Below are 55,701 nucleotides of genomic sequence, written 5' to 3'. Positions count from 1 at the left end.
CCCGACTTCAGTTCCAGTTCCTGATCGACATCCTGCGCGTCGAAGCCGACGACATCTCCTGCGTGCTCCGGCACTCGCAATTGCTACAGTCGCTGATCAACCGCTATTTTGCGGCGACGGGCGCGGAGAAATTCGCCGACCTCCAGCTCGAGCGGCTGCCGGCCCAGCCGAGCAAGGGCAGGGCGGATGAAGGCCTGCTCAACGAGGCGATCCTCGACAGCTTTCCGGATCGGATCGCGGTGATCACGCCCGACTACCGCTACCTCTACACGAACCCCCGCAATGCCGACCATCTGGAGAGCCGCCCGATGGATCTGATCGGCCGGCACATCGTCGAGTTCATCGGCATCCAGCGCTTCGAGCAGCGGGTGAAATCCTATCTCGATCGTTGTTTTGCGGGCGAGGTGGTCGACTATACCTTCGCCAAGACCGTCGATGCGCGCACGGTCGTCGTGCGTTGCCGGCTGACGCCATGCATGTCCAGCTCCGGCAAGCTCATCGGCGCGATCCTCGTGATCCAGGAACATGCCGACCGCCGCCGCGCGATCGCGGCCTGACACGTCATTGCCGGCGCTACCAATCAAGAGAGAGTGAGGACCCCAAAGACCCGGCCGGGGATCGCGACGTCGAACCCGCGGGCGAACTGAACAAACTATGGTGTCTTGGTCATGGGCGGATGCTTCCACATGCCATTGAGCGCCTCGTCTTTCGGCCAATAGAGCCGCATCGCGACGAAGAAGGGACCCTTGGGCGCCGGCAGCCAATTCGGCTCCTTGTCCTTGCCCGGCGACTCGTTCTGAACGTAGAAGGTGTAGCCGCCGTCGGCATCCTTCACGAATTGCGGGAGCATCGGCTTGTTAAGCAAATAGCGGTTGATCGGATTGGCAACGAGCAGGCTCGCCGGCAGATCATACATCGTCAGCGACCAGAAGGCGTTGACCGGCGGCATCTTATCGGCGGCGAAATGGACGGTGTAGCGGTTGGCGCCGTCGAGCTTCTGCCCTTCGACGTCAGTGGCGTAGACCGGATACATCGCCTCCTGCTTCGAATTGCCGTAAATGCCGAGAACGGCCGCCGCCATGCGGTAGAGATAATTGTTCTTCAGGTATTCGCGCGTGCCGAAGAGGTCGCCCGAGGTCACCGTTCCGGCGTCGATCTGCTTCTTCAAGCCCTCAAGATCGGCCCAGGCGTCGGCCATACCTTGCTCGATGGCGGTCTTGATGTCCGGCGAGAGCGCCGCAACGTCTATGGTCTTGCCTGCACCAACCCCGATCTTGGCAGAACGCGCCATCAACTCGGTCTCGGATGGATTAGTCGGGCAGAACTGCAGGACGAAATTCAGGATGTTGAAGAACTCCAGCGACTTCTTCTCTTCGTCCGGCGAAAGCGGCTTGGTGAAGTCGATTGCGGGAGCGGCCGCAGGCGCCGCCCCGCCGAGAAACGTCGAAAGCGGCTCTGCCTTGTAGCGATCCTGGATCTTCTTCACATTGTCTAAGTCGTCGGGGTTGAATAGCTGCGTGCGATAGGCCCCGAGAACGAGATCGGTCTCGGCGTGAAACACCTTCTTGATGCCCGCAGGCGTCTCGCCTTTCCAGCCCGGGCCGGCGACCAGGAAGCTGCCGCCGTCGTTGCCGGTCGTGCGGCTGCCGGCATAGTCGAAGTTGAACGTATAAGCGTCGATGAGCTGGATGCTGAAGTACCGGTCCTTCTCGATCACTGGTACGGTGAGGACCATCGGCTCCGCACGCAGGTCCATGCCGATCATCGAATAGGGCGTGTCGGAGTTGGGCGTCTGGATCGCCGTATCGGCGGGGGTGTAGACGCGAGGGATGTTCTTGAGGTGGTTCCACGGCGCCTTGTATTCCGGGTTCTTGTCGTCGACGAAATAGGCGTATTGGATGCGGTAGCTGTCCACCATCGGGAAGCCGTAGATATAGGCTTCCTTGGCGATCTTTCGTGCCTCGTCAGGCGTGATTTCGCTCTGGGCGGCCGCAGTGCCTGGGAAGCGCAATGACGGCATCAGGGCGATCCCGCCGACAAAAGCTCTTCGTGTGATCGTTGTCATGGGCATCGCCTTCCTCGGTTGGCGCATGACGTTCTGCATCGTTCATCAGCGCCGTGTGGACCTGTGAATTCGCAGGAGAGATGAGTAGGTGAGTGAAATTTTATACAGGTATGTAACGTGCGCCACCGCACATCACCAGAATGATTGGGGCCGCGTTGCTCCCAAACTCGATCCAGTTTCGCGTACAGCACGAATGGCGCTGCGCTTACAGCCGCGAACAATCCTACCTTGCCGCGTGCCGACCGCCCCGTCTGCCGGTTCACCCAACCGGCGAGGTGATGCTGCGCAAACATTCCTGTTCGAAGCCGACGTGTCGCCTGAGGCTGGTGAAAAAGCCGCGCAGCATATAACCGGCGGTTTCGGCATTGACCGTTTGGTCGGCGGCGCCGAGGCGTTCCAGCATTTCCGTCAGTTCTTCGGCGAAGCACTCGTCTTCGCAGTGCTCGTATTTCAGCCGCTCCAGCGTCGCGCCGAGCGTCGGGTCGCCGCGGAAGGTGCGCTCGATCCACGGGAAGACCAGGCTTTCCTCGCCGGAATGCATTTCGCGGATCATCGGTCCGAGCACCTTGGCGGCGTAGACGCATTTCTGCCGATCGATTTCTGCTGGCAGGCTGTCGGCGATCTCCTCGAGACAGTTGCAGAGCGCAAGCTGCTCCTCATGCGCGCGGGCGAGCCATGCGAAAGGCTCGGCCACCGGGACAGCGCGGGGAGGCGGCTCCAGCCGGCTCCGGATTCGTCCCTCTTCAAAAGTCTTTTTCATCGGCTTCAAACGCCAGCTCCCACGGCGCTCCCTGTTATTTGCCGAGGATGATCCAATCGAGGTGGTGCAGCCTTGATCTGAATCAAGGCCAGGATGCCCCGATTCTGACACTTTCCGGCCAGCTGCGGTGGCGCGCCTCGTTCTGGGGCGTGTCGTCGCGTGCGATCGGACCAAGTTGGGGACCCAACCATGAAATACACATTCGAGATGATCCTGCTCGGGGTCGGTGCTTTCCTGGCGCTCGTCGGCGCCGGATTTGCGCAGGACCGGCACTTTGAAGCCCATATGTGGGTGCTGTTCTTCGTGCTCCTCGCCGGCACTGGCATGCTGATGCGACGCATCGAGTTCAGCCCGGTTTCCGCCGGCAGGGCGCCACCACCACCGCCGCAGTCGGAATATTTCGACGAGGTGGTCAAGTATGGCGTGATCGCCACCGTCTTCTGGGGCGTCGTCGGCTTTCTCGTGGGCGTCGTGGTTGCGCTCCAGCTTGCCTTTCCCGACCTCAACATCGAGCCCTGGTTCAACTTCGGCCGCATGCGGCCGCTGCACACTTCGGCTGTCATTTTCGCCTTCGGCGGCAACGCGCTGATCGCGACGTCCTTCTACATCGTCCAGCGTACCAGCCGCGCGCGCCTTTTCGGCGGCAATCTCGGCTGGTTCGTGTTCTGGGGCTACCAGCTCTTCATCATCATGGCGGCCACCGGCTACCTGCTCGGCATCACCCAGTCGAAGGAATATGCGGAGCCGGAATGGTATGTCGACCTGTGGCTGACGATCGTCTGGGTCGCCTATCTCATCGCCTTCCTCGGCACGCTTCTGACGCGCAAGGAGCCGCATATCTATGTGGCCAACTGGTTCTACCTCGCCTTCATCGTCACGATCGCGATGCTGCACATCGTCAACAACCTGGCGGTGCCGGTCTCCTTCCTCGGCTCGAAGAGCTACTCGGCCTTTGCCGGCGTGCAGGATGCGCTGACGCAGTGGTGGTACGGGCATAACGCCGTCGGCTTCTTCCTGACGGCCGGCTTCCTCGGCATGATGTATTACTTCATCCCCAAGCAGGCCAATCGCCCGGTCTATTCCTACCGCCTGTCGATCATCCATTTCTGGTCGCTGATCTTCATGTACATCTGGGCGGGTCCGCACCACCTGCACTATACGGCGCTGCCCGACTGGGCGCAGACGCTCGGCATGGTCTTCTCGGTCATGCTGTGGATGCCCTCCTGGGGCGGCATGATCAACGGCCTGATGACGCTTTCGGGCGCCTGGGACAAGATCCGTACCGACCCGATCATCCGCATGATGGTGATGGCGGTTGCCTTCTACGGCATGGCGACCTTCGAAGGTCCGATGATGTCGATCAAGACGGTCAACTCGCTCAGCCACTACACCGACTGGACGATCGGCCACGTGCATTCGGGTGCGCTCGGCTGGAACGGCCTCATCACCTTCGGCGCGATCTACTATCTGACGCCCAAGCTATGGAACCGCGAGCGGCTCTATAGCGTGCGCATGGTCAACTGGCACTTCTGGCTCGCCACGCTCGGCATCGTCGTCTACGCGGCGGTCATGTGGGTCGCCGGCATCCAGCAGGGCCTGATGTGGCGCGAGTACGACGACCAGGGCTTCCTCGTCTATTCCTTCGCGGAATCGGTCGCGGCCATGGTTCCCTACTACGTGCTGCGTGCTCTTGGCGGCGCACTGTTCCTCGCCGGGGCTCTGCTCATGGCCTTCAACGTAACAATGACCATCCTCGGCCGCGTGCGTGACGAAGCTCCGATCTTCGGTGCTGCTCAGCCCGCGCTGAAAGCTGCGGAATAGGAGGGCATAGACCATGTCCATTCTCGACAAACACGCGACCCTTGAACGCAACGCCACCCTGCTGCTCGTCGGCTCGCTGCTCGTCGTCTCCATCGGCGGCATCGTGGAAATCGCGCCGCTCTTCTATCTCGAAAACACCATCGAGAAGGTGGAGGGGATGAGGCCCTATTCGCCGCTGGAGCTCGCCGGTCGCGACATCTATGTGCGTGAAGGCTGCTACGTCTGTCACAGCCAGATGATCCGGCCGTTCCGCGACGAAGTGGAGCGCTACGGTCATTACTCTCTGGCGGCGGAATCCATGTACGACCATCCGTTCCAGTGGGGCTCCAAGCGCACCGGACCGGACCTCGCCCGCGTCGGCGACCGCTATTCCAACGAATGGCACGTGCAGCACATGACCGAGCCGCGCTCGGTCGTGCCGGAATCGGTCATGCCGAGCTACGCCTTCCTCAAGGAGACGACGCTCGACGTGAACAACACCGCCGCGAACCTGAAGGCGAACAAGGCGGTCGGTGTTCCCTATACGGACGAGATGATCGACAACGCGCTCGCCGACATCAAGGCGCAGGCTGATCCGAATGCCGACACCTCCGGCGTCGAGGCGCGCTATCCGAAGGCCAAGCTCGGCGACTTCGACGGCAACCAGCAGAGGCTGACGGAGATGGACGCGCTCGTCGCCTATCTGCAGATGCTTGGCACGCTGGTCGACTTCTCCACCTACGACGACACCACCGGTTATCGCTAAGGGAGACACGCACATGGAAACCTACACGGCCATGCGCCAGTTCGCCGATAGCTGGGCGCTCCTTGCCATGACGCTCTTCTTCCTGGGCGTCGCCGGCTTCATCTTCCGGCCCGGCGCCAAGAAGGCCGCCGATGATGCCGCAGCCATCCCCCTGAAGGAGGATTAATAGTATGGCGGACAAACACGTCGACGAAATCAGCGGCGTCGAGACCACCGGCCACGAGTGGGACGGTATCCGCGAACTGAACAACCCGATGCCGCGCTGGTGGGTCTATACCTTCTACGCGACCATCGTCTGGGCGGTCGGCTACATGATCGTCTATCCGGCGGTGCCGCTTCTGACGGACGCGACCAAGGGTGTGCTCGGCTATTCGAGCCGCGCCGAGGTGAGCGCGGAACTCGCAAGCGCCAAGGCGGCCCAGGCCGGCAATCTCGAAAAGATCGCCTCGAGCTCGATCGAGCAGATCATTGCCGATCCGCAGCTGCAGCAGTTCGCCGTTTCCGGCGGCGCATCGGCCTTCAAGGTCAACTGCGCCCAGTGCCATGGCTCGGGTGCTGCGGGTTCCGCCGGCTTCCCGAACCTGAACGACGACGACTGGCTCTGGGGCGGCAAGCCCGGGGAGATCTACCAGACGATCGCTCACGGCATTCGCTACACTGGCGACGGCGAGACCCGCGTTTCCGAAATGCCGTCCTTTGCCGAAATCCTGCAGCCGGAAGAGATCAAGCAGACGGCGGCCTACGTCGTCAGCCTCACCGGCACGCCGTCGGACGTCTCGATGGTCGAGCCGGGCAAGGCACTGTTCGAAGCCAATTGCGCCTCCTGTCATGGTGCCGATGCCAAGGGCAACCGCGAGTTCGGCGCGCCTGATCTCGCCGACGCACTGTGGCTGAACGGCGAGGGCGAGCAGGCGATCATCGCCCAGATGAAGGCACCCAAGCACGGCGTCATGCCCGCCTGGCTGCCGCGCCTCGGCGACACCACGGTCAAGCAGCTTGCGGTGTTCGTGCATTCGCTGGGCGGGGGCGAGTAGTCCGCTGGCGCTTTAACGGGCGGCGGCCCCTCATCCCGTTGCCGCGACCTTCTCCCCGCAGGCGGGGAGAAGGGAAACGCGGCGCCAGCATCGCCAATCTCGAGCGTTGAGGCTTGGCGACAGAGAGCGAGCCAAGCGTTTCTCTCCCCGCGTGTGGGGAGAGATGTCCGGCAGGACAGTGAGGGGCGATTCTAAAGTCGTAAAGTGGGGATGGGTGTCCACAGGATATGGATGGCGCCTTAATCACCTCCTTCATTCCTGTGCTCGTCACAGGAATCCAGCAGCGCCGCGTCGGCGGCGCGGGAGACCCCTTGCAGTCTGCAAATCAGGCGTCCCGGCTCGCTCCTCCCGCCGTGCCGACGCACGGCTGCTGGATCTCTGTGACAAGCACAGAGATGAGGGTGGAGATGGCTGCGGTCGCTCAGCCTGCCGAAGGGGCAGCCCTCGTTCCCGTGCTGGTCTGGGGCGTCGACTGCCCTTACTGCGCCGACCAAACCGCCAGCTCGTATCCGTCAGGGTCGGCGAAATGGAAGCGGCGGCCGCCGGGGAAGGTGAAGATCGGCTTGACGATCTTGCCGCCGGCCTTTTCGACGCGGGCCAGCATGACCTCGAGGTTGTCGGCATAGAGGATGATCAGCGGCCCACCGCTGCCGACGGGACCCGTGGTGGTGAAACCGCCGGTCAGACGGCCGTCCTGGAATTCGCAATATTCCGGGCCGTAGTCGGTGAAGGTCCAGCCGAAGGCGCTGCCGTAGAAGGCCTTGGCGGCAGCGATGTCGGAGACGTTGAACTCGACATAGTCGATGCGGCTGTCGTTGCCCTTGTTGCCCATTTTCCTACCTGTCTTTTCCGGATTCCATGATTGATTTCAAAGTGGCGAGATCCTTTGCCACCCAACCGGCGTCGCCGGCAAATTGTTCAGCGCTCATGCCCGGCTGACGCAGCAGCGTGAACATCACCTCCGCCCCGTCGCCGTTCGGCACGACGCGCAGCGCGTTATGAACCTCGGTACCGTCCGCGAGCGTGACGAGATGATCGACGACGCCAAAGTCGTTGGCGGGGGCGAAGCGCACACGGGCCTCGCCGAGCGGTCCCGGCGCCAGCCAGTCCTCGCCGTCGCGCGTCAGGCCCGACGATAGGCCGGACGCCCAGCGCGGCATGTTCTCGGGCTTGGCCATGAAGGCATAGACCTCGCGCCAGTTGCGGGCGATGGTGGTGTGGATGATTTTTGCTTCAAGTGTCGCCATGCTCGGTTCTCCTGAGCGAGGACTAGCACGGGCGGCCTCACCGGTCTTGAACGAAACGGCCAGTCAGGCAGCCTGCCGATGGCCACCAAGCTGGCGGCGGATTTCCGACGGTGAAAGCGACGTTAGTTCCTTGGCCTCACGCGAAAGATGCGCCTGGTCGGCATAGCCGGCATCAAGGGCGAGGATGCCGAGGCCTACGGATGGCTCGCCGCGGCATGCCCCAAGGAATCGTTGCAGACGCAGGATGCGATCGAGGGTCTTGGCGCCATAGCCGAAATGTTCGTGGCAGCGGCGGCGCAGCGTCCGCTCGCTGGTGCCGGTGGCGGCGGCCAATGCGCTGATGGGGTTGTCGGACGAATCGCGCCGTTGCGTGAGATGGGCGAGCGCGGCTGCGACATCGCCGGGCGGCGGGGAGACGGCCGGTGAGCGCTCTAGCACTGCTGCCGCCATGATATCGGCGCGGATGGCATCCGGCGCGTCCTGAAGCTTGGCATCAAGTTCGCGCGCGGCTTTGCCCCAGAAGGCATCGAGCGGGACGATTTGACCGGTGATTTCCGAAAGCGATGCGCGCAGAAACGACGCGGCGACGCCCGGGCGGAAGCGCAGGCCGATGACCTTGGCGCCCGGCGCGATCACGGGAAAGGCAGCGGTCCGATCAGGGCCGGCAACGACGAGACCGCGATTGGACCAGAGGATGTCGACGCAGCCGTCGGGGACGACCGCGATCGGCGCGGGCGGTCCCTCCGGCATCTGGTGGCTCCACAGGCATTCGACATGCCCGGCGAGAGCGTGAGGCGCGGCACGCTCGCGATAGGTGCCGCGCTGTTTGGCCAGCGTCAGGGGCTCGAGGGAGCCGTGCATGCTTTCTCCTTCGCGACTGTCCTGCCTTGCCTTCAGCATAGCCGATATAGGGAAACATGCAGCAATTCAAAGTACTACGGCGACCTTTGCGCGTCTCATAAGGCGCGTGGCGTTGTGGTGCAGATGGGCTCGAGCGCAAGGCCCTTGGCGTCCTTCCGCACCAAAGGTCGTTGCCGACCGCTGTGGTTCCGATGGCTCGGACGTTTCGCCGCATGGCGCGGCCTTAGGCCGCAAACTTGACACAGATCAACGTTTTCGGCGGTCAAATCGGGCAAGACATGGCTCAATACGCGATATCCGGGATGTCCCACTTATGAATTCTCAATCCGCCGCCAACGCCGCATCCGTCGAACGCCACGAGGCCGAACCGGTCAATGCGGCGCATGTGCGCAAGCCGCTCTACGAAAAGCGCAAGAAGATCTTCCCGAAACGCGCCGAGGGCAGCTTCCGCCGCTTCAAGTGGCTGGTGATGCTGGTGACGCTCGGCATCTACTATCTGACGCCGTGGATCCGCTGGGATCGCGGCGAACATGCGCCAGATCAGGCGGTGCTGGTCGATCTCGCCGCCCGTCGCTTCTATTTCTTCTTCATCGAAATCTGGCCGCAGGAATTCTTCTTCGTGGCCGGCCTGCTGGTCATGGCAGGCTTCGGCCTGTTCCTGGTGACGTCTGCCGTCGGGCGCGCCTGGTGCGGCTATACCTGTCCGCAGACGGTGTGGGTCGATCTCTTCCTGGTGGTGGAGCGCTACATCGAAGGCGACCGCAACGCCCGCATGAAACTCGACACCGGCCCCTGGACGGGCGCCAAGATCGTCAAGCGCGTGTCGAAGCACTCGATCTGGATCCTGATCGGTATTGCCACCGGCGGCGCCTGGATCTTCTATTTCGCCGATGCGCCGACGCTTCTGAAAAGCTTCGTTTCGCTGGAAGCGCCAACCGTCGCCTACATGACCGTCGGCATCCTGACCGCCACCACCTATGTCTTCGGCGGGCTGATGCGCGAGCAGGTCTGCACCTATATGTGCCCTTGGCCGCGCATTCAGGCGGCGATGCTCGATGAGAATTCGCTGGTCGTCACCTATAACGACTGGCGCGGCGAGCCGCGCTCGCGCCACCAGAAGAAGGCGGTGGCAGCCGGGGAGGCCATCGGCGATTGCGTCGATTGCAACGCCTGCGTCGTCGTCTGTCCGATGGGCATCGACATCCGTGACGGCCAGCAGCTCGAATGCATCACCTGCGCGCTCTGCATCGACGCCTGCAACGGCGTCATGGACAAAGTCGGCCGCGAGCGCGGACTGATCTCCTATGCGACGCTGAACGACTATGCCTCCAACATGGCGCTTGCCACCAATGGCGGCACGACGGCGATCGACCCGAGCCGGGTTCGCAACGCGGATGGCGCCTTCTCCGACAAGGTCCGCCATTTCAACTGGAAGATCGTCTTCCGTCCGCGCGTGCTCGTCTATCTCGGTGTCTGGACGCTCGTCGGCATCGGGCTGCTCTATGCGCTTTTGTCGCGCGACCGGCTGGAGCTCAACGTGCTGCACGACCGCAACCCGCAATTCGTCGTCGAATCCGACGGTTCGGTGCGCAACGGCTACATGGTCAAGCTCTTGAACATGATCCCCGAACAACGCACCATCACGCTCGCGATCGACGGTATGTCTTCGGCGACGATGCGCATCGCCGGCCAGGCGGCGGGCGACGGCCGCACCTTTGCGATCGGCGTCGATCCGGACAAGGTGACGGCGGTCAAGGTGTTCGTGACGCTGCCGAAGGACAAGCTTGGCGAAGCGGCTGACGGTTTCAGCCTGATCGTTGAGGATCCGTCGAGCCACGAGCGCGACGTCTACAAGGCCAACTTCAACAGCCCGGGAGCCGCGAAATGATCACCAAACAGGCAAAGGCACCGCGGCCCTTCACCGGCTGGCATATGCTGGGCGTCATGGTGCTGTTCTTCGGCACGATCATCACCGTCAACCTGATCATGGCCTGGAATGCCAGCCATAGCTGGAGCGGGCTGGTCGTGCAGAACACCTATGTCGCGAGCCAGCAGTTCAACGGCAAGGTGAAGGAGGCGAAGGCCTTCGCCGCCAGCGGGCTCGAAGGCAAGCTCAGTGTCGAACAGGAAGCGCTGCGCTACACGCTGACGCGACAGGGCAAGCCGGAACTGACCGCGGACAAGGTGGTCGCGGTCCTGAAGCGCCCGGTCGAGGAGCATGAGGATGTGACGGTCGAGATGGCGCATCAGGGCGAGGGCGTGTTCGTTGCCGCCGCGACGCTGAAGCGCGGCCAGTGGATCGCCGATATCACCGCGACCAAGGGCGACACGGTCGTCTATCGCCAGGCCATCCGCTTCATGGCGCCGGGAGCAGCGCAATGAGCTGCTGCGCTCCTGGAACCGAAATGGCTCTGGAGATCGACAGGGCCGGGCAGGGACTGCCCACATCGGAAGAGCTCTGGCTGACGAGCCGGTCGCTCGGCGGCGGGTTGCGCCAGACGGACCTCAGCGTACCCGGCGTGCATTGCGGCGCCTGCATCGCGACACTTGAGGGCGCCTTGAAAGCGCGGCCCGAGGTTGAGCGGGCGCGCGTCAACCTTTCGTCGCGGCGGGTGGCGATCGTCTGGAAGGAAGAGGTCGATGACGCCCGCACCGATCCGCGGGAACTGGCGCGCACCATCCGCGCGCGGGGCTACGAGACCCATCTCTTCGCGCCGGGCGAGGAAGACGGCGACCAGACGCTGAAGCAGCTGGTGCGCGCCGTCGCCGTTGCGGGCTTTGCCTCGGCCAATATCATGCTGCTCTCCGTCTCCGTCTGGTCGGGCGCGGAGGCGGCCACGCGCGATCTCTTCCACTGGATCTCGGCGCTGATTGCCGCGCCGACGCTGATCTATTCCGGGCGCTTCTTCTACGCGTCCGCCTGGAATGCGCTGAAGCACGGCCGCACCAACATGGACGTGCCGATCGCGCTTGCGATCACGCTCTCCTTCTCGATCTCGCTCTACGAGACGATTACCCACGGCACCCATGCCTGGTTCGACGGCACGGTGATGCTTCTCTTCTTCCTGCTGATCGGCCGCACGCTCGATCATATGATGCGCGGGCGTGCGCGTTCTGCGATCAGCAGCTTGGCCAGGCTGTCGCCGCGCGGCGCGATGGTGCTCGATGCAGACGGCGGGCGCGAATATCGTCCGGTCGACGAGATCAAGCCGGGCGAAAAGCTGGCGATCGCCGCCGGCGAACGCATCCCGGTCGATGGTCGCATTCTCATCGGCGCCAGTGACCTCGATCGCTCGATCGTCAATGGCGAGAGCGCGCCGGTGCCGGTCAAGGCAGGCGACAGCGTCGAGGCGGGCACGCTGAACCTCACCGGACCGGTGACGATCGAGGCGACCGCTGCGGCGCGCGACTCGCTGCTTGCCGAGATCATGGGCCTGATGGAGGCCGCCGAAGGGGGCAGGGCACGCTATCGCCGTATCGCCGACCGGGCGGCGCAATATTACTCGCCCGCGGTGCACCTCCTGGCGCTTTTGAGCTTCATCGGCTGGATGTTCGTCAATGGCGACTTCCACCATGCGATGCTGGTTGCGGTCGCGGTATTGATCATCACCTGCCCCTGCGCGCTCGGGCTTGCGGTGCCGGTCGTGCAGGTGATTGCCGCCGGACGGCTGTTCCAGAATGGCGTCATGGTCAAGGACGGCTCGGCCATGGAGCGGCTGGCCGAGATCGACACGGTGCTGCTCGACAAAACCGGCACGCTGACGGTGGGCGAGCCACGGCTCGTCAATGGCGGGGACATTCAGCCCTCCGTGCTGGCGACGGCGGCGGGGCTGGCTGTTCATTCGCGCCATCCGTTGGCGATGGCCATTCATGATGCGGCGAAGGTTGCGCCCGTCATTGCCGGCGAGATCCGCGAGATTCCCGGTGCCGGCATCGAGGCCCGCACGGAAGCGGGCATCTACCGGCTCGGCAGCCGCGCTTTTGCCTGTGGCGACGCCGGCGAGGCGAGCGGCCAATCCGAGGCGATCCTGTCGCTCGACGGCCGCGAACTTGGCTGCCTCCGCTTCGAGGATCGGCTCAGGCCGTTCGCCCGCGAAAGCATTGAGGAGCTCGGTCGCCTGGGCCTGTCGACTGGCATTCTCTCCGGTGACCGCGAGCCTGTCGTGGCGGCCCTTGCCCGCCGGGTCGGCATCGACAGCTTCAAGGCCGAGCTGACGCCGCGTGGCAAGGTGGACGAATGTGCGCTTGCGGCCGAAGGTGGGCACCGCGTGCTGATGGTCGGCGACGGCATCAACGACGCGCCGGCGCTGCGCGCAGCCCATGTCTCGATGGCCCCGGCAACGGCGGCCGATGTCGGGCGCCAGGCCGCGGATTTCGTCTTCCTGCACCAGGGGCTGAATGCCGTGCCGATGGCGATCGACACCTCGCGCCGGGCTGGGCGGCTGATCCGCCAGAACTTCGCGCTGGCGATCGGTTACAACGTGATTGCCGTTCCGATCGCGATCCTCGGCTACGCCACCCCGCTGATCGCAGCCGTTGCCATGTCGACTTCGTCGGTGATCGTCGTTGCCAATGCCTTGCGTCTGCGTGCTGCCACCGGCAATGTTGCCGAGGAGGCGCGCGACGGCCAAGCGCCTGCCGCCCTTCGTCCAGTCGGGAATGCCTCATGAACACGCTGATCTATCTCATTCCCATCGCGTTGTTTCTCGGCGGCATCGGTCTCGCCGCCTTCCTCTGGGCGCTGAAGAGCGGCCAGTACGAAGACCTCGAAGGCGCGTCCTGGCGGGTGCTCGACGATGGCGACGGCAAGCCCGAAAAGAAGTGATTTTGTCAGTAATCGCTTGTCGTTAATCGATTTGAATGCCAAAACATCCTCCGCCGTCGCTTCTCGCGCCAGGGCCTTCGACAGAGCCCGCCGCGAGAGGGCGAAGTTCAATTCGAAGGGCCGGCACCGACGCGCTTATCCCGATCGCGCCCGGCACTTCTGTCCAATGGAGGCAATCACGTGTCACAGGCGGAAATCGGCCTAATCGGTCTCGGCGTCATGGGCTCGAACCTGGCGCTCAACATCGCTGAAAAGGGCAACAAGATCGCGGTGTTCAACCGCACCGTCGAGGCGACGCACAAATTCTACGCGGAAGCCGGTGAACTCAAGGGCCAGATCGTGCCCTGCGACACCATTGAAGAGTTTGTTGCCGCCATCCGTCCGCCGCGCCCGATCATCATCATGATCAAGGCCGGCGAGCCGGTCGACCAGCAGATGAAGATCCTCGAGCCCTACCTTTCCAAGGGCGACATCATGATCGACGCCGGCAACGCCAACTTCCGCGACACCATGCGCCGCTTCGAGGCGCTGAAGGACAGTGGCCTGACCTTCATTGGCATGGGTGTTTCCGGCGGTGAGGAAGGCGCGCGCCACGGCCCGTCGATCATGGTCGGCGGCAAGGAGGCGTCCTGGAAGCGCGTCGAGAGCGTTTTGACCTCGATCGCCGCGAAATACGACAACGACCCTTGCGTTGCCTGGCTCGGCGAAAACGGTGCCGGCCATTTCGTCAAGACCATCCACAACGGCATCGAATATGCCGACATGCAGATGATTGCCGAAATCTACGGCATCCTGCGCGACGGCCTGAAGATGTCGGCGACCGAGATCGGCGACGTCTTCGGCACCTGGAACAAGGGTCGCCTCAACTCCTACCTGATCGAGATCACCGAGAAGGTGCTGAAGGCGGCCGATCCTTTGACCGGCAAGCCGATCGTCGATTTGATCCTCGACAAGGCCGGCCAGAAGGGCACCGGCAAGTGGTCGGTGATCGAGGCGCAGAACATGGGCGTGCCGGCAACCGGCATCGAGGCGGCGGTGGCCGCGCGCAGCATCTCCTCGATGAAGGACGAGCGCGAGGCGGCCGAGAAGATCCTCGGGCTGCCTGAGGTCGGCGACTTCAAGGTGGCCGACAAGGCAGCCTTCATCAGGGATCTCGAAAGCGCGCTGCTGGCCGCCAAGATCGGCGCCTATGCGCAAGGCTTCGCGGTGATGTCGGCGGCATCGAAGGAGTTCAACTGGAACCTGCCGATGCCGACGATCGCCAAGATCTGGCGCGCCGGCTGCATCATCCGCTCGCAGTTCCTCGACGAGATCACCACCGCGTTCACCAAGGCGCCGGATGCTGCCAACCTGATCGTCACCCCGGCCTTCGCCGCCATGGTCAAGGAAACCGACGCAGCCCTGCGCCGCGTCGTTTCGGCTGCCGTTCTCGGCGGCCTGCCGGTGCCGGCGCTTGCCTCGGCGCTCGGCTACTTCGACAGCTACCGCCGCGGCCGCGGCACGGCCAACGTCATCCAGGCGCAGCGCGACTTCTTCGGCGCCCACGGATTCGACCGCGTCGACGGTGCCGACAGCCATCACGGCCCGTGGGGCAGCGGCCTCAACGGCTAGAGCAATTCCAGGAAAGTGCAAAGCGGTTTTCCGTCCGGAACTGCGTGATTTCAAAGACTTAGATCGCTTCAGTTTCGATGAAACAATGAAGTGATCTAAGTCTCGACGATAGAGCAGCTTGAGACGGGGCGGCCTTGGCTGCCCCGTTTGCGTTTTGGGCCGATGCCGCCGCTTCGTTCGGACAAGATGCTAAAGCGCGTCGCGATCTTTCAGATTCGCTCCCGCCCTTTAAGTTTTTGATATTTCGTATGTCGTTACCGCAAAACCGCTGCGCACTTTTGCGCGACACGCTTTAGCCCGTCATCGATGAGGTCGCTGATATCCCTGTGCCGCCCGATGCCCCCGGATTGGAGCAGGATTTGATTGGCAGGACGGCGAACACCGAGGCAATCATCAGCACAATAATGATCAGCACCAGCCTGTCGGTGAAGGTGGCTCGAAAGATCTGCAGCACATAGTGCTTGGTCTTCATCGTGCCCACGCGCTTTCATCGCCATCTGCGCATGATGGCTTCCGTGCACCGTGGACGTCATACGTCCGTTCATGTGAATTTGCTTGCTTCGTCGGGAAACTGCTGACGTCGCGTATTGTTCCGGGAAGGGCGCCTGGCGCTGCGATTGTCGCCAGGCGCTTTCGCCGATGGGCGTGACTAACGCCGATAGGCGTTGCGGTCGCCACCCGAGCGGCGGCGCTGTGCCCGCAGCTTGCCCAGCCTTTTCGGCGGATCGACAAAGATCACCAGCAGAAACCCGACGGCCATAAGCACGTATGCCGGGATCCCGGTCGCCGCGCTGCCGAAGAAAGCGCAAAGGGTGGCCAGCGCAAGGTAGATGCCGATGGTGAAGGGGTTGGATACAAAGCCCCATACGCGGTTCGTCATTCGGTCTTTCCATGCAATTTTCGGTGTCATGCCGAACATCACCTGTCTGAAGTGATTGGCAGCAGATGCTGCGATGGCGCCCCAGCCAGCCCAGCAATATGTGAATGGGGAGCGTCGCGACAATGACACTCGGACCTTTGACTGCGCGAATCGGACCAAAGTCCCATCGATTTCAAGCGGCCATCCGGTAGGATCTGTAGCAGCTGCTACGGTAGCACTTCACAAGAACCTAGTTTTTTCAGTACCGATTTAGAGCGGAGTCGCGTTGTGCGTTCGGGCTTTGCTTGTGGACCCTCGGTCCCCGCCGAGGAAGGCGGGCACTGCGAATGCTGGGCGCCGGCGCGCGACGCCCAGCTCGCCTATTTTCGTGTCAGCTCCGCAGACCGGGAGCTTCCTGGCCGGTGCGGGCGACATATTCGGTGTAGCCGCCGCCATACTGGTGGATGCCGTCCGGCGTCAGTTCGAGCACACGGTTGGACAGTGCGGCGAGGAAGTGGCGGTCGTGCGAGACGAAGAGCATGGTGCCTTCGTAGTCCGCCAGCGCCTTGATCAGCATTTCCTTGGTGTCGAGGTCGAGGTGGTTGGTCGGCTCGTCGAGAACCAGCAGGTTCGGCGGATCGAACAGCATGATTGCCATCACCAGGCGGGCCTTCTCGCCACCGGAAAGCACCCGGCACTTCTTCTCGACATCGTCGCCGGAAAAGCCGAAGCAGCCGGCAAGCGCGCGAAGCGGTGCCTGGCCTGCCTGCGGGAACGTGTCCTCAAGCTGCTGCAGCACCGTGCGGTCGCCATCGAGCACGTCCATGGCATGCTGGGCGAAGTAACCCAGCTTGACGCTGGCGCCAAGCGCGACGTTGCCTGCGTCCGGTTCGGTCGAGCCGGCAACGAGCTTCAGGAGCGTCGACTTGCCGGCGCCGTTGATGCCCATAATGCACCAGCGCTCGCGCCGGCGCACCATGAAGTCGAACCCTTCATAGATGCTGCGGCTGCCGTATTTCTTGTGCACGCCCTTGATGTTGATGACGTCTTCGCCGGAGCGTGGCGCCGGGCGGAATTCGAAAGCGACGCTCTGGCGGCGCTTCGGCGGCTCGACCCGGTCGATCTTGTCGAGCTTCTTCACCCGGCTCTGAACCTGAGAGGCGTGCGAGGCGCGGGCCTTGAAGCGCTCGATGAACTTGATCTCCTTGGCGAGCATAGCCTGCTGGCGCTCGAACTGCGCCTGCTGCTGCTTCTCGTTCTGGGCGCGCTGCTGCTCGTAGAAGCCGTAGTCGCCCGAATAGGCGTTGAGCGAGCCGCCGTCGATCTCGATGATCTTGGTGATGATGCGGTTCATGAACTCGCGGTCGTGCGAGGTCATCATCAGCGCGCCGTCGTAGTTCTTGAGGAAGTCCTCGAGCCAGATCAGGCTTTCGAGATCCAGATGGTTGCTCGGCTCGTCGAGCAGCATCACGTCGGGCCGCATCAGAAGAATACGGGCAAGCCCCACGCGCATCTTCCAGCCGCCCGAGAGCGCGCCGACATCGCCGTCCATCATCTCCTGGCTGAAGCTCAAGCCCGCCAGCACCTCGCGGGCGCGGCCTTCCAGCGCGTAGCCGTCGAGCTCCTCGTAGCGTGCCTGCACCTCGCCGTAGCGCTCGATGATCGCATCCATCTCGTCGAGCCGATCCGGATCGACCATCGCGGCTTCAAGCTCGCGCAGTTCGGCGGCGACTTCGCTGACCGGCCCGGCGCCGTTCATGACCTCGGCAACCGCGCTGCCGCCCGCCATCTCGCCGACGTCCTGGTTGAAGTAGCCGATGGTGATGCCCTTATCGACGGCGACCTGGCCTTCGTCAGGCACTTCCTCGCCGGTAATCATGCGGAAGAGCGAGGTTTTGCCGGCGCCGTTCGGGCCGACGAGGCCGACCTTTTCGCCGCGGTTGAGGGCGGCGGAGGCTTCGATGAAAAGGATGCGGTGGCTGAGCTGCTTGCTGATGTTTTCGATGCGGATCATGTCTGCTGTAGCCTGAAGGGAGGTGTGGGGCGCCGTCGCGCCCGATTGTTGCCCCGGCCTGTCGCAGGTTTCTGCGTCACAAGCAAGACTTCAGGGTGCTTCCGCGTCGTTTCACGACGCCCATGGCAAACTGTCGCTGGTCGACGACAGAGGGGCACGCCGTCTCCCAGATCCTCATTCCTGTGCCTGTCACAGGAATCCAGTCAGGCCCAAGTCTTTGGGCCGAAAAGACTCTTCCGCGCCGCGGACGCGGCGCTGCTGGATCCCTGTGACAGGGCACAGGGATGAGGGCGGAGATGTTTTCGGCTCAGGCCCGCAGACCGCGCGTGATCGGCGGCTGGAACTCCGGCTGGCTGAGGCTCTGCAGCGTTTCCGGCGGTTGGCCGTCGATATGGCCGATGACCGCCTTTGCCAGTTCGCGACCGGCAACGCGGATGTCCTCGTACATGGTCATCACCTCCGGGCGAAGCCAGCGCAGGAAGTCGCTCGGGGACTTCGAAACCATGTCGCAGTCTTCGCCGAGCTTCTTCTTGGCCATCTCCAGACCGGCGATCAGCGCGATCGCGCCTGAACCGCTGCCCGAGATGATGCCGTCGGGCGCGTCCTCCGAGCGCATCAGCACCTCGAAGGCGTCGCGGATTTCGACCAGAGAATGGTCGATATTGGTCTGGTGGAAGCCGATTGCATCGGCCTGAAAGTCGCGAAGGCCCCGTTCGAAGCCGGCGCGCATATGCGAATAAAAGGTGAGATGCGGCGGCGGCTCGAGCAGCACCAGGCGCCGCCGGCCGCGCGCGACGAGCTTGCGCACCGCCTCATAGGCGAAGCGCTCGTTGTCGAAGTCGTGATAGGGGTGGACGATGCCCATTTCGGTGCGGCCGTGGGTGACGAAAGGCAGGCCGCGCTCGGTCAGAAGTGCCACGCGCGGATCGTGCGGCTCGGTGCGCGAGATGATCACGCCGTCGGCAGCGCCCGTGTCGAGGATGTAGCGGATCGGCGCCAGGGCATCCTTGACGGCGCTATAGGGGGTGACCACGAGGTGATAGGGCGTGCCCGCGAGGATCTCGGTGATGCCGACGACCATCGGGCTGGTGATGCCCATGATCTCTTCTTCCAGCGTCAATACGAGACTGATGACGTTGGTCTTGCCGGTTCTGAGCCGCACGCCGGCGCGGTTCGGCTGGTAGCCGATCTGCTTGGCGACGAGACGCACGCGTTCCTTGGTTTCCGCGCCGATATCGGGCGCATCCTTCAGCGCCCGGGAAACCGTGGTGATGCCGAGCCCGGTCATGAAGGCGATCGTCTTCAGCGTTGGCCGGCCGCCATCCGGCAGTGTTTGCGGCCTGTTTTTCGTCTTGCTGTCCATTGCCGTCACCCGCCCACTCTCTGCCCGCGCGCCGCCAGTTTTGCCCGCCCGGCGGCGAAACGCGTCGGTTCAGCCCTGTCCACTGCTGCCTGCCGCGTCACTTTATCGCCTTATATACGAAAAGCAGCGAGCGGCTATCCTGCTTTGGACCGATAAAATTGCTTCAAATCTGTAACGATACAGTTGCGATGTCGAGCGTTTTCGTTGCTGCACTGCGGAATCTGAAGCGGTCTGGTTGAATCGCACCTTGGGGCGGGTGTCTTTTGCGCTTGCGAGACGATGATCTCCACAACGGCGCAAGGCACTCGCTGAAGTTCTATAAATATCAGCTATATAAGCGAGTCTTCTGCAAGACGCGAAGGGGCAGGCGCCGGGCGCAAAGCGCTTTGGACGTCCGCTGTCATCTGCACGCAATAGGTGTTTTCTAAGATTCTGTTTAAATCGATTGTGGTGGGTGTTGCGTCCTGTAATCGATTGCATTAAGTTTTTTACGGTAACGTTACAGTGAGGGAGGAGACTCATGAAAATACGTTCTTTTGCAGCCATGCTCGCGACCGCGGTGGCCCTGCCACTCGGTGCGGCCAGTGCCGCCGATCTTGAAGTAACCCATTGGTGGACGTCCGGCGGCGAAGCAGCCGCGGTCGCGGAACTCGCGAAGGCCTTCGACGCAACGGGCAATCACTGGGTTGACGGCGCAATCGCCGGCTCCGGCGGCACTGCCCGCCCGATCATGATCAGCCGCATCACCGGCGGTGATCCGATGGGCGCCACGCAGTTCAACCACGGCCGCCAGGCAGAAGAGCTGGTTCAGGCCGGCCTGATGCGCGACCTGACCGACGTCGCGACCCGCGAGAAGTGGAAGGACATCATCAAGCCGGCAAGCCTGCTCGATTCCTGCACCATCGACGGCAAGATCTATTGCGCCCCGGTCAACATCCACTCCTGGCAGTGGCTGTGGCTGTCGAACGCCGCCTTCAAGACGGCCGGCGTCGAAGTTCCGAAGAACTGGGACGAGTTTGTTGCCGCCGCACCGGCGCTGGAAAAGGCCGGCATCGTGCCGCTCGCAGTCGGTGGCCAGCCCTGGCAGGCAGCCGGCGCCTTCGACGTGCTGATGGTGGCGATCGCCGGCAAGGACACGTTCCAGAAGGTCTTCGGCGACAAGGATGAGGAAGTCGCGGCCGGTCCTGAGATCGCCAAGGTCTTCAAGGCCGCTGACGACGCCCGCCGCATGTCCAAGGGCACCAATGTCCAGGACTGGAACCAGGCGACGAACATGGTCATCACCGGCAAGGCCGGCGGCCAGATCATGGGTGACTGGGCTCAAGGTGAATTCGCGCTTGCCGGCCAGAAGGCCGGAACGGATTACACCTGCCTTCCGGGTCTCGGCGTCAACGAGATCATTTCGACCGGTGGCGACGCATTCTACTTCCCGCTGCTGAAGGACGAAGAAAAGTCCAAGGCGCAGGAGGCGTTGGCTTCGACGCTGCTCGATCCGAAGACCCAGGTCGCCTTCAATCTCAAGAAGGGCTCGCTGCCGGTGCGTGGCGACGTCGACCTCGCAGCCGCCAACGACTGCATGAAGAAGGGCCTGGGCATCCTTGCCAAGGGCAACGTGATCCAGGGCACCGACCAGCTGCTTTCGGCCGACAGCCAGAAGCAGAAGGAGGACCTGTTCTCCGAATTCTTCGCCAACTCGTCGATCACGCCGGAAGACGCGCAGAAGCGTTTCGCCGACATCATCGCCGCGGCGGAGTGACCGCAACTGCCTGATTGACCGGCTCCGCCTTGATGTGGAGCCGGCCAAGGCCTCCCTTTCGGTGCGGGGTGACCGCGCCGGCGGCCGCGTGTGAGCTCGCTTTACGCGGTACCTCAAGGGAGCGGTTGTCGCCCTGATGCGGCAGGACGTTGCGCGTTGAGCGCGCGGCGCTGCCCATCGTCCGAAACCCAATGCAGTTCCGGAGGAACGAAACATGGCAGGTCACACACAAGGTTCGGGCCGACCGAACCAGTGGCTGCGGAACCTGAACGCGAAGATTGCCTCCGTCCCGATGATCCTGACGGCCGTGGTGATTTTTCTCGGCGGCACGATCTGGACGGTCGTCTATTCCTTCACCAATTCCAAGCTCTTGCCGCGGCTATCCTTCGTCGGCCTCGATCAGTACGAGCGCCTCTGGGACGCGCCGCGCTGGCTGGTCTCGGTGCAAAACCTGGCGATCTACGGCATCTTCTCGCTGATCTTCAGCCTGGTCATCGGCTTCGTGCTGGCGGCTCTGATGGACCAGAAGATCCGCTTCGAAAACACCTTCCGCACCATTATGCTCTATCCCTTCGCCCTGTCCTTCATCGTGACGGGCCTGGTGTGGCAATGGCTGCTCAATCCGGAATTCGGCATCCAGTCTGTGGTGCGTTCGGCCGGCTGGGAGAGCTTCACCTTCGACCCGCTCTATAACGCAGACATCGTCATCTACGGCATTCTGATCGCCGCGCTCTGGCAGGGCACCGGGCTTGTCATGTGCCTGATGCTTGCGGGGCTTCGCGGCATCGACGAGGACATCTGGAAGGCCGCGCGCGTCGACGGCATTCCGATGTGGAAGACCTACATCTTCGTCGTCATCCCGATGATGCGCGGCGTCTTCATCACCACGCTGGTGATTATCGCGAGCGGCATCGTCAAGGTCTACGACCTGGTGGTGGCGCAGACGAGCGGCGGCCCCGGCATCGCCTCTGAAGTGCCCGCTAAATACGTCTACGACTACATGTTCCAGGCGCAGAACCTCGGTCAGGGCTTCGCCGCCTCGACCATGATGCTGATCACCGTCGCCATCATCATCGTGCCTTGGGCCTATCTGGAATTCGGGGGAGGGCGCAAGCGTGTCTGATATCGTTGCTTTCAATTCGGTGGCTGACGAAGCCGCACCTCAGGCGCAGACGGACCGCGTCATTGCCGGCCCACGCGGTCGCAAACCCCGCCGGGCGCTGTCGGGCCGTAATATCATGATCTACGGCACGCTGATCGTGGTCGCACTCTACTACCTGCTGCCGCTCTATGTGATGGTCATGACCTCGCTCAAGGGCATGCCGGAAATCCGGCTCGGCAACATCTTCGCCCCGCCGGTGGAAATCACCTTCGAGCCCTGGGCGAAGGCCTGGGCGAGTGCCTGCACCGGTCTCAACTGTGACGGCCTTTCGCGCGGCTTCTGGAACTCGGTGCGCATCACCGTTCCCTCGACGATCGTCTCGATCGCGATCGCCTCGGTCAACGGCTACGCGCTTGCCAACTGGCGCTTCAAGGGGGCGGAGCTGTTCTTCACCATCCTGATCGTCGGCGCCTTCATTCCCTATCAGGTGATGATCTACCCGATCGTCATCGTGCTCCGAGAAATGGGCATCTACGGCACGTTGACCGGCCTCATCATCGTGCACACGATCTTCGGCATGCCGATCCTGACGCTGCTCTTCCGCAACTATTTCGCCGGCCTGCCGGAGGAACTGTTCAAGGCGGCGCGCGTCGATGGCGCCGGGTTCTGGACCATCTACTTCAGGATCATGCTGCCGATGTCGCTGCCGATCTTCGTCGTGGCGATGATCCTGCAGGTTACCGGCATCTGGAACGACTTCCTGTTCGGCGTCGTGTTCACCCGGCCGGAATATTACCCGATGACGGTTCAGCTGAACAACATCGTCAACTCGGTCCAGGGCGTGAAGGAATACAACGTCAACATGGCGGCGACGATCCTGACCGGGGCGGTTCCGCTCTTCGTCTACTTCGTTTCCGGACGGCTTTTTGTCCGCGGCATCGCCGCCGGCGCAGTGAAAGGGTAACAACATGCAAAACGTCAGCGTATCGGTCAAAGACCTGTCGTTGAGCTTCGGTGCCGTCACTGTGCTCGACACGCTCAACCTCGACATCAAGGACGGCGAGTTCCTGGTGCTACTCGGCTCGTCCGGCTGCGGCAAGTCGACCCTGCTCAACTGCATCGCCGGTCTACTCGATGTCAGCGACGGGCAGATCTTCATCAAAAACAAGAACGTCACCTGGGAGGAGCCCAAGGACCGCGGCATCGGCATGGTGTTCCAGTCCTACGCGCTCTATCCGCAGATGTCGGTGGAGAAGAATCTCTCCTTCGGCCTGCAGGTCGCAAAGGTCCCGAAGGAGGAGATCGACAAGCGCGTGCGCCGCGCCTCCGAGATCTTGCAGATCCAGCCGCTCCTGAAGCGCAAACCGTCTGAGCTTTCCGGTGGCCAGCGCCAGCGGGTGGCGATCGGCCGGGCGCTGGTGCGCGATGTCGACGTGTTCCTCTTCGACGAGCCGCTTTCCAACCTCGACGCCAAGCTGCGCTCGGAGCTGCGCGTCGAGATCAAGAGGCTGCACCAGTCGCTGAAGAACACGATGATCTACGTCACCCACGACCAGATCGAGGCGCTGACGCTCGCCGATCGTATTGCTGTCATGAAGAGCGGCGTGATCCAGCAGCTGGCCGACCCGATGACGATCTACAACGCCCCGGAAAACCTGTTCGTCGCCGGCTTCATCGGTTCGCCGTCGATGAACTTCTTCCGCGGCGAGCTGCAGCTTCGCGACCAGCGCGCCTACGTCCACGCCAACGGCGTCGACTTCGACGTGTCCGCCTATCCGTCGCGGGCACCCCTGGTGCACGGGCAGAAGGTTGTCCTCGGCCTCAGGCCCGAACATGTGCGCGTCGACGAGGCGGCAAGCGGGGCCGCGGCCTCGCACCGGGCGGTGGTCGATATCGAGGAGCCGATGGGCGCCGACAACCTCTTATGGCTGAAACTCGCCGGGCAGTCGATGTCGGTGCGCATCGCCGGCCAGCGGCGCTATGCGCCCGGCACGGCGGTGACGCTCTCCTTCGACATGGCCGTCGCCTCGATCTTCGATGCGACGAGCGAGAACCGACTCTGAGATAAGGAGATGCTGGGCAGGGACCTCTGCCCGGCATCTCCCAGCAATGACAGCGCCGGCGTCGCCGGTCGATCCATGGAAATACGACAATGCTCTCTGAGGATTTCACCCGAACCGCCATCCGTCTCGACCTTTCGGGGGATTGGCAGCTCAGCTCGGTCGACAACAGCCACAGCTTGGCGATGGCGCTGCCGGGCGACGTGCACTCGGCCTTGCAGAAAGCGGGCGTGATCGAAGACCCCTATGTCAGTCGCAACGAGAACGACGTTCAGTGGGTGGCGCATAAGGACTGGGTGATCGAGCGAACGGTCACGGTCGCCGCCGACGAACTCGCGGGCTACTGGTATCTCGACCTCGAATGCCTTGATACCGTTGCCTCGGTCTTCGTCAACGACACGCTGGTGCTCGAAGCGGAGAACTGCTTCCGCCGCTACAGGCCGGAGGTCTCGCGCGCGATCGTCGCCGGCGAAAACCGCATCCGCATCGTGCTGCATTCCTCGATTTCCGAAGGCGCGCGCCGGCAGGCCGAGCAACCCTTCTACGTGCCTTACCATCCCGGCAATTCGCCGATCGCCAATGGCAACATGCTGAGGAAGCCCCAGTGCCACTTCGGTTGGGACTGGAACCTCGCGATCGCGCCGCTCGGCGTCTACGGCGAGATTGCTCTCTGCCGGCTGGAGATCGCCCGCATCGAGCATGTGACGACCAAGCAGGTCTGGCTTGAGGACGGTTCGGTCGATCTCGTGGTGACGGTGACCTTGTTTGCCGACGCGCCCGGCATCGTGCCCATACATTTTTCGCTCGACGAGGACCGCGAACGGCTGGACTGCGCCGTCGGCAAAGGCGAGACGCGCATCACCCATGTCTTCACCGTGACCAGGCCGAAGCGCTGGTGGCCGGCGGGTAGCGGCGAGCAGCACCTGTCGCGCCTGACAGTGGACCTGCCGCAGGAGCAGGTGAGCCGCCAGATCGGATTCCGCGCGATCGAGCTGCTGACCGACAAGGACGAGGCTGGCAGCCGCTTTGCCTTCCGCGTCAACGGCCGCGAGATCTTCTGCAAGGGTGCCAACTGGATCCCGGCCGATGCGCTGATGTCACGGGTGACGCCAGAGGGCGTCGAGGATCTGCTGACCTCGGCAGTGGACGCCAACATGAACATGATCCGGGTCTGGGGCGGCGGCTTCTACGAGCCGGACTGGTTCTACGATCTCTGCGACCGGCTCGGGCTCATGGTCTGGCAGGACTTCATGTTTGCCTGCAACCTCTATCCCTCGACCCCGGATTTCCTGGAGAATGTCGCGGCAGAGGTGGATTATCAGGCAAAGCGCCTGTCGTCGCATCCATCGATCACGGTCTGGTGCGGCGACAACGAGTTGGTCGGCGCGCTCACCTGGTTCGACGAACCGCGCAAGGATCGCGACCGCTATCTCGTTTCCTATGACCGGCTGAACCGCACGATCGAGGTGGCGCTGAAAGCGGCACTTCCCGAAGCGATCTGGTGGCCGTCGAGCCCGGCGTCCGGCTATCTCGATTTCGGCGATGCCTGGCATGCCGATGGTTCCGGCGACATGCACTACTGGTCGGTCTGGCACGAGAACAAGTCCTTCGACAATTACCGCACCGTGCGCCCGCGTTTCTGCTCGGAGTTCGGCTTCCAGTCCTATACGTCGATGCCGGTCATCCGGCAGTTTGCGGCGGAGAAGGACCTCAACATCGCGTCGCCTGTGATCGAGAGCCACCAGAAGAATGTCGGCGGCAATGAGCGCATCGCCGGCACGATGTTCCGATATTTCCGCTTCCCCAAGGATTTCCCGGCTTTCGTTTATCTCAGCCAGGTCCAGCAGGGGCTGGCGATCCGCACGGCCGTCGACTATTGGCGCTCGCTAAAACCCCATTGCATGGGCACGCTCTACTGGCAGCTCAACGACACCTGGCCGGTCGCCTCCTGGTCGAGCCTCGACTATGGTGGCAGCTGGAAGGCGATGCACTATATGGTCCGCCGGTTCTTCCAGCCGGTTTCGGTCGCGGCCATCCCATCGGCGGATGGCAGAGAGATCGCCTTCTCGATGGTCAACGATACGGCGGAGCCGGTGACGGTCGAGCTTCAGACCTTCCTGGTTTCGCTCGATGGCAAGCGCACGCCGCTGACGGCGGCCGCCGGCACCTGCAGCCCGGATCGCGCGGCGACCCTGGTGACGCTTGCGGCTTCCGATATTCCGGCGGATCACCTGTTGTTCTGGTCGTTCGATGCATCGAACGGCATGCGCGGCGAGGGGCACCACGCCAACGGCACCTACAAGGCACTCGACCTGCAACCGTCCGGTTTGACACTCGATGTGGCGCCGGCGGGCGAAGGCGCTTTCGACGTCAGCGTCAAGGCAAGCGGCCTGGCGCTGCATGTGATGATCGAGGCCGATGTCGCCGGCCGATACTCCGACAATGCCTTTGATCTGCTGGCCGGGGAAACCAAGCTTGTCCGCTTCACGCCGAAGGTGCCGCTCGCCGCAGGCGAGCTTCCGCGCTTTGCCGCCTTCGATCTTGAATCCTGCCAGGGAAAAGGTTGACCGCCATGAAACGCAGCCACGTCAACGATATCATCGCCGAGAGCGGTGCCTTCATGAAGAGCTACGGCTTCACGCTGCCGCCCTTTGCCTACTGGTCGCCAGAACAACTGAAGGCGCGGGTCGCCTCTGACAGCCCGACGATCTTCGAGGCCCGGCTCGGCTGGGACATCACCGACTACGGCAAGGGACGCTTCGATGAATTCGGGCTGGTGCTCTTCACGCTGCGCAATGGCAATGCCGCGAACCTCACGACCGGCCACGGCATGATCTATGCCGAGAAGCTGATGATCACCGCCAAGGACCAGGTCAATCCGCTGCACCGCCATGCGGTGAAGACCGAGGACATCATCAACCGCGGCGGCGGCTCGCTGGTGCTGCAGATGTACAATTCGAGGCCTGATGGCACCGTCGACGAGGAGAGCGATGTCGTCGTCGCCACCGATGCGCGACTTCGCACACTCAAGGCTGGCGAACTCTTGAAGCTCAAGGCCGGCGAAAGCGTCACGCTTTTGCCCGGCAACTGGCACGCCTTCTGGGCCGAAGGCACGGACGTGCTGATGGGCGAGGTTTCGACCGTCAACGACGATCTCACCGACAACTATTTCCGCGAGCCCGTCGGTCGCTTCTCGGCGATCGAGGAGGACGCGGCACCCACCCACCTGCTGGTGTCGGACTACGACACCTGGCTCAAGTGATCCCAGGACCCCAACCCCCAAGGGCAATTGACCCAAGACCAAACGATCTTTCGAGGAGGATTTCATGAAGGACGTCAGTTTCCAGCTTTATAGCGCCCGCAATTTCCCGCCGTTCGCCAATGTGCTCGAGGCACTCGGACAGGCCGGCTACAGCCAGGTCGAAGGCTATGGCGCACTCTATGCGGCGCTCAGCGACGCGGAGATCGCGAGCTTCAAGGAAGGGCTCGACAGCAATGGCCTCGCCATGCCGACGGCGCACTTTGGCTTGGACATGCTCGAAAGCGATCCGGGCCGCGTGCTGGAGATCGCCAAGGCGCTCGGCATCCAGGCGATCTATTGCCCGTACCTGATGCCCGACCAGCGCCCGACGGATGCGGCCGGCTGGCGTGCCTTCGGAGAGCGGCTGCAGAAGGCCGGCAAGCCCTATCGCGATGCCGGGCTGATCTTCGGCTGGCACAACCACGACTTCGAATTCTTTGCCCTTCCTGACGGCAGCATTCCGCAGGACCTGATCTTCGAAGGCGGACCGGATCTTTCCTGGGAAGCCGACATCGCCTGGATCATCCGCGGCGGTGCCGACCCGATCGCCTGGATCAGGAAATACGGCGACCGCATCACCGCCGTCCACGTGAAGGACATCGCGCCCACCGGCGAGAAGAAGGACGAGGACGGCTGGGCCGATGTCGGCGAGGGCACAGTCGACTGGAAAGGCCTGTTCCAGGCGCTCTCAGGAACCAAGGCCCGCTACTTCATTGCGGAACATGACAATCCGAGCGATTTCAAGCGCTTCGCCAAGCGTTCGCTCGCCTCCATCCAATCCTATTGAGAAGCAGGTTCATCCATGACCAAGGAACTTGGCGTCGGCATCATCGGATGCGGCAACATCTCCACCACCTACTTCAAGCTCGCTCCCCTCTTTAAGGGCATCAAGGTCGTCGCCTGCGCCGACATCAACCCGGCGGCAGCCGAGGCGCGGGCAGCCGAATACGGCGTCGAGGCGCAGAGCATCGAAGCGCTGCTCGCCAATCCTGACGTCGACATCGTCGTCAACCTGACGATCCCGGACGCGCACTACCCGGTGTCGAAGGCGATCCTCGAGGCCGGCAAGCACGTCTACTCTGAAAAGCCACTGGTGCTTTCGCTCGAACAGGGCGAAGACCTCAGGGCGATCGCTAGGGACAAAGGCCTTTCCGTCGGTTGCGCACCGGACACCTTCCTCGGCGGCGCGCACCAGCTGGCCCGCAGCACCATCGATGCCGGCAAGATCGGCCGGGTGACGTCTGGCACCTGCCACGTGATGAGCCCGGGCATGGAGATGTGGCATCCGAACCCGGACTTCTTCTTCCTGCCCGGCGGCGGCCCGATCCTCGATCTCGGCCCCTATTACATCGCCAACCTGATCAACCTGATCGGGCCGGTGAAGCGCGTCGCAGCACTGTCCTCCATGGCCAACCCGACCCGCACCATCACCAGCGAGCCACGCAAGGGCGAGGAGATCCCGGTCAAGACCCCGACCAACATCCACGCGCTGCTCGAGTTCCAAAATGGCGCGACGATCACCCTGTCGGCGAGCTGGGATGTCTGGTCGCATCGCCATGCCAATATGGAGCTCTATGGCACCGAAGGCTCGCTCTACGTGCCCGATCCGAACTTCTTCGGCGGCAAGGTGGAGATAAGCGGTCGCGACAGGAACATTGAGCCACTGGAACCCTGGGATCATCCCTTCGGCGTCGAAAACCAGGAGCACCCGCAGGGGCCGATGGCGAACTACCGCACCGCTGGCCTTGCCGACATGGCGCAGGCGATCCTCGAGGGCCGCGATGCCCGCTGCTCGCTCGACCGCTCGCTGCATGGCGTCGATGTCATGGTCTCGATCCTGAAATCCGGCGAGGAGGGCCGCTTCATCGAGCTCTCCACCACCTGCACGCAGCCGGCCGCCCTCGGCATCGAGGAGGCGCGGGCGCTGCTGCGCGAGACGGAGGAAGAAATATCGGGAAATCGGGTCGCTGCGGCTTCATAGCGGCAGCCGTCCGGCACGCGCGCCGCGGACCAGGGGTCCCTCTGCAAACTCGGAAGAGAGGCTTCCGGGGGGAGAGCTGCACCCCAACCTCCCTCATCCTCGCCCTTGTGGCGGGGATCCAGCGACCCGACGTCTGTCGGGTCAAAAGACTTTTCAGCCCAACGACTTGGGCTGGTCCGCAGTTCCATCGGAACTGCTAGGGATTCCTGTGACAAGCACAGGAATGACGGAGGTTTTGGTTGGCGCCAAGCTTCCCTCGTGAGCGTTCGGTGATTAGAGATATCTTTGACAGCAAGCTTGGGTTTCCGTGATCACGGAAACCCTTCTCGTTTGGAGCGATGGTGGTTTCCAGCCGCCATCCGGATACGGATCGCGGAGGATTTTTGCGATGACCTGGCTACCGGCGGAAAACCGCTACGACACCATGAAATATAACCGCGTCGGCCGCTCCGGCCTGAAGTTGCCGGCGATCTCGCTGGGGCTCTGGCACAATTTCGGCGGCGACACGCCGCATGACCGCAAGGTCGACATGTGCCGCACCGCGTTTGACCTCGGCATCACCCATTTCGACCTCGCCAACAATTACGGCCCGCCTCCGGGCTCGGCCGAGACTGCCTTCGGCGAAATCATGCGCACGGATTTCGCAGGTCTGCGCGACGAGCTGATCATCTCGTCCAAGGCCGGCTATGACATGTGGGCAGGTCCTTACGGCGAATGGGGCAGCCGCAAGTATATGATCGCATCCTGCGACCAGAGCCTGAAGCGCATGGGGCTCGACTATGTCGACATCTTCTATTCGCACCGTTTCGATCCGGACACGCCGCTTGAAGAAACCTGTGGCGCGCTCGACCATATCGTGCGTTCGGGCAGGGCGCTTTATGTCGGCATTTCCTCCTACAATTCGCAGCGCACCCGCGAAGCGGCTGCAATTCTCAAGGATCTCGGCACACCGTGCCTCATCCATCAGCCGAGCTATTCGATGCTCAACCGCTGGATCGAGGACGATGGCCTGATCCACACGCTCGAAGATCTCGGCATCGGCTCGATCGTCTTTTCGCCGCTTGCCCAGGGCATGCTGACGACCAAGTATCTGCAGGGCATTCCGAGCGACAGCCGGGCGGCGCAGAACCACTTCCTCAAGAAGGACTTCATCCGCCCGGAGATCATCGACAACATCCGCAAGCTGAACGGCATCGCCGAAAAGCGCGGCCAGACTCTGGCGCAGATGGCGCTTGCATGGGTGCTGCGCAACGGCCGGATCACCTCGGCGCTGATCGGCGCCAGCCGCTCCGAGCAGATCGTCGATTGCGTCAAGGCGCTCGAAAACGACACGTTTACGGCGGAGGAGCTGGCCGAGATCGATCTCTATGCGCGTGAGGCCGACATCAACCTCTGGGCATCGTCGGCCGAACGCTAATTTCGGCTGAAAACATTGATTTGCCTGCATTTTGGGCAAAATTGCCTGCTTTCCGGCGCATTAGACAAAAGTCGAATAGGTGCCGGAAAGCGCCTTCTGGACATGGTCCGGTGTTTCTGTAAGGTGCTGGAATGCCGGTCGATTGCGACGCCGATTTGCGTCGTTTCGGCAGGTTAACGAGGAGGAGCCACCGTCGCCCGGGAAGGGGCAGGGTGGATTGATGGGTGGTAGCGCTGATCGCGGCCGCCCTTTTGGCGAGAACTAGGGGAGGAACCATGGATCGCCGTTCATTTATCAAAAACGCAAGCCTCGGTGGCTTGGCCGCAGCGGGTGCTGCCGCGCTTGCAACGCCGGCCATTGCGCAGGCAAACCCCAAGATCAACTGGCGCCTGGCATCGTCGTTCCCGAAGTCGCTCGACACGATCTATGGCGGCGGTGAAGTGCTGGCGAAGCATGTGTCGGAAGCGACCGACGGCAACTTCCAGATTCAGGTCTTCGCCGCCGGCGAAATCGTCCCCGGCCTGCAGGCTGCTGACGCGGCGGCTGCCGGTACGGTCGAGGCTTGCCACACGGTTTCCTACTATTACTGGGGCAAGGACCCGACTTGGGCGCTTGGTGCCGCCGTTCCCTTCGCGCTCAATGCGCGCGGCATGAACGCCTGGCACTACCACGGCGGCGGCATCGATCTCTTCAACGAGTTCCTGGGAACCCAGGGCCTCGTCGGTTTCCCCAACGGTAATACCGGCGTGCAGATGGGCGGCTGGTTCCGCAAGGAGATCAAGACGGTCGCCGACATGCAGGGCCTGAAGATGCGCATCGGGGGCTTCGCCGGCAAGGTCGTCGAGAAGCTCGGCGTCGTGCCGCAGCAGATCGCCGGCGGCGACATCTATCCGGCGCTCGAAAAGGGCACCATCGACGCCGCCGAATGGGTCGGCCCCTATGACGACGAGAAGCTCGGCTTCTACAAGGTCGCGCCCTACTACTACTATCCCGGCTGGTGGGAAGGTGGCCCGACGGTCCACGCCATGTTCAACAAGGCGGCCTTCGACGGCTTGCCGAAGAACTACCAGTCGCTGCTGCGCACCGCTTGCCAGGCGACCGACGCGAACATGCTGCAGAAGTACGACTACCTGAACCCGTCGGCGATCAAGCGCCTGGTGGCTTCTGGTGCCAAGCTCAGCCCGTTCAGCGCCGAAATCCTGTCGGCCTGCTTCGACAAGGCGAACGAAGTCTATGCCGAAATGGAAGACTCGAACCCGACCTTCAAGAAGATCTGGGACTCGATCAAGGCCTTCCGCGGCGAGTACTACCTCAACGCCCAGATCGCCGAATACAACTACGACACCTTCATGATGATCCAGCAGCGCGGCGGCAAGCTCTAAGCTTTCGCTGTTGCTGATGATTAAAGGCCGCTCGCAACGTCTGTTGCGGGCGGCTTTTCGTTTCGGCCGGAGGCCGCCGGCGTCCCGACGACCCTGCATTTCTGATCCCTACGCATGCGCAGGAGGCGCGGCACGGCAGCGGTTTCGTGGTATGGTTGCGGCCTTGATGAAAGGGAGAAGGTGCAATGCCAAGCGAAGGCCAATCGGTCGTGCTCGGTCCCCATCAGGGCCGCCGGTACGACATGGGTGCCATACAGGCTGTCTTCAAAGCCGATCGCCCGGAAACCCTAGGCCGCTTTTCGATCTCGGAATGGTGGCTCGATGCTCGGCATGAAGGACCCGGCGCTCACAAGCACGACGACAATGACGAGATTTTCTACGTCATCGAGGGCACCGCCAGCATCCTGGTCGGCGACACCTGGCACCAGATGGCCAAGGGCTCGCTCTGCGTCATCCCGCGCGGAACGATGCATGATTTCCGCAATGAGAGCGCATCGCGCATGGGTCTGCTCAACGTCTATGTCGGCGGACCGTTCGAGGAGATGATGCCCATGATCGTCGACTGGTATCGCGACAATCCGGCCAAGAGGATCGATTGAGCAAGTGCGTTTGGTGTGGCTGCCCTGAGATTGCTGACAGACCTCGACGATGGCCTGCGGCGATATGCGTGCCCCGTTCTCCCTCATCCTCGCCCTTGTGGCGGGGATCCAGCGATCCGACGTCCGTCGGATCGAAAGACTCTTTTCAGCCCAAGGACTTGGGCTGGCTAGATTCCTGTGACAGGCACAGGAATGGGGGAGAGTGTGGTTTGCGCTCGACCTCCTACAGGCATCGAGTATTGTTGTCGGCAAACGAAAAGGGCGGCCCTTGCGGGGCCGCCCTTATGTTTTGTGTGCCAGCCGTCTTACTTGAACGAAGGCGGCTGGCTGAGGTCGTTTGACGGTGCCGTCTGCGGCTGGGCACCCGTGCCGCCGAACGAAGGCGGCTGGCTGAGGTCGTTCGAGGGCGCGGTCTGCGGCTGGGCGCCGGAGCCGCCGCCCTGATCCGCAGGCTTCTGGTCGAGCGGGCTGCCGCCTGGAAGCTGCAGGCCGCCCGGAAGGCCGAGGCCACCGCCATTGTCCGGAAGCGTCAGGCCACCACCCGGCGCAAAGCCCGGCACCTCGATCTTGATTGTGTTCGGATCGACGCCCGTGCCCGTTCCCTTGTAGTGCATGACCATCTGCGGGAACATGATCGTCAGCGCCACCATCAGGATCTGGATGCCGACGAAAGGCACCGCACCCCAGTAGATCTGCCCGGTCGTGACGGGCTGGATCGTCTTGCCGGTGATTTTGTCGAGATAGGGCACCTTTGCCGCGACCGAACGCAGATAGAAGAGCGCGAAGCCGAAGGGTGGGTGCATGAAGCTCGTCTGCATGTTGATGCCGAGCAGAACGCCGAACCAGATGAGGTCGATGCCGAGCTTGTCGGCGGCGGGCGCCAGGAGCGGCACGATGATGAAGGCGAGCTCGAAGAAATCCAGGAAGAAGGCCAGGAAGAAGACGAGCAGGTTGACGGTAATGAGGAAGCCGGTTTCGCCGCCCGGCATCGCCGTCAGCAGGTGTTCGACCCAGATGTGGCCGTTGACGCCATAGAAGGTGAGCGAGAAGACGCGCGCACCGATCAGGATGAACAGCACGAAGGCCGAAAGCCGGGTCGTTGCCGTGAGCGCCCCGCGCACCACGTCCATGTTGAGACGGCCCTTGGCGGCTGCCATGATCAGCGCACCGACGGCGCCCATCGCACCGCCTTCGGTCGGCGTCGCGATGCCGAGGAAGATGGTGCCGAGGACGAGGAAGATCAGCGCCAAGGGCGGAATCAGCACGATGATGACCTGCTGGGCAAGCCTCGACATCGCATTGATCTTCAGGCCGCGGTCGATAAGCGCGACGACGTAGATGACGATGACGCCGACGGTGCCGCCGAGGATGTCGGCATTCTCGCCCTGGGTCGGGTAGAGATAAACGTGGGCGGCATACGCGATGCCTGCCGCCACCGCCAGCGCAACGGCGAGCGACGTGACGCCGGAACCGAGCGTGCGGGCTTCCAGCGGCAGGGCCGGCATCGAATCGCGCCGGATGAAGGTCATCAGCAGGATGTAGACCATGTAAAGGCCGGTCAGCACGAGGCCCGGGATCAGGGCGCCGGCGTACATGTCGCCGACCGAGCGGCCGAGCTGGTCGGCAAGAACGATGAGCACGAGCGACGGCGGGATGATCTGGGCAAGCGTGCCCGAAGCCGCGATGACGCCCGAGGCGACCTTCCGGTCATAGCCGTAGCGCAGCATGATCGGCAGCGAGATCAGGCCCATGGCGATGACCGAGGCGGCAACGACACCGGTGGTGGCTGCGAGCAGCGCGCCGACGAAGATGACCGCATAGGCAAGACCGCCGCGGATCGGGCCGAAGAGCTGGCCGACGGTATCGAGCAGGTCTTCGGCCATGCCCGATTTCTCGAGCACGATCCCCATGAAGGTAAAGAATGGGATGGCGAGCAATGTGTCGTTTGACATCACCCCCCAGAACCGGTCCGGCAGTGCATTGAGCAGCGGCCAGGAAAGATTGATCGAGTCCGACAGCGGCGCGAGCTCGACGCCGATGATGAAGAACAGCAGGCCGTTGGCGGCGAGCGAGAAGGCGACCGGGTATCCCAAGAGCAGGAACACGATCAGCGACGCGAACATGATCGGCGCCAGGTTTTCAGCAATGAATTCGATCATGGACGGGTCTCCGGAGACACGACATCGTCAAGCGGCGCATGGGTCGGCACATAGGGTGTCGGGTCTTCCATGTTTCCGGTCATGATCGCGATCTTCTTGATGATTTCCGACACACCCTGGAAGGCGAGCAGCAGGAAGCCGACCAGCAGGATGGCCTTGGCCGGCCAGATGATCAGGCCGCCGGCCGAGGAGGAGACCTCGCCTGAGACGTAGGACATCTTCACGTAGGGGAAGAGGTAGTAGAGCACCAGGAGAACGAAGGGCATCAGGAACAGCAGGTGTCCGAGCAGATCGATCCAGTGCTGCACGCGACGCGAGAACTGGCCGTAGACCACGTCGATACGGATGTGTTCGTTCTGGCTGAGCGTGTAGGCGGCGGCAAACATGAAGGCGGCGCCGAACAGGTACCATTGCGCCTCGAGCCAGGCGTTCGACGACATGTTGAAGATTTTTCGGATCACGGCATTGCCGGCGCTGACGAGCACTGCCGCCAGGATCAGCCATGAAACGCTCTTTCCGATGAATTCCGTGATCGTGTCTATTAATCGGCTGAAGCCGAGCAAAGCTCTCATCGATTTCCTCCCCGCGATGGCTCTTATGGTTCTTGTGCCAAGCACAGCCAGAGTGCCGATTTCAAGCGCGCGTTCAAGTCCGAGGTACGATTTTCCCGTGTAGTTCGGCCGCCTCCGACTAAAGTAGAATAAGCTGTCCCGGCGCTCTGCCCATTGTTTGTGCAAACCCGTACCGCTTCGTCGGTCTGAGCGTGAGCGGACGGTTCCCGCCGGCGCGTCAGCGGTGCGAATCGGTGTGGAAAGACGGCCATAGAGAGGTGCTTGAACGTCTTACTGCAACGTTGCAGTCTTGAAATCGTATGATTTTTGAGATCGGATGTGCGCACCAACGGAGGACGCCGAAACCCATGACTGCCATGATCCGCAACCCGATCCTGAAGGGGTTCAACCCGGACCCTTCGATCTGCCGCGTCGGCGACGATTACTACATCGCGACCTCCACCTTCGAATGGTATCCGGGCGTGCAGATCCATCACTCGCGTGACCTGGTGAACTGGCGGCTCGTGCGTCGGCCGCTGGAGCGGGCAAGCCAGCTCGACATGCGCGGCAACCCTGATAGCTGCGGCGTCTGGGCGCCGTGCCTGTCCTACAACGACGGGCTGTTCTGGCTGGTTTACACAGACGTCAAGCGCTTCGACGGCAACTTCAAGGACGCGCACAACTACATCGTCACGGCGGAAGCGATCGAGGCGACCTGGTCGGATCCGGTCTACGTCAATTCCTCCGGATTCGATCCGTCGCTCTTCCACGACGATGACGGCCGCAAGTGGTTCCTCAACATGCAGTGGAATCACCGCACCGAGAGTTTCGGCGGTTCGCCCAAGCATCCGGCTTTCGACGGCATTTTGCTGCAGGAGTGGGACGAGCGCACACGCAAGCTTGTCGGTCCGGTGAAGAACATCTTTGCGGGCTCGGCGCTCGGCCTGGTCGAGGGGCCGCATCTCTTCAAACGCAATGGCTGGTACTACCTGACGACGGCGGAAGGCGGCACCGGATATGATCATGCCGTGACCATGGCGCGGTCGCGCACGATCGATGGTCCCTACGAGATGCATCCGGATACCTACCTGATGACATCAAAGGATCACCCGGAGGCGCCGCTGCAGCGCGCGGGACACGGGCAATATGTCGAAACACCTGATGGTCAGGCCTATCACACGCATCTCTGCGGCCGGCCGCTGCCGCCGCAGCGTCGCTGCACGCTCGGCCGCGAGACGGCGCTGCAGAAATGCGTCTGGCGTGATGACGGCTGGCTCTATCTCGAAAGCGGTGGCCCGGTGCCGGAGGTGCTCGTGCCCGCTCCAGTTCAGGTCGAGCGGATACCGGCAGCGACCGTCGTAGAGACGGATTTCAACGACAGCGCGCTGCCGATCGAGTTCCAGTGGCTGCGCACGCCTGCGCCGGAGCGGATCTTTTCGCTCGAATGGCGGCCCGGGCATCTCCGGCTCTTCGGGCGCGAGAGCATCGGCAGTTGGTTCGAGCAGGCGCTGGTCGCCCGCCGACAGGAACATCACGCCTTCCGCGCCGAGACGACGGCCGATTTCAAGGCCGAAACCTATCAGCAGGTCGCGGGCCTGACGCACTACTATAATCGTCACAAGTTCCATGCGCTCGGCATCACCTGGCATGAAACGCTCGGGCGGGCGCTGACCATCCTCTCATGCCCCGGCGATTTCCCGCATGGGCGGCTGGAGTTCCCTGTTGGCAGCGGCATCGCCATCCCCGACGGACCGATCGACCTTGCCATGGAGATCCGCGACAACGATCTGCAGTTCTTCTGGCGGGAGACACGAACAGGGGATTGGCGCGCGATCGGCCCGGTTCTCGATGCGGGCGTCGTTTCGGACGAGGGCGGTCGCGGCGAGCATGGATCCTTCACCGGTGCTTTTGCCGGGATGTTCGCCTTCGACACGTCGGGGGTGGGCAAGGCCGCCGATTTCGACCATTTCCGCTACGTCAGCCTTGCGGAAGGTTGAGTAATGGATATTAGGAATGCAGCATAAGCGTCAGATATCATTACGTATTTGTAATGTAGCGCTTTCATATTCGGTTCAGGAAGAGGGGGCTAATTTTCGGGTGAAGACAACGAAAGGACACCCGAATGAAACGTCTCCTGATCGCGCTCGTCGCCAGCTCCGTTCTGATCGCGCCGGTCGCGGCACTTGCCCAGCCGGCAGGATCCTTCGAGGTGGCGCAGAACTATGACCGCTCCCGCCGCCCAATCGACCGGAATGGCGATCGCCAGATGGATCGTCACGTCGACCGCCACGTCGACAAGCACGTCACGATCGAGAAACGGGTGATCGTCAAGAAGAAGGAACGCTGGGCGCGCGGCCATCGCCTGTCGCCGGCCGACCGCCGCCACATGGCCCAGGTGCGCGACTATCGCTATTACAAGCTGCGTCCGCCGCCGCGCGGCCAGCAGTGGGTGCGGGTCGACAACGACTTCCTTCTGATCAGCCTTGCAACCGGCGTCATCGTCGGCCTGGCGACGGCACGGTGAGGACAATCTTCTGGCCAGGGGCGGCGGTTGCGCCGCCGCTGGCCAGCAATGGCATTTCTATCATTCTGAGGATGCCCCCGGACGCCCGGCGCCGACCAAGACCTCCCTCATCTCTGTGCTTGTCACAGAGATCCAGCCGCCGTGCGTCGGCACGGCGAAAGGAATGCTGGACGCCTGGAGTTTTCTCGCGCCGCCGACGCGGCGCGGCTGGATTCCTGTGACAAGCACAGGAATGAGGGAGGTTTTTGCGGCTGTTGCACTTCACAAGCGCCTCTTCGAGTCTTGTTTGCCCCTTCACTTGGCGCACACCGCTACCGTTCCGAGGGTCGGCGAGTTTCCCGCTCGCCAAACAGCAACCACTCGACCTCGCCCGGTACCTCAGGTGTCTCCTCATCCCCAGGCATCTCTCCAAGAAACGGATCGAACATCGGCACCGGCCGCCCGGCGGTGTTGAGCGCCATGCACATGAAGCGCGGCCGACGCGGAATTGGCGCGGCCTCTGCCATCAGGCGGCCCGCGGCGACCAGTTGGCGAAGGGATCGGCGAGATCGCGCCAGCGCTCCGGTTGGAAGGCTTTGTCGGCGATGAGGCAGGCGTCGAGTTCGGCGCGAAGTGCTGCCTCATCCATCGGATCGGCGCCGATGAAGACGATCTCCTGGCGTCGGTCGCCCCAGACCGGATCGATATAGGGACCGACAGCCTTCAGGAAGCCAGGGTCGCGCGGCCATTGCTCCTTCGGCACCGCGGACCACCAGAGGCCCATCTTGCCGGTTCTGACGAGCGGACCCGCCTGGCTGATCTCGCCGACATAGTGCGGCCGGGTCGCGAGCCAGAAGAAACCCTTGGCCCTGAGCACGCCCGGCCAGGAGCGATTGAGAAAAGCCTGGAAGCGCATGGGATCGAGAGGCCGGCGGGCGCGATAGACGAAGGAGTGGATGCCGTATTCTTCGGTCTCGGGAACATGATCCTTGAAACCGTTGAGCTCCTTGTACCAGAGCGGGTGCTGCTCAGCCTTGATGATGTCAAAGCGGCCGGTTCCGAGCACGTCGCGAAGCGCCACCTTGCCGAAGTCGGTTTGGATCAGCTGAGCATCCGGATTAAGGCCGACGATGATCTTGCGGGCGGCGTCCAGCTGCTCGGGCGTGGCGGTGCCGATCTTGTTCAAAACGACGACATCGGCGAATTCGATCTGCTCGACAAGCAAGTCGACGAGCGTGCGTGTATCGCCTTCACCCGCCGTCTCACCGCGATCGGCAAGGAAATCGAGCGAGGAATAGTCCGCGATCAGGTTCACGGCATCGACGACGGTGACCATCGTGTCGAGGCGCGCGACATCGGCCAGGCTCTCGCCGTCCTCGTCGCGAAAGTCGAAGGTGGTGGCGACGGGCAGGGGCTCGGAAATGCCGCTCGATTCGATCAGCAGATAGTCGAAGCGGTTCTGTTCGGCGAGGTTGCGGACCTCCTTCAGCAGATCCTCGCGCAGCGTGCAACAGATGCAGCCATTGGTCATTTCCACCAGCTGCTCTTCCGTGCGCGAGAGGCCGGCGCCGCCGTCGCGCACCAGCGCCGCGTCGATGTTGACTTCGCTCATGTCGTTGACGATGACGGCGACGCGCAGGCCGTCGCGGTTGGAAAGCACGTGGTTGAGCAGCGTCGTCTTGCCGGCGCCGAGGAAGCCGGAGAGAACGGTAACGGGAAGCTTTTCCATCGATTGTTTCCTGTATGTTATATCGTTACGGTTGTTGCGGGTAAAAAAGGCGAGCACGATCGCCCGCTTCAGCCTGCTGACAAAGCCGCCTCCGATCGGGAGGGCCCGCCGATGAAGGCAGGCTCAACACCTCCGTCATTCCTGTGCCTGTCACAGGAATCCAGCTGGCCCAAGTCCTTGGGTCGAAAGAGTTTTTTTACCCGACGGACGTCGGGTCACTGCATCCCGCCACAAGGGCGAGGATGACGGAGTGTGGGATAACCGCTCGCAAGCATGCCATCTCACGCTTTGCCAGCGGAGCGAGGCGGGCGCTCCCCACATTCGAGAGAAGCGAACGCCCGCCTTTGCCGTCTTGGGAGGACGGATCAGCTTGCCGAGGCGAGGCAGGTTTTCAGCGATGTGCCGATGTTTTCCATCAGCTGGAAGTAGAGATCCGGGCCGGCGTCGAGCGTGCCGGCTTCCGGGTCGAGCGTGCCGGATTTCGCCGGCGTTCCTTCGATCACCACATTGATCAGCTTCGGCTCGAACTGCGGCTCGGCAAAAACACAGGTCGCACCTAGCTCCTTGATCTTGGCATGGATCTGGGAAAGTCGCTCGGCGCCCGGCAGCACTTCCGGGCTGACCGTGATCGAGCCGGCGACGCGGACCTTGTAGCGGTGCTCGAAATACTGATAGGCATCGTGGAAGACGACGAAGGGCTTGTCTTTCACCGGCGCGACCGTTTCGGCAAGCTTTGCATCAAGGTCGTCCAGCCGCTTGTTCAACGCCTCAAGATTGGCCTTGTAGGCGCCGGCATTGTCCGGATCGGCTTCGGCGAGCGTCTTCTCGATCTCGGCAGCCATCGCCTTGGCATTCACAGGGTCGAGCCACATGTGCATGTCGGTATCGCCGTGGCCGTGCTCATGATCATGGCCGTCATCGTGCCCGGCGGCCGCTTCCGGCGCTGCGGCGTCATCATGCTCCGTTTCGCCTTCCGCATGCTTGTGGCCTTCGTCGCCGTGTCCTTCATCGCCATGGTCATGCGCCTCAAACGCGCCACCCTCGCGGAATTTCAGCTTCTCGAGGCCTGGCGCTTCGCTGAGTTCCACCACCTTGGCGCTGCTACTCAGCGCGTCGAGCGGCTTGTCGAGGAAGGCTTCAAGGCCGGGGCCGACCCAGAAGACCACCTTTGCCGCCTGCAGGGCAGAGGCGTTGGAAGGTTTCATGTTGTAGGTGTGCGGCGAAGCGGCGCCCTCGACAATCAGCGACGGTTCGCCGACGCCCTGCATGATCGAGGCGACGAGGGAGTGGATCGGCTTGATCGAAACCACCACATTGGGACCGGCCGCGATGGCCGGTGCGGCGAGAAGCATGGTGGAGGCAAAAAGCAGGGCGGAAGTCGATTTCATCGGGTTCTCCGGGCTTGAATGGCGCGCCTGGCCCTATCGACCGGGCACGCTGTCGGGCATGCAAAGCATCGATGCAACAGGCCATTGAAGGGCTTGAAGCAATCATGTAATGTTATTACATCAATTGCGTTATGCTATAACGTGTGCGATAGCCAGTGGCAACCATCCAATCCGGAATTTTTTCATGCTGAATTTCCGCTCCCCAGACACGCTGCCGTTGGTCAATATCAGCAATGCCGGTGTGCGCCGCAACGGCCGCTGGCTGGTGCGCGGCGTCGAATTCTCGATCAGCCCGGGCGAGATCGTCACGCTGATCGGGCCGAACGGCTCGGGCAAATCGACGACGGCAAAGGCGGCGATCGGCGTGTTGAAGCCGGATGAGGGCTATGTCGAGCGCAAGCCGGGCCTGAAAGTCGGCTACGTGCCGCAGAAGCTCGCCGTCGACTGGACACTGCCCTTGACGGTCGAGCGGCTGATGACGCTGACCGGCCCCTTGAAGGGCAGGGAGATCGAGGAAGCGCTTTCGGCGACCGGCGTGCTGCATCTGGCGAAAGCTGAAGTCCAGCATCTGTCGGGCGGCGAGTTCCAGCGGGCGCTGCTTGCCCGTGCCATCGCCCGCAAGCCCGACCTGCTGGTGCTGGACGAGCCGGTGCAGGGCGTCGATTTCAGCGGCGAGATTGCGCTTTACGAACTGATCAAACAGATCCGCAACCGCACAGGCTGCGGCATCCTTCTGATTTCGCACGACCTGCACATCGTCATGGCCGAGACCGACACGGTCGTCTGCCTGAACGGCCACGTCTGCTGCCGCGGTACGCCGCAGGCCGTCAGCCAGAGCCCGGAATACCAGAAGCTCTTCGGTAGGCGGGCGGCCAATACGCTTGCGGTCTACAGCCACCATCACGACCATACCCATCTGCCCGATGGTCGGGTGCTCCATGCCGACGGATCGATTACGGAACATTGCTTCCCTGGCGACGGCCACCACCACGACGACGAGGAAAACGTGCACGACCACGGCGAGGATTGCGGGTGCGGCCACCATACGCGGCTGCATGGTTACGACATGAAGGAGAAGCGCGATGCTTGACGATTTCTTCGTGCGCGCGCTGATCGCCGGTATCGGCATTGCCGTCATGGCCGGGCCACTCGGCTGCTTCGTCATCTGGCGGCGCATGGCCTATTTCGGCGACACCATGGCGCATTCGGCGCTGCTCGGCGTGGCGCTGTCGCTGCTTCTCGAGCTCAACCTGATGCTCAGTGTCTTTATCGTCGCGGCCGTCGTCTCGGTACTGCTCCTCTTCCTGCAGCGGCGAGGGGCGCTTTCAACCGATGCGCTGCTCGGCATTCTCTCCCATTCGGCGCTCTCCTTCGGCCTCGTCATCGTCGCCTTCATGACCTGGGTGCGCATCGATCTCGTCGGCTTCCTCTTCGGCGACATTCTGGCTGTCTCCGAATCCGACATCGACATCATCTGGGGCGGCGGCATTCTCGTCATCTTCGCCATCGTCTATCTCTGGCGGCCGCTCTTGGCGTCCACCGTCAATCCGGAACTCGCCGAAGCCGAGGGGCTGAAGCCTGAGCGCACGCGGCTCTTCTTCATGCTGTTGATGGCGCTTGTCATCGCGATCGCCATGAAGATCGTCGGCATCCTGCTGATCACCTCGCTGCTGATCATCCCGGCCGCGACCGCAAGGCGCTTCTCGACCTCGCCGGAGGTGATGGCGGTTCTCGCATCCGTCATCGGTGCGCTCGCGGTGACCGGCGGACTTTTCGGCTCGCTGCACTGGGATACGCCATCGGGACCGTCTATCGTCGTTGCTGCGGTTGGGCTTTTCGTTCTGAGTCTGCTACCGATCGGCCGCCGCCCGGTTGAGGCAGCGCATCATTCCACGCCCGGAGGACACCACTGATGGCGACGCCGCAACTGACCAAGAACCAGACATTGGTGATGGATGCGCTCAGCCATTCCGAAGGGCCGATGAGCGCCTACACGATCCTCGACAAGCTGCGCGATCATGGTTTTCGTGCGCCGCTGCAGGTTTATCGCGCGCTCGACAAGCTGCTCGAATACGGCCTCGTGCACCGGCTGGAGAGCCTGAACGCCTTCGTCGCCTGTAGCTGCCCGCATGATCACGAGCACGACCACGGCGTCACCGCCTTCACCATCTGCGAGGGCTGCGGCCAGGTGACGGAGTTTCATGACGAGGCGATCGAGCAGCGGCTTTCGACGCTGACGCGGGCGCAGAACTTCAAGACCGAGAAGACCACGATCGAGATCCGCGGCCATTGCCAGAGCTGCGTGTAAGTTCGGTCCCGCCAATCAGGGCGGACCGCCTTTTCGGATTGGCCTGGGGTTCAATCCAGCCGGGTGAGATCGGAGGCGTAGCGCCGCCAGTTCTTGACGTAGTGCGCTGCCGAGCGCTTCAGCCCTTCAACAGCAGCGTCGTCCAGCGTGCGGATCGCCTTGGCCGGCGCGCCGACGATCAGCGAATTGTCCGGAAACTCCTTGCCCTCGGTCACCAGCGCATTGGCACCGACCAGGCAGTTGCGGCCGATTTTGACGCCATTCAGCACGGTCGCTCCCATGCCGATCAGCGAGTTCTCGCCGATGGTGCAGCCGTGGATGATGGCGCCATGGCCGATGGTGCAGCCTTCGCCGATCGTGACCGGGAAGCCCGGGTCGACATGGATGACGACGTTTTCCTGGATATTGGTGCGGGCGCCGAGCCGGATCGGCTCATTGTCGCCGCGCAGCGTCACGCCGAACCAGATGCCAACCTCGTCGCCAATCTCGACCTGTCCGATGACGTTGGCATCCGGGGCCACCCAGTAGCCGCCGTTCGGCGGGGTCTGCGGGCGAAGCGATCCAAGGGCATAAAGCGGCATCGGCAGGTATCCTTCATGTCGTCTGAAATGATGCAATGCCAGGAAGAGCGCGTTATGCCGCTCCTGGCACGGCGCTCTAGAGAACTGTAACCGCAAGCGCCGCGACGCCGTCGACGCCGCAGGTGACCTGGTCCCCGCGCACGACGGCACCAACGCCCGAGGGCGTGCCGGTCATGATGACGTCGCCGGGAGCCAGCGTGAAGAGCTTGGAGAGCTCGGCGATCACTTCCGGCACCTTCCAGATCATCTGATCGAGATCGCCCTGCTGGCGCATTTCGCCATTCACGTTCAGCCAGATATTGCCGTTGACCGGATGGCCGATCGCTTCGGCCGGCGCGATCGCCGAGACCGGAGCGGAATGTTCGAAGGCCTTGGCGGCAGCCCAGGGCTTTCCGGCCTTCTTGGCCTCGGCCTGCAGGTCGCGGCGGGTGAAGTCGATGCCGACGGCATAGCCGTAGACGCAATCCAGCGCGTCCTCGACGGCGATGTCGCTGCCGCCGCGCTTCAGCGCCACGACGAGTTCCACCTCGTGATGGACGTCGGCGGTCAGCGGCGGATAGGGGAAGGCGCTACCGGCGGCAAGCAGGTTGTCCGGATTCTTCTGGAAGAAGAACGGCGGTTCGCGATCCGGATCGTGCCCCATCTCGATGGCGTGGGCAGCATAGTTGCGGCCGACGCAATAGACCCGGCGAACCGGAAAGCCGACCAGACTGCCTGAGATCGGCAGCAGCACGGGAAGCGGAGGAGGGATGATAGTTTCCATGATCGTCCGGTCTTGGGCGTCCATCGGTCTCAACGGACAGAAAGATCGCTGCGCGTTTGATAGGCGCTCGCCGTCGACCGAGTGCGGTTTCGAGCGAGGCAGGGAAGAATCCGGACGTTACTGCATAAATCCGCGAATCGGAATCGATCCGATGAAAAATAAGACGAAGGTTTGAGAAGGATTTTGGGACTAAAGCGCGCCCGGATGGGCGCGCGAGATCACGGCAGCCGAGAGGATGCCGTGAGCGGCAAACTCAGGCGCAGTGTGCGTAGGCCTGAAGCTGATCGCGGGTCAGGAACCTGCCGTCGGAACGCGAATTGAGCTCCGGATGGCTGTATTCGAGACTGGGAACTTGGGGAAGCTCAAGGGCCTGGCGCACCGTCATGATACCGACGTCACGGCGGCCACCTTCACGCTTCACGCTGACTTCAACGATGCGATAGAGATTGCTCTCGCTCATATGTTCTCTCCCGTATATCGTTTTCTATCGTTTTTTTTTAATTCCCTTGCGGGGAATAAAGCGCTCCGAAATTGGTTTTTGTGAGGCACCTCAGAATATAGCCGGAAGAAGTGAAGGCTTCACGACAGAAATCGGGCCGTTTCTGGAAAAATCATGCATGATTGGGCGATAATGCGCCGAAATGATGCGGTTTTTGGGCAAATGCCCGGTATCTGAGCCGTTCGTCGACGGGTATTGGGGTCTGCGGCTTCAACTAAAACGTCATCTTGCGCCCGCCGCTGGCGAGCGTGCGCCGCTTCGTGCGGCGGGATACGGTCCGGCGCGGTTGCGCCTCAGTGAGCGTCCAGTTCGGCCTCTTCGGCAGCCGATATGAACAGCGTTCGCGCCTCCTCGGCCGTGCGGCGACCATCGATTGCGGCGCGGCAGGCACTGCGGGCGGCAACATAGAACGGCCCGCGGCGGGGCCAATGGTCGGCAAGGCAGGCGAGCGCGTCTGAGGGGCCTTTCACGGTGCGGCACATGCCGCCAACAAAGTCGAGCTCGATCGGCTGTTTCCAGACTACTTGCATGCGTCTCCTCCTCGAGATCATCTCAATGAATGTCGGCACTGCGGCTGTCGGCCCCCTGGCTCCTCTCAAGCGGCATCGACAGTCGATCTTGCTAATGTAGCGCAGGAGGAGGGATTTGTAAGCAGCTTTTCCGTGTTTGATCAGCGCGCTGCACGCGCTGGCGGCGTGCGGCGATGGCCGAAAAGGACGCCACGACCCTAAAGGGAGACGTCGTGCCGCAGGCGCTCGGCAAAGGCGCGTCCTGCAAGAAGCAGGTGCATCTCGTTGGTATTGCCGGCAAGGTAGTCGTCGATCAGCATGCGGGCATGGCGCCGCGCCCGTTCGCCGTCGCGTGCCCAGCCCTGTTCCCGGCAAAGCTCGTCGAAGACACGTTGCAGCCTCTCCATGTCACCCTTCGACAGGGCAAGGCATTGTGTCGCTCGCAAAGGGGCCACCTGTTCCTCCCGCAGCACCCATTTCCCCGCCCGGCACTATGGCAGAACGCAAGCGAATTTGACCCCTTGGGAATGAGGGGTTCCAGTGGTCTAGCGATTAATCGGAGATCGGCTATCAGGCCGCGGGCACGACGCGGTCGACCTTGGTGCGGCGACCGCCTTCCTCGATGCGATAATAGTCGGGGCCGATCTGCGCATACTGGTCGCAGCGCCGCCCGCCGTCCTCGAAGGTGATGCAAACCTCGTCGCCAGTGATCGTGTAGCTGCCGCCGTCGCGCACCTCGTAGTCGCGATAGCCGTAGCGGCCGTCGGCGTAGAAAGTGGAATTGACGCCGTTGAGGTTGTAGCGCAGCGTCTTTCCGACGAGGAAGGCCTGGAGCGCGTCGCCGGAAAGCGTCGGTACGGAGGGGGCAGCCGGTCTCGGCCTTGCGACTTCAGGCGCCTCCAACTCCATCGACTGGCATCCGGCCAAGAGAAGCGTGAGCAGTGCCGCGATCGCGCGTTTCATGCCGTCCGTCCTTTTTCCTGTCAACTGTATCGATACAGGGGGCACTGCCTTACCGTGCAAATCCTTAGTTCGGAATCGATTGATGGGCGAAACTAGGGAGCAGGTTCCTGGACAGCGACCGCTGGCATCTCGATAGACGCGCGGCGCTGTAATCGCCTTCGGTCGCTTCTGTCAAGTCCAGGAAGCGGTGGTGACGGCGGATCGCGTCACGCGTCGTGCCGCGCGGGCGGGCCTGCGAAGTAGAGAAAGAGATTGGCGGACGCCTGCGCGCCGGCCATCGCCGCTTCGCCAAAAGAGCTCGCATCCGTTTCGTTCTGCCAGGCGGCCTTGAGATCGGCGAGGCAATTGGCGATGGAATCGACGATCGCCTGCTTGTCTTCGGCCTGCATGACGAGAGCCGCAACCGTCGCATTCAGGATCGAGAGTTGCCCGAGCTGGGCGGCGTCGCCATGGAGGAGCAGCTCTTCTGCGCTCATTTCGTCCGGGGATTTCGACATCGCGTGATTCCTTCGCTTGCTGGTTGCGGCGAAAGGCGATCAATTCCCGACGAAGAAGGCAAGTTGGCCGGAGTTCGGCAAGCGGTTCGGTCCGGCGTTGGTTCTTCGAATACAGGCAGGCGGCCTTCGCCGCCTGCCTCACCCAAAAGGGGTATCTCAGAAGATGCTGCCGGCCACTGCCGCGGCAACCGTGGCGGCCAGCGCCGCCAGAAGGAACGCTGCCCCTATGACGGTCGCTATTGTCCGCCGGCGCCGTGCGCCGCTCCAATCGTAGCTCATGTCTTCGCTCCGACGACGATCATGTCAAAGCGGAACAATCGGAGATTCTGCTTAACAAAATGGAAACCAGATTGCCGGCGGGGGGACCGGAGGGCGAGCGCTCCTCGCTGAGGCGCTCTGCCGCGGCTGGAGTGGTGATCCCATCAGCTCCGCATCGAGCGGAGTTCTGGGAAGTCGTACCAGCGCAGTCGCTTGTCGCTGCAGCGGGAATCGTACGAGCTCGAGTCGACGATCTTCCCATCGCGCAAGGCATAACCGCCGACCTGCAATACCTCCTGGATCCGGGTTTCCCTGAAGCGGACACAGAAGGCGTAGATCTTGGCTTCGGGACTGAGCAAGACCACACTCGATATCTCGGCCATCTTGAACTGGGCGCCCTTGGCGTCGATGGCCCGCATCACTGCAACATACTCCTTGCGCACCGCTGCCGACGGCGGTTTTTGCGACGCCACAACGGAGTCCGGCGCCGGCGGCTGGCAGCCCGAAAGCGCAAGAGCAGCCAGTGCGAGAGAGAGGTATTTCAGCATTCGTTGTTCCCCATGTGTCGTTGCCGCGCAGGTTGTACCCGGCGCGTCGTGCGGCTGCAATATCAATCGGATAGGGGCCGTCATGCGGCTACCACCGCATTGCAGGGGGGCGAGAATCGGGGGCTGGGCCGTGTCGTTCGACACGGTCTCGCATTCTTCGGCGTTGCGCTGTATAAGGCGCCGTCCCATCTGGGGGCTTTGGCGCCAATCGGGCGCCAGTGCTGCAAATCTGCCGTGAGTGCTACAGTGTAGCGCCGGCGCGCAAAACCAGAATAACGAGAGCTGATCGAGCATGGCAGAAGGCCGCGCACAGCCCGGAAATCCGGGCAACCGTCACTATTTCAACGCACCGGTCTTTGCCGTGGCGCCTATGATCGATTGGACGGACAGGCACTACCGGTTCTTTGCGCGGCAACTGTCGCGGCATGCGCTGCTCTATACCGAGATGATCGTCGCCGATGCGATCCTGCGCGGCGACAAGCAGAAGCTGCTTGGCTTTGATGCTTCCGAGCGTCCGGTCGCGCTTCAGCTTGGCGGCAGCGATCCCCGGAAGATGGCGGAAGCGGCTGTTATCGCCGAAGACTTCGGCTACGACGAGATCAACATGAATGTCGGCTGCCCGTCGGACCGGGTGCAATCCGGCACCTTCGGCGCCTGCCTGATGCAGGAACCGGAGACCGTGGCTGCCTGCGTTGCGGCGATGAAGGCGGCGGTGAAGATCCCGGTCACGGTCAAATGCCGCATCGGCGTCGACGATCAGGACCCGGAAGTGGCCTTGCGAGCACTGGTTTCGCGGGTCGTCGACGCTGGCACGGATGCCGTCTGGGTGCATGCGCGCAAGGCCTGGCTGCAGGGCCTGAGCCCGAAGGAGAACCGCGAGATCCCGCCGCTCGACTATGGTCTCGTGCATCGGCTGAAGCAGGAAAATCCCAATCTTTTCATCGGCATCAATGGCGGCCTTCAAACGTTGAGTCAGGCGCTTGAGCAGTTGCAGCATCTGGATGGCGTGATGCTCGGCCGTGCGGCCTATCACGACAGCGCCATGCTGACGGCGGCGGATGGGCATTTCCCGCATCCGCTGACCGGGGCGGCGCCGGTGATGCAGGAAGCCAACGCCTTCTCCGAGCGCGGCCATCGCTTCGATCTCGATTTCTGGGCGGATGTTCGTGACGTGATGGCGGACTACGCCGCCGCGCATATCGCCAATGGCGGCCGCCTGATCCATGTGACGCGCCATATGATCGGTCTGTTCCAGGGGTGGCCGGGCGCGCGGCGCTATCGGCAGTTGCTTTCCGCCGACGCGACGCGCAAGGGCGCCGGGCCCGAAGTGATCCACGCTGCCTTCGACGCGGTGTTCGAGGCCATGGCGGCCAAGCAGGCGGCGGAATAGCGTCGGCTGGCGCTTGAAGTTTCTTCCCTCATTCCTGTGCTTGTCACAGGAATCCAGCAGCGCCGCGTCTGCGGCGCAGAAGAGGACAGAGGTCAATTGTCGTTGGGGGAGGTCTCGCCGCGCCGACGCGCGGCCAAAACCTCGTGCCCCCAAACGAAAACGGCGCCCCCTGCGGAGCGCCGTTTCCAAATGAATGTCCGACTGGACGATCCGGCTTAGGCAGCCTGGATGTTGACGGCCTTCGGGCCCTTGCCCATGCGATCCGGCTCGGTGTCGAAGGTGACCTGCTGGCCATCCTTGAGCGTTGCGAGGCCAGCGGCCTGAACGGCGGAGATGTGTACGAACACGTCCTTCGCGCCGCCATCCGGCGTGATGAAGCCGAAGCCCTTGTCCTGGTTGAAGAATTTTACGATGCCCTTGGTGGCCATGGAAGAAGTCCTTTTCCTTCAGTCAATTTGCGTTGCCCGCGCCCCCGAGGGGATGTGGGCATCTCGTCTTCCGCTTGCAAGCGGAAAGGCGTCGAGTGGTCACGATATCGGGGAAAAGACGTCTACGGTGCCGATGCCGGCGGTCCGGCACGAAGCCGGGCGCAGTTGAAAGTCCAGTCTCCGGGATAGAAATCGCCCGAACGGCGCAAGAAGTGACAGGATTTGCAGAAAAAGGCAAGCGCCTTGTACGACGCATCAAGGCGCGGAGTGTCAGGCTTTGCAAGGCTTTGGCCGATTTCTCGCCACTCCATTCACGCCTCCGGCAGAAAAATCGGGGACGGTCCGTTTCTCGACACAATTTCGTCCCGACCGCGACCGAACGTGCGCGCCGCCGACGGGGCCGGTCGCGGATCGCAGCGGATGCTGTCGTTGCGCTTGGCCGCGTGCCTAAGGCTTGCACATCCTCGGGATAACGCGCAGGCTTTACCGAAGGTTGGTTCCGTCTTCGCTGGCGATGGCGTAGCCACTGGCAAAGGCGACGGGCCGACATTCCGCCTGGAGCGGACGAAGGTCGCCTAGCCTGGACGATTAAGTCGCCTTGGCCGGGCGATAACCGGGAAGACTGGGCGAAGTGTCGCCCAGAGGGCGAAGTGTCGCCCAGAGAATGCGCCGGCTGGCTCGACCGGGTGGCGGAAATGACAGACGAAGTGGGGACAGCGTGATCGACCCTTACGAATTGCTTGGACTGGAACGCGACGCCGACAATCAGGCGATCCGCAGCGCCTATCGCAAGGCGGCGAAATCCGCGCATCCGGATTCCGGCGGCGATCCCGAACAGTTTGCGCGGCTGCAGGTGGCCTATGAGCTGCTCAAGGATCCCGTGCGCCGCAAGGTCTATGACGACACCGGCTACGATCCGCAGCTCGCCGATCCGCGCGACCTCAAGGGGCTGATGATGCTGGAAACGCTGGTCAACGAGTTCATTCTCGACGAGCGCGAGCCCGGAACCTTCGATCCTGTCGCCGCCATGCGGCGCAAGCTCTCCGACGATATCGTCAAGAGCCGCTTCCATATTCTCGAGCTCGAGCGTCACCGCGCCCGCGTGCGCAAGCACCTCGACCGCCTCGGCCGCCGGCCGGAGACCGACGTGCTCGGCTCGATGCTGCGCGCCCGCTCGCGGTCAATCGCCGAGGCGATCAAGAATGCCGACGAGCAGATCAAGACGATAGAGCAGGCCTATGAGATGCTGGAAGGCTACAGCTACGAGTTGGAGGCGCTGGAGATGAAGGCGCACGCGGCGGAGTAAGGCGCCGCCTCGGGCGCTGTCGCGTTCGTTCTGGCTTTGCGACGAAAGGCATGGCCGCGCCTGATATGCGGCTGCCGGCTCCCTGATCGCCGATCCTGCTGTCGGCGGCGTTCGCCTACGCGCCGCCGCTGTGCAGCGGCTTCTGTCGGTGTCATAGTCTGCGTCTGTCCCGGGTGGCCGGGACCTCCGCCATAGCCTGGAGCGAAGGAGAGTGGCATGAGCCGTCGCTTGAACATGCGCGTTGCCTTTCTTCTTCTGGGGATCGTGCTCGCCGCCTACCTCGCGGTCAGCTACTTCCTGGTCCCGGAGCTATGGCTCTTCCACGATGACCGCCGGAAGGTTCCGCTCAATCCCATGGTGACATCGACGGAGCAGGGCATTCCCGGTGATCCGATCAATGTCGGGCTGGTCGGCTCCAAGGAGCAGATCATCCGCGCCTTTAACGCCGCAGGCTGGGATGCTGCCGACAAGGTCACGCTGCGATCGTCCGTCGATATAGGCCTCAGCGTCGTGCTCGACCGCCCGGATCTCGATGCACCTGTCAGTCCGCTGTTCTACGAGGGTCGCGAGCAGGATCTGGCCTTCGAAAAGCCGGTCGGCCGCAGCGCCGACCAGCGCAACCATGTGCGCTTCTGGCAGACCGCGACGCCTGCGGAGGGCGGTGGCCCGCTCTGGCTCGGTTCGGCGAGCTTCGACCGCGGCGTGGGCTTGAGCCACGACACCGGCCAGATCACCCACCACATCGGCCCCGATCTCGATGCCGAACGCGATCTGGTGATCGGCGACCTCAAGAAGGCGGGGCAGGTTTCGTCGACCTATGAAATCCCCGGCGTCGGTGCCACCAAGACCGGCCGCAACGGCGGCGGCGACCCCTATTTCACCGACGGCAAGGCTTTGGTCGGTGTGCTCGGGCCGGCAGCAGTGGGCAGCGGCGCGGGGATTGCCAAGTGAGGCTCGGCGGCTCGTGCTGCCTCGCCTTGTGGAGCCAGCCCCCAGCGCGCCTTTCGACTTACGCCGGCTGCCCCATGAACTGCGACAGCGATGCGAAATCGTCGTGCAGGTGGCCGGCCTCGATCGCCCGGCGGAAGATCGCCTCGTATCCCCCAGTGATCGTGCGGTCGAGGCCGCGGGCTTCCATCAGGTCGACCAAATGGTGAAACGCGCTGTAATGCGGCGATACGGACGAGAGCGTTTCGGCATCAGCGTCATAGCGCCCGGCGGCGCTGCGTTTGATGAGGTCGGAGACGAGCCCCTCGACCACCGGCGCCGTCGCCGTCCATTGTCTTGCCAGCACGCCGAGATCGATCGCCTCGGCCCGGCAAACGGCGATCGACTGCAGCGCACCGAACAATGCGCCCCACATCAGCGCCAGCACGGCGCTGTCGAGCGCATTGGCGAGGCCCGGATCCTCGCCGATGAACTGGACATTGCCGCCGAGGGCGCCGAGCACGTTACGGCCTTCCTCGAAAACAGCTGAAGGACCGGAGACAAGCAGCGTGCCCGCTTCGGTGCCGATGAAGTCCGGCGTCGCCAGGATCGCGCCGTCGAGATAGCGGGCACCCTGCCGCTGCGCCCAGCCGTGCGCCTCGCGGCCACCATCCGGCGTGCCTGACGTGAGTTCGATGATCAGTCTGCCCTCGAGGGCACCGGCGACCTCCTTGTCGCGCAGAAGGCTTTGCGTCGCCTGGTAGTCGCTGACATTGACGATGACGACCTCAGATGCGGCGACCGCATTGCGCACGCTTGCCGCCACCTCGGCCCCGGCGGCAGCGAGCGGCGCCGCCTTTGCCGGCGTGCGGTTCCACACCGTCGTCGGGTGCCCGGCCTTGAGAAGCGCATGCGCCAGCGCCGATCCCATGCGCCCCATTCCCAATACGCTGATTGCAGGTTGCATTCCCAGTCTCCATATCCATGGCGCGGGAAGGGCGCCTGCACCCTTATCCCGCCCTGATTTCCACAGCGACGCGGTTGTCGTCGCGGTTCAGACGTAAGGTGGGCGGCCCGGGTCGCAATACGCACCGGATGGTAAGTGCTTACCGCGACGTAAGGGAGGATGATGTGACGACAGCAATGGAAAACTGCGGCTTTGCAACTGCGCTCAGGGCGATCGAGGGAAAGTGGAAGGTCGATATTCTCTGCGAACTCGGCAAGGCCGCCCGCCGCTTCGGCCGCCTGCGCCAGGCGATCCCTTTAATCAGCGAGAAGATGCTGGCGCAGCAGTTGCGTGAATTGGAGGCCGATGGCCTCGTCAGCCGCACCACCTATCCGGAAATCCCGCCAAAGGTGGTGTACGCGCTGACCGAACGCGGCGCGGCGCTGAACGTGGCGGCGGCGGCTCTCTGCAAGTGGGGCGAGGAGTTTGGCGGCGATGACGAGGTGCGGCCGGAGGCGAGGGTGGTTGCTGCGGGCTGACCGGCGGTAGCGTCGCCCGGGTGAAACAGTGGCGGCACCCGCAAGCGCGCGCGCCTTTGGGCACGCCCTTATGACCGCGCCCTTATGACCGCGCCCTTGTGTCCACGCCCCTGAGCACCTCCCTCCGGAGCGGCGATCTTAGCGGTCACAGCCCGCTCGACCCTCATCTCTGTGCTTGTCACAGAGATCCAGCAGCCGCACGTCCGCGCGGCGGGGTATGCCGAGCCGGTACGCTGGGTGCTCGCGCATTCGGGGCAACGCATCCCCTCGCGCCGCCGATTCGGCGCGGCTGGATTCCTGTGACAAGCACAGGAATGAGCGAGGTGGTACGCGGCCGCGGCACTTCGTCAGATGCCGTTGTGACGTCGAATCCTGTGGCTCTGGGTGCCCGAGATTTCCTGCGCCTGCGGAATTTTCATCCCTGGCATCCGGTTCCCTTGGGGGCAACGATCTTCGTAGCGGCAATCCTGTCCACCCTCATCTCTGTGCTTGTCACAGAGATCCAGCCGCCGCGCGTCCGCGCGGCGAGAGATCCCGAGCCATAACGAAGACTTTCTCGTATTGGTCGGCGCATCCCCCCGCCGCAGCGCGGCAGGGGGATGCCTGTGACAGGCATGGGAATGCGGGCGGTGGGACGCGTGATCGCTGCGCTACTTCACCACGGCATGGCGCTTGCGGCCAAGCGAGAGCCGAACCGGATGCTCGCCGAGTGAGACGATTGTCTCTGCATCCTCAACGACTTCTCCGTCCAGGCGCACACCGCGCCCGGCGATTGCCCGCCGTGCCTCGCCCTTCGATGAGGCCAGTCCTGCCCGTACCACGAGGTCAACGAGACCTATGCCCTTCAGGCGCTCGGCATCGCTCAGCACGACCGTCGGCAACCCCTCGGCCGCTTCACCTCCGCCGAATGCCTGCCGCGCCGTCGCCTGCGCCCGCCGGACTGCGTCTGCTCCATGCGCCAGCGCCGTTGCCTCATTGGCGAGGCGCTCCTTGACCACGTTCAGGTCCGCGCCCTCGGCGCGACCCAGCCTTTCGATCTCGTCGAGCGGCAGATCGGTGAAGAGTTTGAGGAAGCGCACCACGTCGGCATCCTCGACGTTACGCCAGAACTGCCAGTAGTCGTAGGGCGACAGACGGTCCTCGTTCACCCAGATGGCGCCGGCCGCGGTCTTGCCCATCTTGACGCCCGATGCCGTCGTCAGCAGCGGCGTGGTCATGCCGAAGACTTCCGCGCCCTCGATCCGCCGCACCAGATCGACGCCACCAACGATATTGCCCCATTGGTCGCCGCCGCCGAGCTGCAGCCGGCAGCCGGTGCGGCGAAACAGTTCGAGGAAATCGACCGCCTGCAGGATCATGTAGTTGAACTCGAGGAAGCTCAGGTTCTCCTGCTGTTCCAGCCGCGTTTTCACGCTGTCGAAGGAGAGCATGCGGTTGACGGAGAAGTGTTTGCCGACGTCCCGGAGCATGTCGATCCAGGCCATCCGGTCCAGCCAATCGGCATTGTTGACCATGACAGCATCGGTCGGGCCGTCGCCGAAGGTCAGCAACCGCTCGAACACTTTGCGGATGCCGGCGATATTGGCCGCGATCTCATTCTCCGACAGCATTGGCCGTGCCGCCGAGCGAAAGCTCGGATCGCCGATCCGCGTCGTGCCGCCGCCGATCAGCACGATCGGCTTGTGCCCGGCCTGCTGCAGCCGGCGAAGCGCCATGATCGGCAAGAGATGGCCGACATGCAGGCTGTCCGCCGTCGCATCGAAGCCGGCGTAGACAGGCACGATGCCGGCCGCAAAGGCGCGATCGACGCCCTCAAGGTCCGTCACCTGGTTGACATAGCCGCGCTCGAGCAGCGTCCCGGTGATCGTCGAGCGCGGCTCAAAGGCGTCAGTGGGATTGTCGGAAATTGTCATTAGAGCTCTCCATGGCATTGCCGCCAGGGAGCACCGAACAAAACAAAGCCGCCTGACGGCGGCTTGTTTCAAGACATGATCGAAACGCGCCGCTCCCTATGGGGACGTCGCATAATTGAATTAGCCCCCGAAAGGTCCGGACATGCTTCCCCACTTAGCTAAGTGGGTAGGAGTAGTGTTGGTAATATGACTA

Annotated in this window: 55 protein-coding genes (1 of these 55 only partly in view); 30 read left to right on the top strand and 25 right to left on the bottom strand. The window is 63.0% G+C overall.

Annotation, left to right across the window (positions count from 1 at the left end):
• On the top strand, positions 1–557 hold the 3' portion of the coding sequence (locus AC070A_RS00275; protein WP_057254468.1) for a PAS domain-containing protein. Its footprint begins 154 nt before the window's first position; only the last 557 of its 711 coding nucleotides appear in the window; its start codon lies off the left edge, out of view; the stop codon is at positions 555–557.
• Positions 558–652: 95 nt separating this feature from the next.
• Here the strand turns inward: AC070A_RS00275 and AC070A_RS00270 are convergent, their stop codons facing one another.
• Together AC070A_RS00270 and AC070A_RS00265 are read right to left on the bottom strand one after the other, a co-directional pair.
• Positions 653–2,020, bottom strand: coding sequence for a DUF1254 domain-containing protein (locus AC070A_RS00270; protein ID WP_245296077.1), 1,368 nt, complete (start codon positions 2,018–2,020; stop codon positions 653–655).
• A gap of 304 nt (positions 2,021–2,324) precedes the next feature.
• Positions 2,325–2,825 (bottom strand): hemerythrin domain-containing protein, encoded by a 501-nt coding sequence (locus AC070A_RS00265; protein WP_057254471.1) that lies wholly within the window; start codon positions 2,823–2,825, stop codon positions 2,325–2,327.
• A 189-nt stretch (positions 2,826–3,014) separates the two neighbouring features.
• Here AC070A_RS00265 and ccoN point away from each other — a divergent pair, with 189 nt between their 5' ends.
• From ccoN to ccoP, 4 genes are read left to right on the top strand one after another with little or no spacing between them, the layout of a single operon-like run.
• On the top strand, positions 3,015–4,646 hold the full coding sequence (ccoN, locus tag AC070A_RS00260; RefSeq protein WP_113737653.1) for a cytochrome-c oxidase, cbb3-type subunit I: 1,632 nt from the start codon (positions 3,015–3,017) through the stop codon (positions 4,644–4,646).
• Positions 4,647–4,659: 13 nt separating this feature from the next.
• Positions 4,660–5,391, top strand: a complete 732-nt coding sequence (gene ccoO, locus AC070A_RS00255; protein ID WP_058323179.1) for a cytochrome-c oxidase, cbb3-type subunit II — start codon at positions 4,660–4,662, stop codon at positions 5,389–5,391.
• 13 nt (positions 5,392–5,404) lie between these two features.
• Positions 5,405–5,557 (top strand): cbb3-type cytochrome c oxidase subunit 3, encoded by a 153-nt coding sequence (locus tag AC070A_RS00250; protein ID WP_113737654.1) that lies wholly within the window; start codon positions 5,405–5,407, stop codon positions 5,555–5,557.
• 4 nt (positions 5,558–5,561) lie between these two features.
• On the top strand, positions 5,562–6,425 hold the full coding sequence (gene ccoP, locus AC070A_RS00245; protein ID WP_113515106.1) for a cytochrome-c oxidase, cbb3-type subunit III: 864 nt from the start codon (positions 5,562–5,564) through the stop codon (positions 6,423–6,425).
• Between the two features lie 478 nt (positions 6,426–6,903).
• Here ccoP and AC070A_RS00240 read toward each other — a convergent pair whose 3' ends face one another.
• The 3 genes from AC070A_RS00240 to AC070A_RS00230 all read right to left on the bottom strand — a co-directional run bounded on the left by AC070A_RS00240 (position 6,904) and on the right by AC070A_RS00230 (position 8,533).
• Positions 6,904–7,257 (bottom strand): VOC family protein, encoded by a 354-nt coding sequence (locus AC070A_RS00240; protein ID WP_113737655.1) that lies wholly within the window; start codon positions 7,255–7,257, stop codon positions 6,904–6,906.
• A gap of 4 nt (positions 7,258–7,261) precedes the next feature.
• The gene (locus tag AC070A_RS00235) at positions 7,262–7,672 is read right to left on the bottom strand and encodes an SRPBCC family protein (RefSeq protein ID WP_113737656.1); all 411 of its coding nucleotides are present in this window, start codon (positions 7,670–7,672) and stop codon (positions 7,262–7,264) included.
• A gap of 63 nt (positions 7,673–7,735) precedes the next feature.
• A complete protein-coding gene (locus tag AC070A_RS00230) occupies positions 7,736–8,533 on the bottom strand; it encodes an AraC family transcriptional regulator (protein ID WP_162771009.1) in 798 nt (265 codons plus the stop codon).
• A 313-nt stretch (positions 8,534–8,846) separates the two neighbouring features.
• On the opposite strand from AC070A_RS00230, the gene ccoG reads away from it, so the two are divergent.
• The 5 genes from ccoG to gnd all read left to right on the top strand — a co-directional run bounded on the left by ccoG (position 8,847) and on the right by gnd (position 14,969).
• Positions 8,847–10,421, top strand: coding sequence for a cytochrome c oxidase accessory protein CcoG (gene ccoG, locus AC070A_RS00225; protein ID WP_113737658.1), 1,575 nt, complete (start codon positions 8,847–8,849; stop codon positions 10,419–10,421).
• Entirely contained in the window at positions 10,418–10,915 is a 498-nt protein-coding gene (locus tag AC070A_RS00220; RefSeq protein ID WP_058326996.1) for a FixH family protein, read from the top strand. The genes ccoG and AC070A_RS00220 overlap by 4 nt, the downstream gene beginning before the upstream one ends.
• Positions 10,912–13,203: a cation-translocating P-type ATPase gene (locus AC070A_RS00215; protein WP_113737659.1), complete on the top strand. Its 2,292-nt coding sequence runs from the start codon at positions 10,912–10,914 to the stop codon at positions 13,201–13,203. Before AC070A_RS00220 ends, AC070A_RS00215 begins: the two co-directional genes overlap by 4 nt.
• Positions 13,200–13,358 carry a cbb3-type cytochrome oxidase assembly protein CcoS gene (gene ccoS / locus AC070A_RS00210; protein ID WP_034788403.1) on the top strand — a complete coding sequence of 53 codons (159 nt, stop codon included), beginning with the start codon at positions 13,200–13,202 and terminating at the stop codon, positions 13,356–13,358. Before AC070A_RS00215 ends, ccoS begins: the two co-directional genes overlap by 4 nt.
• A 180-nt stretch (positions 13,359–13,538) precedes the next feature.
• Entirely contained in the window at positions 13,539–14,969 is a 1,431-nt protein-coding gene (gene gnd / locus AC070A_RS00205; RefSeq protein WP_192494752.1) for an NADP-dependent phosphogluconate dehydrogenase, read from the top strand.
• A gap of 292 nt (positions 14,970–15,261) precedes the next feature.
• Here the strand turns inward: gnd and AC070A_RS00200 are convergent, their stop codons facing one another.
• The 4 genes from AC070A_RS00200 to AC070A_RS00185 form a co-directional block, all read right to left on the bottom strand.
• Positions 15,262–15,450 carry a hypothetical protein gene (locus AC070A_RS00200; protein ID WP_058328737.1) on the bottom strand — a complete coding sequence of 63 codons (189 nt, stop codon included), beginning with the start codon at positions 15,448–15,450 and terminating at the stop codon, positions 15,262–15,264.
• A 168-nt stretch (positions 15,451–15,618) separates the two neighbouring features.
• Positions 15,619–15,849, bottom strand: coding sequence for a hypothetical protein (locus tag AC070A_RS00195; protein WP_058328736.1), 231 nt, complete (start codon positions 15,847–15,849; stop codon positions 15,619–15,621).
• Positions 15,850–16,219: 370 nt separating this feature from the next.
• A complete protein-coding gene (locus AC070A_RS00190) occupies positions 16,220–17,842 on the bottom strand; it encodes an ABC-F family ATP-binding cassette domain-containing protein (RefSeq protein ID WP_113736692.1) in 1,623 nt (540 codons plus the stop codon).
• Between the two features lie 307 nt (positions 17,843–18,149).
• Positions 18,150–19,205 carry a LacI family transcriptional regulator gene (locus tag AC070A_RS00185; RefSeq protein ID WP_057254246.1) on the bottom strand — a complete coding sequence of 352 codons (1,056 nt, stop codon included), beginning with the start codon at positions 19,203–19,205 and terminating at the stop codon, positions 18,150–18,152.
• A gap of 520 nt (positions 19,206–19,725) precedes the next feature.
• Between AC070A_RS00185 and AC070A_RS00180 the strand changes: the two genes are divergently transcribed.
• The 11 genes from AC070A_RS00180 to AC070A_RS00130 all read left to right on the top strand — a co-directional run bounded on the left by AC070A_RS00180 (position 19,726) and on the right by AC070A_RS00130 (position 32,803).
• Positions 19,726–20,961, top strand: a complete 1,236-nt coding sequence (locus tag AC070A_RS00180) for an ABC transporter substrate-binding protein (RefSeq protein ID WP_113736691.1) — start codon at positions 19,726–19,728, stop codon at positions 20,959–20,961.
• Between the two features lie 214 nt (positions 20,962–21,175).
• The gene (locus AC070A_RS00175; protein ID WP_058324203.1) at positions 21,176–22,084 is read left to right on the top strand and encodes a carbohydrate ABC transporter permease; all 909 of its coding nucleotides are present in this window, start codon (positions 21,176–21,178) and stop codon (positions 22,082–22,084) included.
• A gap of 115 nt (positions 22,085–22,199) precedes the next feature.
• A complete protein-coding gene (locus AC070A_RS00170) occupies positions 22,200–23,027 on the top strand; it encodes a carbohydrate ABC transporter permease (protein ID WP_210334467.1) in 828 nt (275 codons plus the stop codon).
• Between the two features lie 4 nt (positions 23,028–23,031).
• Entirely contained in the window at positions 23,032–24,126 is a 1,095-nt protein-coding gene (locus tag AC070A_RS00165; protein ID WP_057254254.1) for an ABC transporter ATP-binding protein, read from the top strand.
• Between the two features lie 89 nt (positions 24,127–24,215).
• Positions 24,216–26,690: a beta-mannosidase gene (locus AC070A_RS00160; protein WP_113736689.1), complete on the top strand. Its 2,475-nt coding sequence runs from the start codon at positions 24,216–24,218 to the stop codon at positions 26,688–26,690.
• A 5-nt stretch (positions 26,691–26,695) separates the two neighbouring features.
• Positions 26,696–27,385 carry a D-lyxose/D-mannose family sugar isomerase gene (locus AC070A_RS00155; protein WP_113736688.1) on the top strand — a complete coding sequence of 230 codons (690 nt, stop codon included), beginning with the start codon at positions 26,696–26,698 and terminating at the stop codon, positions 27,383–27,385.
• Between the two features lie 64 nt (positions 27,386–27,449).
• Complete coding sequence (locus AC070A_RS00150; RefSeq protein WP_093232952.1) at positions 27,450–28,211, top strand: sugar phosphate isomerase/epimerase family protein; 762 nt, start codon at positions 27,450–27,452, stop codon at positions 28,209–28,211.
• A gap of 15 nt (positions 28,212–28,226) precedes the next feature.
• Complete coding sequence (locus AC070A_RS00145; RefSeq protein WP_113736687.1) at positions 28,227–29,405, top strand: Gfo/Idh/MocA family protein; 1,179 nt, start codon at positions 28,227–28,229, stop codon at positions 29,403–29,405.
• 388 nt (positions 29,406–29,793) lie between these two features.
• Positions 29,794–30,822: an L-glyceraldehyde 3-phosphate reductase gene (gene mgrA / locus AC070A_RS00140; protein WP_113736686.1), complete on the top strand. Its 1,029-nt coding sequence runs from the start codon at positions 29,794–29,796 to the stop codon at positions 30,820–30,822.
• A 275-nt stretch (positions 30,823–31,097) separates the two neighbouring features.
• Entirely contained in the window at positions 31,098–32,204 is a 1,107-nt protein-coding gene (locus AC070A_RS00135) for a TRAP transporter substrate-binding protein (RefSeq protein ID WP_057254265.1), read from the top strand.
• Positions 32,205–32,389: 185 nt separating this feature from the next.
• Positions 32,390–32,803 (top strand): cupin domain-containing protein, encoded by a 414-nt coding sequence (locus AC070A_RS00130; protein ID WP_057254267.1) that lies wholly within the window; start codon positions 32,390–32,392, stop codon positions 32,801–32,803.
• Between the two features lie 305 nt (positions 32,804–33,108).
• Here the strand turns inward: AC070A_RS00130 and AC070A_RS00125 are convergent, their stop codons facing one another.
• Positions 33,109–34,962 carry a TRAP transporter large permease gene (locus tag AC070A_RS00125; RefSeq protein WP_057254268.1) on the bottom strand — a complete coding sequence of 618 codons (1,854 nt, stop codon included), beginning with the start codon at positions 34,960–34,962 and terminating at the stop codon, positions 33,109–33,111.
• Positions 34,959–35,534, bottom strand: coding sequence for a TRAP transporter small permease subunit (locus AC070A_RS00120; RefSeq protein ID WP_058324212.1), 576 nt, complete (start codon positions 35,532–35,534; stop codon positions 34,959–34,961). Before AC070A_RS00120 ends, AC070A_RS00125 begins: the two co-directional genes overlap by 4 nt.
• Positions 35,535–35,890: 356 nt before the next feature.
• Here AC070A_RS00120 and AC070A_RS00115 point away from each other — a divergent pair, with 356 nt between their 5' ends.
• On the top strand, positions 35,891–37,510 hold the full coding sequence (locus tag AC070A_RS00115) for a glycoside hydrolase family 43 protein (protein ID WP_492384777.1): 1,620 nt from the start codon (positions 35,891–35,893) through the stop codon (positions 37,508–37,510).
• Between the two features lie 125 nt (positions 37,511–37,635).
• Positions 37,636–38,037, top strand: a complete 402-nt coding sequence (locus AC070A_RS00110) for an RcnB family protein (RefSeq protein WP_058324214.1) — start codon at positions 37,636–37,638, stop codon at positions 38,035–38,037.
• A 505-nt stretch (positions 38,038–38,542) separates the two neighbouring features.
• On the opposite strand, the gene zigA is transcribed toward AC070A_RS00110, so the two are convergent.
• Positions 38,543–39,745, bottom strand: a complete 1,203-nt coding sequence (gene zigA / locus AC070A_RS00105) for a zinc metallochaperone GTPase ZigA (protein ID WP_113736684.1) — start codon at positions 39,743–39,745, stop codon at positions 38,543–38,545.
• 365 nt (positions 39,746–40,110) lie between these two features.
• Positions 40,111–41,133 (bottom strand): zinc ABC transporter substrate-binding protein ZnuA, encoded by a 1,023-nt coding sequence (znuA, locus tag AC070A_RS00100; protein WP_218372978.1) that lies wholly within the window; start codon positions 41,131–41,133, stop codon positions 40,111–40,113.
• A gap of 184 nt (positions 41,134–41,317) precedes the next feature.
• On the opposite strand from znuA, the gene AC070A_RS00095 reads away from it, so the two are divergent.
• The 3 genes from AC070A_RS00095 to AC070A_RS00085 are packed head-to-tail and all read left to right on the top strand — an operon-like array spanning position 41,318 to position 43,441.
• On the top strand, positions 41,318–42,223 hold the full coding sequence (locus AC070A_RS00095; protein WP_057254279.1) for an ATP-binding cassette domain-containing protein: 906 nt from the start codon (positions 41,318–41,320) through the stop codon (positions 42,221–42,223).
• Positions 42,216–43,046, top strand: coding sequence for a zinc ABC transporter permease subunit ZnuB (gene znuB, locus AC070A_RS00090; protein WP_112995598.1), 831 nt, complete (start codon positions 42,216–42,218; stop codon positions 43,044–43,046). Before AC070A_RS00095 ends, znuB begins: the two co-directional genes overlap by 8 nt.
• Positions 43,046–43,441: a Fur family transcriptional regulator gene (locus tag AC070A_RS00085; protein ID WP_057254283.1), complete on the top strand. Its 396-nt coding sequence runs from the start codon at positions 43,046–43,048 to the stop codon at positions 43,439–43,441. Before znuB ends, AC070A_RS00085 begins: the two co-directional genes overlap by 1 nt.
• A 50-nt stretch (positions 43,442–43,491) precedes the next feature.
• Here AC070A_RS00085 and AC070A_RS00080 read toward each other — a convergent pair whose 3' ends face one another.
• From AC070A_RS00080 to AC070A_RS00040, 9 genes are all read right to left on the bottom strand, one after another.
• Positions 43,492–44,022, bottom strand: a complete 531-nt coding sequence (locus tag AC070A_RS00080) for a gamma carbonic anhydrase family protein (RefSeq protein WP_057254285.1) — start codon at positions 44,020–44,022, stop codon at positions 43,492–43,494.
• Positions 44,023–44,098: 76 nt separating this feature from the next.
• A complete protein-coding gene (locus AC070A_RS00075; protein WP_492384630.1) occupies positions 44,099–44,785 on the bottom strand; it encodes a fumarylacetoacetate hydrolase family protein in 687 nt (228 codons plus the stop codon).
• A gap of 253 nt (positions 44,786–45,038) precedes the next feature.
• Complete coding sequence (locus AC070A_RS00070; RefSeq protein ID WP_057254287.1) at positions 45,039–45,245, bottom strand: hypothetical protein; 207 nt, start codon at positions 45,243–45,245, stop codon at positions 45,039–45,041.
• A gap of 332 nt (positions 45,246–45,577) precedes the next feature.
• Entirely contained in the window at positions 45,578–45,814 is a 237-nt protein-coding gene (locus AC070A_RS00065) for a DUF982 domain-containing protein (protein WP_082616090.1), read from the bottom strand.
• Between the two features lie 197 nt (positions 45,815–46,011).
• Entirely contained in the window at positions 46,012–46,248 is a 237-nt protein-coding gene (locus AC070A_RS00060) for a hypothetical protein (protein ID WP_093232960.1), read from the bottom strand.
• Positions 46,249–46,363: 115 nt separating this feature from the next.
• Positions 46,364–46,756, bottom strand: coding sequence for a hypothetical protein (locus AC070A_RS00055; protein WP_057254290.1), 393 nt, complete (start codon positions 46,754–46,756; stop codon positions 46,364–46,366).
• Positions 46,757–46,962: 206 nt separating this feature from the next.
• The gene (locus AC070A_RS00050) at positions 46,963–47,253 is read right to left on the bottom strand and encodes a hypothetical protein (RefSeq protein WP_057254292.1); all 291 of its coding nucleotides are present in this window, start codon (positions 47,251–47,253) and stop codon (positions 46,963–46,965) included.
• Positions 47,254–47,409: 156 nt separating this feature from the next.
• The gene (locus AC070A_RS00045; protein WP_255570991.1) at positions 47,410–47,532 is read right to left on the bottom strand and encodes a hypothetical protein; all 123 of its coding nucleotides are present in this window, start codon (positions 47,530–47,532) and stop codon (positions 47,410–47,412) included.
• Between the two features lie 143 nt (positions 47,533–47,675).
• Positions 47,676–48,059, bottom strand: coding sequence for a hypothetical protein (locus AC070A_RS00040; RefSeq protein WP_192494751.1), 384 nt, complete (start codon positions 48,057–48,059; stop codon positions 47,676–47,678).
• A gap of 292 nt (positions 48,060–48,351) precedes the next feature.
• On the opposite strand from AC070A_RS00040, the gene dusA reads away from it, so the two are divergent.
• Positions 48,352–49,449: a tRNA dihydrouridine(20/20a) synthase DusA gene (dusA, locus tag AC070A_RS00035; protein ID WP_057254294.1), complete on the top strand. Its 1,098-nt coding sequence runs from the start codon at positions 48,352–48,354 to the stop codon at positions 49,447–49,449.
• Positions 49,450–49,664: 215 nt separating this feature from the next.
• Here the strand turns inward: dusA and AC070A_RS00030 are convergent, their stop codons facing one another.
• Entirely contained in the window at positions 49,665–49,877 is a 213-nt protein-coding gene (locus AC070A_RS00030; protein ID WP_034788487.1) for a cold-shock protein, read from the bottom strand.
• Positions 49,878–50,541: 664 nt separating this feature from the next.
• On the opposite strand from AC070A_RS00030, the gene AC070A_RS00025 reads away from it, so the two are divergent.
• Together AC070A_RS00025 and AC070A_RS00020 are read left to right on the top strand one after the other, a co-directional pair.
• On the top strand, positions 50,542–51,183 hold the full coding sequence (locus AC070A_RS00025; RefSeq protein ID WP_093232964.1) for a J domain-containing protein: 642 nt from the start codon (positions 50,542–50,544) through the stop codon (positions 51,181–51,183).
• Positions 51,184–51,399: 216 nt separating this feature from the next.
• Positions 51,400–52,134, top strand: coding sequence for an LssY C-terminal domain-containing protein (locus AC070A_RS00020; RefSeq protein ID WP_113133791.1), 735 nt, complete (start codon positions 51,400–51,402; stop codon positions 52,132–52,134).
• Between the two features lie 58 nt (positions 52,135–52,192).
• On the opposite strand, the gene AC070A_RS00015 is transcribed toward AC070A_RS00020, so the two are convergent.
• Positions 52,193–53,077 (bottom strand): NAD(P)-dependent oxidoreductase, encoded by an 885-nt coding sequence (locus AC070A_RS00015; RefSeq protein WP_255570990.1) that lies wholly within the window; start codon positions 53,075–53,077, stop codon positions 52,193–52,195.
• 164 nt (positions 53,078–53,241) lie between these two features.
• Between AC070A_RS00015 and AC070A_RS00010 the strand changes: the two genes are divergently transcribed.
• Positions 53,242–53,595: a winged helix-turn-helix transcriptional regulator gene (locus AC070A_RS00010; protein WP_286161489.1), complete on the top strand. Its 354-nt coding sequence runs from the start codon at positions 53,242–53,244 to the stop codon at positions 53,593–53,595.
• 650 nt (positions 53,596–54,245) lie between these two features.
• Here the strand turns inward: AC070A_RS00010 and tyrS are convergent.
• Positions 54,246–55,508, bottom strand: coding sequence for a tyrosine--tRNA ligase (gene tyrS / locus AC070A_RS00005; RefSeq protein ID WP_113133790.1), 1,263 nt, complete (start codon positions 55,506–55,508; stop codon positions 54,246–54,248).
• Positions 55,509–55,701 lie beyond the last annotated feature (193 nt).

It is taken from the genome of Ensifer sp. GW101-20A05, from assembly GCF_059424735.1.
The sequence above is the reverse complement of the archived record's forward strand: the minus strand, read 5'-3'. Positions and strand labels throughout refer to the sequence as shown.

What these genes read in the sequence shown, in the direction of transcription:
- AC070A_RS00270 (WP_245296077.1), bottom strand. Translation starts at nt 2,020, where the DNA reads ATGCCGTCATTGCGCTTCCCAGGCACTGCGGCCGCCCAGAGCGAAATC.
- AC070A_RS00265 (WP_057254471.1), bottom strand. Translation starts at nt 2,825, where the DNA reads ATGAAAAAGACTTTTGAAGAGGGACGAATCCGGAGCCGGCTGGAGCCG.
- ccoN (WP_113737653.1), top strand. Translation starts at nt 3,015, where the DNA reads ATGAAATACACATTCGAGATGATCCTGCTCGGGGTCGGTGCTTTCCTG.
- ccoO (WP_058323179.1), top strand. Translation starts at nt 4,660, where the DNA reads ATGTCCATTCTCGACAAACACGCGACCCTTGAACGCAACGCCACCCTG.
- AC070A_RS00250 (WP_113737654.1), top strand. Translation starts at nt 5,405, where the DNA reads ATGGAAACCTACACGGCCATGCGCCAGTTCGCCGATAGCTGGGCGCTC.
- ccoP (WP_113515106.1), top strand. Translation starts at nt 5,562, where the DNA reads ATGGCGGACAAACACGTCGACGAAATCAGCGGCGTCGAGACCACCGGC.
- AC070A_RS00240 (WP_113737655.1), bottom strand. Translation starts at nt 7,257, where the DNA reads ATGGGCAACAAGGGCAACGACAGCCGCATCGACTATGTCGAGTTCAAC.
- AC070A_RS00235 (WP_113737656.1), bottom strand. Translation starts at nt 7,672, where the DNA reads ATGGCGACACTTGAAGCAAAAATCATCCACACCACCATCGCCCGCAAC.
- AC070A_RS00230 (WP_162771009.1), bottom strand. Translation starts at nt 8,533, where the DNA reads ATGCACGGCTCCCTCGAGCCCCTGACGCTGGCCAAACAGCGCGGCACC.
- ccoG (WP_113737658.1), top strand. Translation starts at nt 8,847, where the DNA reads ATGAATTCTCAATCCGCCGCCAACGCCGCATCCGTCGAACGCCACGAG.
- AC070A_RS00220 (WP_058326996.1), top strand. Translation starts at nt 10,418, where the DNA reads ATGATCACCAAACAGGCAAAGGCACCGCGGCCCTTCACCGGCTGGCAT.
- AC070A_RS00215 (WP_113737659.1), top strand. Translation starts at nt 10,912, where the DNA reads ATGAGCTGCTGCGCTCCTGGAACCGAAATGGCTCTGGAGATCGACAGG.
- ccoS (WP_034788403.1), top strand. Translation starts at nt 13,200, where the DNA reads ATGAACACGCTGATCTATCTCATTCCCATCGCGTTGTTTCTCGGCGGC.
- AC070A_RS00195 (WP_058328736.1), bottom strand. Translation starts at nt 15,849, where the DNA reads ATGACGAACCGCGTATGGGGCTTTGTATCCAACCCCTTCACCATCGGC.
- AC070A_RS00190 (WP_113736692.1), bottom strand. Translation starts at nt 17,842, where the DNA reads ATGATCCGCATCGAAAACATCAGCAAGCAGCTCAGCCACCGCATCCTT.
- AC070A_RS00185 (WP_057254246.1), bottom strand. Translation starts at nt 19,205, where the DNA reads ATGGACAGCAAGACGAAAAACAGGCCGCAAACACTGCCGGATGGCGGC.
- AC070A_RS00180 (WP_113736691.1), top strand. Translation starts at nt 19,726, where the DNA reads ATGAAAATACGTTCTTTTGCAGCCATGCTCGCGACCGCGGTGGCCCTG.
- AC070A_RS00175 (WP_058324203.1), top strand. Translation starts at nt 21,176, where the DNA reads ATGGCAGGTCACACACAAGGTTCGGGCCGACCGAACCAGTGGCTGCGG.
- AC070A_RS00170 (WP_210334467.1), top strand. Translation starts at nt 22,200, where the DNA reads ATGATCTACGGCACGCTGATCGTGGTCGCACTCTACTACCTGCTGCCG.
- AC070A_RS00165 (WP_057254254.1), top strand. Translation starts at nt 23,032, where the DNA reads ATGCAAAACGTCAGCGTATCGGTCAAAGACCTGTCGTTGAGCTTCGGT.
- AC070A_RS00160 (WP_113736689.1), top strand. Translation starts at nt 24,216, where the DNA reads ATGCTCTCTGAGGATTTCACCCGAACCGCCATCCGTCTCGACCTTTCG.
- AC070A_RS00155 (WP_113736688.1), top strand. Translation starts at nt 26,696, where the DNA reads ATGAAACGCAGCCACGTCAACGATATCATCGCCGAGAGCGGTGCCTTC.
- AC070A_RS00150 (WP_093232952.1), top strand. Translation starts at nt 27,450, where the DNA reads ATGAAGGACGTCAGTTTCCAGCTTTATAGCGCCCGCAATTTCCCGCCG.
- AC070A_RS00145 (WP_113736687.1), top strand. Translation starts at nt 28,227, where the DNA reads ATGACCAAGGAACTTGGCGTCGGCATCATCGGATGCGGCAACATCTCC.
- mgrA (WP_113736686.1), top strand. Translation starts at nt 29,794, where the DNA reads ATGACCTGGCTACCGGCGGAAAACCGCTACGACACCATGAAATATAAC.
- AC070A_RS00135 (WP_057254265.1), top strand. Translation starts at nt 31,098, where the DNA reads ATGGATCGCCGTTCATTTATCAAAAACGCAAGCCTCGGTGGCTTGGCC.
- AC070A_RS00130 (WP_057254267.1), top strand. Translation starts at nt 32,390, where the DNA reads ATGCCAAGCGAAGGCCAATCGGTCGTGCTCGGTCCCCATCAGGGCCGC.
- AC070A_RS00125 (WP_057254268.1), bottom strand. Translation starts at nt 34,962, where the DNA reads ATGATCGAATTCATTGCTGAAAACCTGGCGCCGATCATGTTCGCGTCG.
- AC070A_RS00120 (WP_058324212.1), bottom strand. Translation starts at nt 35,534, where the DNA reads ATGAGAGCTTTGCTCGGCTTCAGCCGATTAATAGACACGATCACGGAA.
- AC070A_RS00115 (WP_492384777.1), top strand. Translation starts at nt 35,891, where the DNA reads ATGATCCGCAACCCGATCCTGAAGGGGTTCAACCCGGACCCTTCGATC.
- AC070A_RS00110 (WP_058324214.1), top strand. Translation starts at nt 37,636, where the DNA reads ATGAAACGTCTCCTGATCGCGCTCGTCGCCAGCTCCGTTCTGATCGCG.
- zigA (WP_113736684.1), bottom strand. Translation starts at nt 39,745, where the DNA reads ATGGAAAAGCTTCCCGTTACCGTTCTCTCCGGCTTCCTCGGCGCCGGC.
- znuA (WP_218372978.1), bottom strand. Translation starts at nt 41,133, where the DNA reads ATGAAATCGACTTCCGCCCTGCTTTTTGCCTCCACCATGCTTCTCGCC.
- AC070A_RS00095 (WP_057254279.1), top strand. Translation starts at nt 41,318, where the DNA reads ATGCTGAATTTCCGCTCCCCAGACACGCTGCCGTTGGTCAATATCAGC.
- znuB (WP_112995598.1), top strand. Translation starts at nt 42,216, where the DNA reads ATGCTTGACGATTTCTTCGTGCGCGCGCTGATCGCCGGTATCGGCATT.
- AC070A_RS00085 (WP_057254283.1), top strand. Translation starts at nt 43,046, where the DNA reads ATGGCGACGCCGCAACTGACCAAGAACCAGACATTGGTGATGGATGCG.
- AC070A_RS00080 (WP_057254285.1), bottom strand. Translation starts at nt 44,022, where the DNA reads ATGCCGCTTTATGCCCTTGGATCGCTTCGCCCGCAGACCCCGCCGAAC.
- AC070A_RS00075 (WP_492384630.1), bottom strand. Translation starts at nt 44,785, where the DNA reads ATGGAAACTATCATCCCTCCTCCGCTTCCCGTGCTGCTGCCGATCTCA.
- AC070A_RS00070 (WP_057254287.1), bottom strand. Translation starts at nt 45,245, where the DNA reads ATGAGCGAGAGCAATCTCTATCGCATCGTTGAAGTCAGCGTGAAGCGT.
- AC070A_RS00065 (WP_082616090.1), bottom strand. Translation starts at nt 45,814, where the DNA reads ATGCAAGTAGTCTGGAAACAGCCGATCGAGCTCGACTTTGTTGGCGGC.
- AC070A_RS00055 (WP_057254290.1), bottom strand. Translation starts at nt 46,756, where the DNA reads ATGAAACGCGCGATCGCGGCACTGCTCACGCTTCTCTTGGCCGGATGC.
- AC070A_RS00050 (WP_057254292.1), bottom strand. Translation starts at nt 47,253, where the DNA reads ATGTCGAAATCCCCGGACGAAATGAGCGCAGAAGAGCTGCTCCTCCAT.
- AC070A_RS00045 (WP_255570991.1), bottom strand. Translation starts at nt 47,532, where the DNA reads ATGAGCTACGATTGGAGCGGCGCACGGCGCCGGCGGACAATAGCGACC.
- AC070A_RS00040 (WP_192494751.1), bottom strand. Translation starts at nt 48,059, where the DNA reads ATGCTGAAATACCTCTCTCTCGCACTGGCTGCTCTTGCGCTTTCGGGC.
- dusA (WP_057254294.1), top strand. Translation starts at nt 48,352, where the DNA reads ATGGCAGAAGGCCGCGCACAGCCCGGAAATCCGGGCAACCGTCACTAT.
- AC070A_RS00030 (WP_034788487.1), bottom strand. Translation starts at nt 49,877, where the DNA reads ATGGCCACCAAGGGCATCGTAAAATTCTTCAACCAGGACAAGGGCTTC.
- AC070A_RS00025 (WP_093232964.1), top strand. Translation starts at nt 50,542, where the DNA reads ATGCGCCGGCTGGCTCGACCGGGTGGCGGAAATGACAGACGAAGTGGG.
- AC070A_RS00020 (WP_113133791.1), top strand. Translation starts at nt 51,400, where the DNA reads ATGAGCCGTCGCTTGAACATGCGCGTTGCCTTTCTTCTTCTGGGGATC.
- AC070A_RS00015 (WP_255570990.1), bottom strand. Translation starts at nt 53,077, where the DNA reads ATGCAACCTGCAATCAGCGTATTGGGAATGGGGCGCATGGGATCGGCG.
- tyrS (WP_113133790.1), bottom strand. Translation starts at nt 55,508, where the DNA reads ATGACAATTTCCGACAATCCCACTGACGCCTTTGAGCCGCGCTCGACG.